Consider the following 57,671-nt stretch of genomic DNA (forward strand, 5'->3'; position numbering starts at 1 on the left):
AAAAAGCGAGAAGCCTACGGGCAACTGGCCGCTTTTTCTAGCTCCATTGAGATATGCACTTACAAGTTGAATCTAGGCCTCAATTATTCTGACGCCGGAGTACTAATCGTAGGTGAAAAATAGGATAAAAAGCGCTTTAGATTGGTTTTGCTCAGAAATGCTGCTCGAGAATTAGTATACAGGATGATCTGTTTAGGAGGTTAAAGGAATAGTTTTGGAGAAAAAATGCGATCAATATATTTAGTCGTTGTATCTGTTTTGGTTGGGTTGAATGCTTCTGCTTCAGAAAATCCCATTGGGTACATTGGATTCCACAATGGATTACCCTGGGCAATCCAGTTTAATGATTGTACAGAATACAATTTTGAAGGCGCGGAAAAATATCTGTGGTTTGACAGAACACTTGAATCAATAAGCTGTTATCAATATAAAGAAATGGATGAATCCGATCTTAGAGATGAGGCTATTCCAATCTATGAAGCCCCTAGGTTTGATACAGAAAAATTTACGATTAATAATTTTTCGGAATTTTCTGTTTCAAGCAGTGGTTGGGGGACATTTCCAAATGTATATTCAACATCCGGAAATTGCTGGTTCAAGGTTAAAGAGGGCTGGATATTCTTGAGTTCGGTCGATAAAGGATTCGTCCAATTTTATCAGGGTGATCAAGACAAAGGGGCTAAGGCTGCGCATGAAACCTATTTTCGTATACACTAAGCGCTTGCCTTACAAACTAATGATGCTATTTTTCAGGCCGGGTTCCTGCGCCGTATGGATTCATCAAAGCTTTATGCCACATAGGCTGATTGCGATAATAAACTAACGATGAATATTCTGATCGATTTGGAGAGGGCATTGCATCAATGTGACATTCGCCAAAATAGAGCGGAGGTTGAAAGCCTGATTCATGCGAGCTTCAAGGAGGTTGGCGCCTCCGGTAGAAGTTACAATTTCAACACCATTATAAAAATGATGGGCGCAGAGCAATCGTCAAACGGTTATATTCATTCCCAGGATTTTGAAAGCATTCTGTTGGAATCATCCGTATATTTGCTTCTGTATAAGTCAGCTTGGGTGGATAATAACGGCATTAAAAGTAATTTTGCAAAGCGTTCCTCTATTTGGGTATTTACTGGTGAAAATTGGCAGTTAAAGTATCATCAGGGTACTCCGTGCCAGGAGTTTGAGTTAAGGATACGATAGGCTCCTAGTCTGTGGTTTCACTCGGACAATCTTAATCAAGATGATCGTGGCGTGGTTGTCATTAAACAGACAGAAAGTCATTATATGAAATATACAGTTCGTACAGCCTTCGCTTCGGACATTTCTAGGATTAAAATATTAATAGAGAAGTCTGTACGAGGCTTATCAGCTTATGATTATACACAAGAACAAATTGAAGGGGCACTACTATCTGCTTGGGGTTTGGACACACAATTGATTAAGGATGAAACCTATTTTGTAGTGGAAACTGAAAATCTGCTGATTGGCTGTCGTGGTTGGAGTTACCGCGCAACGCTGTTTGGAAATGATAGAAAAAAAGATAGAAATCCTGATATATTGAATCCAGCGATCAATTCAGCAAAAATTCGCGCATTTTTTATAAAGCCCCGCTATGCGCGAAAAGGCATTGGATCTATGATAATGCAACAATTAGCCAGGTCATGCCGTAACCAGATACTGCGAACCCCGCTAGACGACACAAAGAGACCGCGCTTACGTAGCTCATTGGATACCCGTACCTGCCCATGAGCAGGCTCTTCAAGGGCATAAGCCAGCACTGCTTCTTCGATAGCTGAGTCAACGCGATTCTTGTGATTTGGCACCCGCCGGTTCTTCTCCAGCAGGGCGTCCACGCCGCCGCTGGATACGGCTTCTTTGTAACGATAGAAGGTGTCTCGCGATACGCCGAGCATCTTGCAGGCTTTGGAGATATTGCCGAGTTCTTCCGCCAGATTGAGCAGACCGGTCTTGTGTTTAATGATGCGATCGTTAGTATGAATCATGGGGTTTATCCTTGGTTTTGGTTTCAGGTTTCGTCACCTTCATCAAAACCGGTAAACCCCCTCTTTTCAAGGAGATGTGTCAGATTTGGTCTGAACTAATACAGCACAGGCCTGTCTATGCCCTCCACAACCACCTTATAATCATCGCCCAAACTCGTTGCCACTGCCTTTGCATCTGCTGAAAATAGCGCAATAATTTCACTTCTGTACTGATTTGGATTGACAACGCTAACATCAATCGAACCTAACGAATTGAATTCAGTTCTTCCAACAAGGTTAACCTTATCAACAAAACTTGCCATTTCTTCAACCAGCTTTGTCGCTTTATTCATATCGGAAGGGATCGCTGTTTTCACGCGAATTTTAGCCCTACTGGTGTCTGGCCTGGATCCTCTTTTCAATTCTATACGATGATTATCCAGTGTTAATGGTATTACAGACCCTGACTCAACGATACTGAGCTCAATATTACGGTGTTTTGAGGCTGTTGAAATAGCATTTTTTAGCGTCTGATAGATCTCTTCTTTTATGCGCTTTTCATCCCTGGTATCATCCCATACTTCGACCTCAAGAAGTAAAAAATCTCCTGTTTTCTTCAGCACCACGCCCGGCAATGGCTCATCTATCCTGGCAGCCGTGACGATGACTTCTTCTAGCGCTTGCCCCCAGCCGTTAAGTGATGAGGACAGTGCAAGTATCGCGATAAATTGCTTCATTTTTCAATTCCCGATTACAGTTCACGCTTGTTATAGTGACGGGCAACTTGTTGTGAACCCAACATTAGTAGGGGTTGATAGAGAAATAAACTGCCCCGGCATGCCTGTTCAAACTCTTCCCCAATTCCCGGTTCTCTGACATTTCCTAGTTTGCAGTATACGATGGGCTTGACAGAGGTCAATACAGCCATCATAGACTTCACCTAAAGCGTAGAAGTGGATACAGAACAGAGCCAACCGGCCAATGCTTGAGGGCTCCCTAGACGCGCAACGATTCTAAAATGCCCCAATTTATAGTGAAGAAGCTGCGCTCTCTGGCAAACACAATGGTCAGTGAGGCATAGGGGCCATGCCCCGGCCACAGGCCAGCGCATCTGTTTTACGTAATGCGCGCTATCATCCTCTACCTATCCCCTTTCCCAGACTCCCATAATGCGGACACTTCTACCCTTCCCCACGCTGTCATTCACAGAGGACCTGCCTGATAGGCGTAGCTTCTGTGCATTGTGGCTTGCGGGAAGAAACCCGCGGCGAGGCTAAAAAAACTAAATATAATCCCTGTCGCGCTTTGAGCGCAGATCCACAACTTTACTCCAGCAAAGCTATTGCGAATGCATTGAGCTACTGAGCCAATAAGTCGTGGCTTTCCAGAAGTGTTGAATTGCAATACGCCTGGCTTCTAGCAGATAACCGGCAATTTATGAAGTTTCGATAAATTTATCGTGCTTCGCAGACGCACCCAGGATTTTTACCATAAACTCAGAGAGCAAACCGGCAGTAAAGCCCCAGATTTCGTAGCCAGCATACTGGTAAGCAGGCAGGTGGATGGTGCAGTCATCCATGATGATATGGTCGGTGCGGATGCGCGGGTCGGCAAGAAAAAAAGACAGGGGCACGCGGAACACGGCATCCAGTTCGCCCGGATTTGGGGTCAATTCGATATCCGGAGCGATAACCGCCACCCAGGGCGTAACAGATACTTTCCAGCGGGTGGTGCGCGGCCACAGGGGGCCGAGCATACGCACGGCATGCATAGGCAGAGCGATTTCCTCCTCTGCTTCGCGCAGGGCGGTATATTGCAATGAAGGGTCGGTGGCATCCCAGCGACCACCCGGCAGAGAGACTTCCCCCGAGTGGGTGGACAGGTTGGCGGAGCGCTTGGTGAGAATAACACAGGGGTCCGGCTCATCAGTCAGTGCGATCAGCACCGCTGCATGCCCGTGCAGCGCACTGCCCTTGGGGACACCTGCCTCAAGTGTTGTTAGTTTCTGGGAAATGGATGCTTCAATCTTGTCCAACATAGCAATTCGTTCCACCCGCACACTGTGCATATTCCCTGGGATTTATCATACGGGTTTTTGCGGGAAAGACCGAGCCCTATACCAAACTATTCTTTTGTGACTATTAGCCAGATAGTCAACCCAACGCTCCTGGCCTGTTTAACAATCGGTCATCAATATCGACACAAAGACACCCATTCCCCGAACTTTTCAGCGCAGGAACCAGCCCCAAGGTATCACTCACCTACTGCGGATTTTTGCTGGTTCTGAGGCACGTAACCGCCCTTCAGTTTTTCGCGCACCCTCTGCACCATTGCGTAGTACACCGGTACCAGCAACGTGGCAAACAGACTGGCGGCCAACATGCCCCCAAAGACCACCAGGCCCAGGGAGACGCGACTGACCGCACCGGCCCCGGTGGCCACCAGTAGAGGGGCCACTCCGAGAATAAACGATATAGCTGTCATTAACACCGCGCGAAAACGCAGGCGGGTAGCGGAAAGCGCGGCCTCAGTAATGGACTTGCCTTTATCCCTTTCCACGCAGGCAAACTCGACAATCAAAATGGCACTCTTCGCCGCCATGCCGATCAACAGTACCAGACCAATCTGGGTGTAGAGGTTGTTGATGGAACCCGCGAGCCAGACCATTAGCATGGCACCGCTGATGGCGATAGGTACACATAACAGAACGGCGAAAGGGATGCTCCAGCTCTCGTATTGGGCCACCAGAAACAGGTACACAAATACGATGGCCAGGCTGAAGAGAATCGGTACCAGATTACCGGAGGTGACTTCCTGCAAACTGATCCCGGTCCACTCGTAGCCGTAGCCCTCCGGCAGGTTCTGCGCCAGCGCTTCCATGGCATCCATGGCCTGGCCACTGGAAAAGCCAGGGGCCGGGGCGCCGTTGATGGTGATACTGTTGTACAGGTTGTAGCGCGTGATGGTCTGGGGCGCCACAATGGGTGTGATGGTGGCCACGGAGGTCACCGGCACCAGGCCACCGCTGTTGGCGCGCACATAAAAGCCCGCCAGGTTTTCCTCCTCGTCGCGAAATTGCGCATCCGCCTGGGCAATCACCCGGAACACTTTGCCGTAGAGGTTGAAGTCATTGATGTAATAGCCCCCGAGCAGTGTCTGCAAGGTGAAATAGACTTCCGGCAGGGGCACGCCGAGCACATGGGCTTTTTCCTTATCCAGTTTTAATTCCAACTGCGGGGTGCTGGCCTGGTAACTGGTAAATGCCTGGGCAATTTCCGGTTTCTGGTTGGCATTGCCGAGCAGGTCGAACAGCACCTGGGACAACGCCAGAATACTGCGCCCCTGGAGATCCTCCAGCACAAACTCAAAACCGCCCACCGTACCAATGCCGGGCAGTGGTGGAATGGCGAAGGGCATAATCTGCGCATTGGGAATGGCCGTCAGCTTTTTTTGCAGGCGCTCCATAATGGCAAACTGATGCTCTTCCCTGCTGGTGCGCTCTTCCCAGGGTTTGAGTACAGCAAACATCATCGCGGTATTGGAAGAGGCGCTGCTGGTCAGCTGGTTGTATCCCGGCACAGCCACCACATGGGCCATGGCTGGTTCCTCCAGTAGGATGTCCGTGATCTGGTTGACCACTGGGCCCGTTCTCTCCAGGGAGGAACCGTCCGGCAACTGCACGTGCAGTGTAAAGGTGCCCTGGTCCTCATCGGGGATAAAGCCAGTGGGAATATGGCTGAACAACCAGTAAGTGAGGAGAAAAAGTCCAAAGATCGAACCAATCCCCACCAGCGGCAACCCGACACACACCTTCACCAGGCCCACGTAAAAATTGGTAGCCCGGTGCAGGAACTTATTAAAAAAACCAAATAGCCCGGTTTCCCTGATCCCCGCCACCTCGCCCTTTTCTCCCGCCCTCAGAATGCTGGCACAAAGTGCCGGGCTCAAAGTGAGCGCGTTAATGGAGGAGATCGCCACTGCCATGGAAATGGTGATGGCAAACTGCTGGTACATTTTCCCGGTAATTCCCGGCATCAACATCACCGGCACAAATACCGCAAACAGCACCAGGGTAGTGGCAATCACCGGGCCGGTCACCTCACGCATGGATTCCAGCGCAGCTTCTTTCGGGGACAACCCCTCTCCCATCAGGCGCTGGGTGTTTTCCACCACGATAATCGCATCATCCACCACGATGCCAATGGCGAGGATCAGGGCAAAAAGCGTGATGGTATTGATGGTCATACCAAAGGCGAGCATCAGGGCAAAAGTGCCCACCAGGGATACGGGTATTGCTATCGCCGGAATCAAAGTGGAGCGCCAGTCCTGTAAAAACAGAAACACCACCAGAATAACCAGGACCAGGGCAATAAAGAGCGTCTCCACAACCTCCTTGACCGAGGCCTCCACAAACAACGTGGTATCGTAGAGCACCTCCGCGGTCAGCCCCTTCGGGAAACGCTGGGAAAGCTGTGCCACCTTCTCCTTGATCCCTTCGGCCACATCCAGGGCATTGGCATCAGGCAACTGGTACACACCGATCACGGCAGAGGGCTGGTTGTCCAGCTGGCCGTATGAGGCATAGGATTCACTGCCCAGCTCCACCCTGGCCACATCTTTCACTTTCACCATGGCGCCATCGGGCTTGGCGCGAATAGTAATTTCCTCAAATTGCCTGGGGTCGACCAGGCGCCCCTGTACGAGAATATTGTACTGGAACTGCTGGTCTGTGCGGATCGGCGGCGAGCCGAGCTGCCCTGCGGCCACCTGAATGTTTTGCGCCTGTACCGCATCGACGACATCCTGCACGGTGACATCCAGGGAGGCCATACGATTCGGATTGAGCCACAGGCGCATGGCGTAGTTGCGCGAGCCAAAAATCACAACGCTGCTCACCCCCAGCACGCGGGCCAGCTCATCCTTTAAATAAATCTCGGCATAATTGGCCAAAAACAATTCATCAAATTTTTGCTCCGGGGAAAAGAGATTTACCACCAGCAGCAGCGTGGTACTCTGTTTGGAGACGACAACACCATCCCGCTTCACATCCTCAGGCAGTTGCGGCATGGCCTGCTCCACCCGGTTCTGCACATTCACCTGAGCGATATCATCGTCGTAGCCGGATTTGAACGTGACGGTTAGGCTGTAGGTGCCGTCATTACCACTTGTGGAAGACATATAATCCATGCCCTCTACCCCATTCACCTGGGATTCGATAGGCACAGCGACACTGTCGCGCATCACCTCGGCACTGGCGCCCGCATAGGTAGTGGCCACATTGATGGTGGCGGGGGTAATTTCTGGAAATTGCGCAACAGGTAATAAGGGCAAAGAAAGAATTCCCGCCAGGGAAATCAAAATCGAAATCACAAAGGCGAAGCGGGGCCGCCGGATGCAAAAAGCACTGATCATAAAACAGCTAAGCGGCCCGCGGCCGTATCGGGCTACTTGTAATCATCGACGGCTCCTTCAGGCTCGGGATACTCGCTATCAACGTGAATGCCCGGCAATAGTTCAATCACCCCCTGGCCGGTACCGGATTCCGCCGGCAATTCCCCATTGCGGGCGGGTGCTGCGGGCTGCGCTCGGGCATCATAGGGGTCGCGCGGGGTGTTTTGCGGTGTAACCGGCTTGTCCGCCACCACCCGCTGCAATCCGTTGACGATCACCGACTCGCCGGCAACCAGCCCCTGGTTTACAGCCCAGAGTTCCCCCTCCCGCTGCCCGAGGACCAGGTAGCGCTTGAGTGCCATATTCTTCTCGCCCAACACAAATACGTAGCGGCCCTGCATGTCCTCCAGCACCGCCGCTTGCGGCACCAGGGGTTTTAGGGCCTCACTGCCGGTAAAGACCCGGATGGAAACCCGCGCGAACTGCCCCTGCACCAGCAATTGGCTCGGATTGGGGAAGAGTGCGCGCACGGCGACAGAGCCGGTGGTCTGGTCGATCTGGTTGTCGATAAATACGATCTCGCCCCGGTAGGGGTAAAAGTTACCGTCCGGCAGCTCGATACGAACGTCCAGCCCTATCGGCGACAGCCCCGTCTGGCGGCGCCTTTGCGTGTCCACCTGCAGGGCGTAGAGTTGGTCTTCCGGCACCTCGAACAGCACATAAATGGGGTTCATCTTGACGATGGTGGTCAGCGGGTCCGAGTCGGGACCCACCAGGGAACCCTCGGTAAATTCGGTGCGTCCGATGCGCCCGGTCAGAGGGGCGTAGATCTTGGTGTAGGAAAGGTCCAGCCGGGCACTTTCCACTTTGGCCCGGTCTGCATCGACCTGGGATTTTGTCTCTTCATACGTGCCCATCAATTCATCCATCTGTACCTGGCTGATGGCACCGGTGGCGACCAGGGTGCGGCCGCGGCGGAAATTGCGTTCGGCTACCCGCAGTGAGGCCTTGGATCGCTCCAGATTGGCGCTCTGGTTGTCCAGTTCCGCGATAAAGGGGCGAGGATCTATCTCAAACAGCAGCTGGCCCTGTACAACGGTATCCCCCTCCTGAAAGTGCCGGCTCTGGATGTACCCCTGTACCCTTGGGCGCACTTTATATTCGTCGGTCGCTTCCACCCGGCCGACAAATTCAAAGCGCGGGATGACCGGCTGCTCACGCACTACCAGTACCTCCACGGGGGGCGGGGGTGGCTTTTGCTGCTTATCTTTGTCACCACAGGCGCACAAGATAAATAACACAAGCCCAAAAAATACAATACGCGCCATGGCAGACCGGGGACCGCCTTTGTACACTAGGGTTTCTAACAACTATAGGCGTCAAAAAGTCGGTGGGCTGGCGTTGGAATCCCGCATAGGTATACTGACGTCATGAAATTTTGTAGCCGCTGCGGCAGCGATGCCGTCACACTTTCTATCCCCAAAGGCGACGACCGCCCGCGCCACCTGTGCGGCAACTGCGGCGCCATACACTACATTAACCCCCGGGTGATTGTGGGCGTACTGCCTTATCTCGATGACCGGGTCATGCTGTGCAGACGCGCCATTGAACCCCGTCGGGGACGCTGGACCCTGCCTGCCGGTTTTATGGAGAACGGTGAAACCAGTGAAGAGGGGGCGCTACGGGAGTCCTGGGAAGAAGCACGCGCTAACATTCGTATGGACGACCTCTACTCAATCTACGATATTCCCCATATCAATCAGGTCTACCTGATGTATCGCGGCGAATTGACAGACACCAATTTCGGACCGGGGCCGGAATCCCTGGAGGTAGCGCTGTTTCGCAAGGGGGAAATTCCCTGGCCGGAGATCGCCTTTCCCATCATGCACAAAACGCTCGAGCATTATTTCGAGGACAGTGAGCAAGGGCATTACCAGTTGCACCGGGGCGTGATCTCACGCAAGCTGTAAATCGCCCAATCTGCAATAGGACTGCCATTTGAAACACCGAGGGAAGCTTGCATGAAATACTTCGCACTCCTTGCCGTGCTACTGCTAATAGGAAGCGGATCATTCATGCTTCTGCCCACTTCAATTGGCAAGCCTGTTTTGTCTCCGCCGCAATGGTTGCACCCGGATACATTCACCAGCGCAAAACAACAGGCTCAAGACACCATAAAGGCACTACAGGCCCAACTACACAAGGCCGCGATACGCACCCCAGCGCTGGCGGAATCCAGCAATTCCCTACAGCGTGAAGCACCCAATACAACCACCACCGAAGTGTTTACCTGGCGGGACCGGGAAGGCAACTGGCACTTCTCCGATACGGTGCCGGAGGGGCTTGGCAGATCTGTGCGCATACACAGAATAAAACCCATCAATACAGTGCCCGTCACAGAAACCTCCCCCAGCGCGGCGCAACGACCGCAAGAGCACTTCCCCCCTGGGGACAGTGTTTCCGATCTGCTAAAAGAGATCCAGGCACTGCAAAAAAAACGCCAGCAACACCAACAGGCGCTCGACAACCTCTGACCTTGCGAACTCGCCGAGATCTGAGGGCTTGCGTCCGGTTTTTATCGGCTGGGACCACAGCGCTCGTCCAAACGCCACAGGTCAAAGGCTGGCTCCTCGTAGGGATGCGCTTCATACAGGGCCGCCAGCGCCGCATCCACGCAGGTTTCGGCACACACCATTTCCACCCGGTACTCCGCCACCTCTTCCACCTGCCCGGATTCGCCCAGAAACGGCTGACTGCCTGGCTGCGGGCGGAACTGGCCGCTGCCCAGCACCTGCCAGCAGCAGTGATCATAATCGCCAATACGCCCCGCACCCGCTGTAAACAATGCTTGTTTTACCGCTGCCAAATGTGTTTCGGGAATATAGATACAGAGTTTATACATTGGAGAGAATCACATTGAAAACACCACACGGCACAGCAGTGTACCACTCAAAAAGCAGGGGGCGTTCAGCCCCCGCTACAGCCCAGTCAAACGCTGTTTATAAGCGCATTTAGAACATCATGGTCATCAGCTTGCGCTGGTATTGGGTGGCAACCGGATCGCCGGCGCCCAGGCTTTTCACGATATCCAGAAAGGTCTGCTTGGCAGCACCGTCGGCAAAGTGCATATCCCGGCGCAGAATATCCAGCAGCAGCTCCAGTGCTTCCTGGTGGCGGTCGGCCTGGCTGTACTGCACGGCCAGTTGATAAGCGGCGTCACCGTCTTGGGGGTTTTCCTTCAGCGCTTTCTGCAGGGCCTGGATTTCCGGCGTATCCGCCGCCTGTTGCTTTAATTCCAGCTGTGCCATCAGTTGCTGGTATTCGGCATCCTGATCAGCGAGCAGGATTTTCCCCAGTACCGTGCCCGCTTCCTGAGCGCGGTTCTGCTCAAGTAATAGCGCCGCCAATTGCTTGGCAATATCCACGCGCTCAGTGGACTCACTGTAGGCCTGGCGCAATAGCGGCAGGGCCGCACCTTTGTTCCCCTCAGCGATCAACGCCTGTGCCTGCTGCAGTTTGATGTCCCAGGGTTTGGGCAGGTACTTGTCAAGCATTTCGCGAATCTGTGACTCCGGCTGCACACCGGTGAAGCCATCTGCCGGCTGACCGTCTTTGAGCAGCATCACGGTGGGTAGGCTGCGCACGCCCAATTGCCCTGCGAGCATCTGCTCAGTATCCGCATTCACCTTGGCCAACAGGAACTGGCCGGCGTACTCATTTGCCAGCTTTTCCAGCACCGGCATCAATTGCTTGCAGGGCTCACACCAGTCGGCCCAGAAGTCCACCACCACCGGGCGCTGCATGGATTCTTCAATCAGTACCTGCTGGGCGTTGTCCGCCGTTACATCAATAATAAATTCGTTCACAACCACTCCTGAGTTGAGTTTGTCCGCGCATAATTTTACAGGGAATTTGGTGAATATTAGCCCAGCGATTCAGCCGGTTTTACAGAATCTCTTCGATCGTCGCCTTTATATTGCCAGTGCAAGCATGTGGGGCCGTCTGGCTTTCAAAAGCTCGTGCCAGCCCATTTGCGGGAGTGACACCCCGCGTTTATCCCATTGACCCCGCTACCTGTTTGCCAATAGCGTTACTAGCGGTACAAACTCTCTACTCCGTAAGCCAGCTGCAGGGATTGCCGCTCCGCCTTGCGCAGGCCTTTCACCACCAGCCCATAGGATCGATCCGCCATCCGCTCGATTTCAAAGTCCGGCACACTGCCATCCAACAATACGGTATTCCAGTGCTTCTTGTTCATATGGTACCCCGGCAGCACACCAGAAAAGATATCCCGCAGAGCCTGGGCCTCATCCGGGTCGCATTTTAAATTGGTGGCATCCACTCCGCGATAATCCCCGAGCGTAGCAAACATCCGCCCCCGGATTTTGAACACCGCCACCGCCGGGCCAAAGGGAAAGTCCTCCATGGCCTCAGGGCGGGAGAGCAGATAATCCCGCAATGCCGCTCTGTGCATTCTATTTCCTACCAGTTCAGGGAGGATGGCAGACGCGGCGAAGACAGCAACCTGGCAAAGCGTTGCCAGCGCTCATCGCCATCCTTTGCGCCATTTTCGACATAATCCGCCACCAGTTTCTTGCCCCAGTTGTAGTTGATCACATAAGCGCCATAGGCGTCGACAAAGTCTTTGCGCTGCTTCGCCTTGGCCGGGCTCATCAGGGTGTACTTCTCAAACAGTGGCGCTACTTGATCGCCTTCGATCTCGCCATCGATATATTGGCGCGCAATTTCATTGCCGGCAAAACCGAGTTTCTCCACCAGCGCCATCACCTGGTCGTATTTCCCGGCACTGGCCGGGTCCAGGCCCGCCAGGGGATAGAGCACCTCCATCTCAAAGCGGGCCTTCTCCCCACCGGGAAAAGCCAGGTCGATACCGTAATTAGCGCTCCCTTCCGCAACCAGCGACTGCGGACTGAACAATGGGTAGACACTGTACTCCACCCAGCCGCGCGTTTTCACCAGCGACTGCTCCAGCAGCGCATTGTAGGTGTGGTGACCGGGATAGCCCTCGTGGCAGCCCAGGTCAATGGCGCGATCAATGGTGATCGGCAGGCCCCGATTGACCTGGATCAGGCTCTGGGCACCGCCCTGGTACCAGTTGTAACCACTCCAGGGTTTGTCGCTGACATATTCCAGCACGAAGTTTTCGTTGTCCGGCAGGGAGATATGCTCCTTGGTGCGCCGCCGGCACTCCTCGATCGCCGCCCCAAACACCGCCTGCAGTTTGTCTGCGGGTATTTCAAATCCCTGCCGGAACGTCTGCACGCGTGCACTCAGGGGCCGGTCTCCAGGCAACAGCGTGTCCAGCTCCAGCAGTAAGGGCTCGAAGCTGGCGAGGTCCCGTTTGGGAGGCTCGGTATCGTAGAGCTGACGCGCTTCATTGGCAAAACTGCGCTCACCCGGCCCGGCGAGGCTGCGCGCGTGAGCCACCAGAGCACGCAATTGGGTTTTCAAATAGTGCCGGCGCAGGTCGTCACTGGACCCCTGTAACTCTGCCTGTACCGGCAACCGCAGCAGCAGCTCCCGGCCACGCTCGGCAATCTGTGCCGGGCTCGCCCCATCGAGGGCCGCCTGTTCCCGCCAGGCCGCCGGACCGTAATAGGCATCCACGTAATGCTTGTCGTGGTTGCCCAGTGCCAATACCAACTGTACATACTCCGTGGCAATGCTATCCATGTCTGTGCCTTCGTTTTTCTCTTCTGCCACCGGCTCCAATGCACCCCGCTGAGTTTTCACTCCGGTTTCCCCGCTGGCTTTGCCTTCGCAGGCACCCAGAAACAGTGCCGCTATCAGTAAAGGCCACAGGCGCAGCCCATTTACCACTCGCTGCATGATTGTCGCTCCCCAGGTTCGTTTCATACGTATTTTGACCTCAAAGTTGTTCTGAGGGGACCCCCGGTGGCAATGGGGGCTGTAGGGTGACAAGTTCACTCAGCCCGGCCTGCCGGTGCGCTCGTTCACGCTATCCGCTTTTGACGCTGCACCGTCACCCACCTGGTGCTGACTTTCTCCCACCCCCGGCTCAAATTCCTCGCACACCGGCGCATTGCGCAGCACCAGGAAACCGGCAATGCCGGCGATCACCGAGGCCAGTAGAATGCCCGCCTTGGCCTGGATCAGCAGATCGTACTGGTTGTTGAAGGCCAACTCGGCAATAAAGATGGACATGGTGAAACCGATACCACCGAGCAGCGCCACTCCGACAATATGCTGGAAGTTCGCCGACTTGGGCAACCTGCCCCAGCCCAGTTTCCAGCCGATCCAGGTGGCCCCCACAATGCCCACCAGTTTGCCCAAAACCAATCCGGCAATAACCCCCAATGTCACCGGGTTGACGACTGCACTGGAGCTGGTAAAGCTGTCGAAGGGAATGCCCGCATTGGCCAGGGCAAAAATGGGAATGACCAGAAAACCCACTGGGGTGTGCAAGCGGGTTTCCATGCGCTGCAGGGGCGATTGGGCCAGGTTTACCCCATTGCCAAGAGCCATCACCCGCGCGCGCAAGGCGTCGTTGGCAATGATTTTGTCACCGGGGCGAAAGCAGCGGTCGAAACTGCGGATAATATCTTTCACAAAGGTACTGAAGGCCACCGGATCATATTTCGGTTTGGCCGGTAACGCCATGGCGGTAATCACACCGGCAATGGTGGCATGCACCCCGGCCAGGTAAAACTCATACCACAGTAATATCCCCACAAACACATAGGCCGGGGAGCGGCGTACGCCCGCCGCTTTCAGCAGCCACATAATCACTATGAGGCTGCCCGCTGCAATCAGCGCCGCAACATTCACCTGCTCGGTATACCAGATCGCAATCACCAGAATTGCGCCCAGGTCGTCCACAATCGCAAGGGCCACCAGGAAGGTCACCACCGCACGGGGCACCCGATTGCCCAGCAACGCAATACAGCCCACAGCAAAGGCGATATCCGTGGCCATGGGAATGCCCCAACCACGCTCTCCCTCGCCGCCGGCGTTAAAGGCGACGTAAATCAGGGCTGGCACCAGCATACCGCCAATCGCCGCCATTACCGGCAGAACTGCCTGGCGCAGATCGGACAGCTCGCCCACCATAAATTCACGCTTCAATTCCAGGCCCACAAGGAAGAAAAAGATGGCCATCAGGCCATCGTTGATCCAGTGGTGCAGGGATAGGGAAAACGCCCAGTCCCCGGCACTGAGACTGATCGGCATATGCAGCAGGTGCTTGTAGGCATCCTGCAGAGGGGAGTTGGCGATAATCAGTGCCGCCAGCGCGGAAAGCATCAGTAAAATACCACTGCTGCTTTGGCGGTGGATAAATTCCTCAAAGGGGGTCACCAGGCGCCCAAAGGCCCCTTCCAGCGGTGCCTCAAAGACTTTCCCCTTGCGAATCTTGAACTTATCCAAAATGCTTTTTGCCATTGGCTGACATCCTTATTTTCAAGGTTCGGCCCCACAAAAACCAGGGCTGCTCTTCTACCTATGGGAGCCAGAGGTTAGCATGCCCTCTGTATCCTTAACCATCCTGACAGGATTTCGCGATCAGCCATGACCCGCCTGGACCAGCTCCTTGTACAGCGCAACCTCGCCAATTCCCGTACCCACGCGAAAAAACTTGTAGATGCGGGCAGGGTCCTGTTTTCGGAGGGCGGCCCTTTAGCGCCCGCCCGCAAAGCGGGACAATCCGTCAGTGCGCACTGCGCGCTGGAAGTTAGCCCCCTGCCAGAGGACCGATATGTTTCCCGCGCCGGCTTGAAACTGGCCGCGATTCTCGACCACACCGGGCTGGACCCCAAGGGCTGGCAGGCACTGGATGTGGGCTGCTCCACCGGTGGTTTCAGTGACTGCCTGTTGCAACGGGGTGCCACCTCGGTGGTGGGGGTGGATGTGGGACGGGACCAGCTGGCGCAGCAACTACTCGACGATCCGCGCATGCACTTATTCGAGGGCGTTAACGCCCGTCAACTGACCGCCTCCCAGATGGCGCCTTACGCGGACAACGGCTTCGACGCCATCGTGGTGGATGTTTCCTTTATCTCCCAATCGCTGATCCTGCCGCAGCTGCCCCCACTGCTGAAACCCACCGGACAATTGTTGAGCCTGATCAAACCACAGTTCGAAGTGGGCCCTGCGGGCATCGGCAAAGGCGGCCTGGTGCGCGATGCGAAACTCTACCGCCCGGTGCGCGAACGGATAACCCGTTTGATCCTGGCGCTGGGGCTCGAAGTCAGGGAATATATTGAAAGCCCAATTAAAGGAGGCGATGGCAATCGGGAGTTTTTACTTTGGGCGGTGCCTGTTTGACAGACAAAAAAAACTGTACACAGCCAAAGCACATAATCCAAATTTAGGTGGTCAGGTAATTTAAGGTATTAGTGAAACTCGACGAGTGAGGTGTCCAGCTCACTGCCGCTGATACTGAACTCCGCCCCAAGTTGAAACTCAAAAAGTGTATATATCCCGCTTTGCTGCAGCCTCAACCATCGCGAAGAGTAATATATCCATTGTGCGGGTCTTTGTAAGCCGTGCCGGGTTTGAACAGCAATGAACATGCGTGAAGCCTCAAGCGGGCCTTAGGGTTCTTCGGCCCTGTCACGAAAGGGTTCTATCCCCCGGCGAAATGAAAACCTCTCTACGCCCCCCCTGGGGGGAGGCACCGATGGGTTCCCACGTTAGAGTGAAGCAGATATAAGAGGCAATTTAAGAGAGAACACAATAATGAAAAAACTGGTCAGCGTGGCCGCCGCACTCTGTCTGATGGGGTTGGGTATGGCAAGTGCAACCGCCGCAGACAAGCGGGTGGTTGGGGCGCAGGTGGACCCTTTCTGGCGCAATGCGAGCGTCTATTTCCTGTTGCCGGACCGTTTTGCCAACGGCGATCCGGGCAACGACCGCGCTTATGGGCGCAAAGACGATGCCGAGCGGCTGCGGGGTTTTGCCGGTGGCGATCTCCACGGCGTGCTCGACAAGCTGGAAGCTGGTTATTTTCGCGACCTGGGGGTAACCGCCCTGTGGATGTCCCCGGTGGTGGAGCAGGTGCAGGGTTACGATGAGGGCGATGGCCGCACCTACGCTTATCACGGCTACTGGCCCCGCGACTGGACAGCGGTGGACGCCAACTTCGGCAGCGAGGCAGACCTGCGCCGGGTGATTGAAACCGCCCACAGCCAGGGCATCCGTGTATTGCTGGATGTTATTTTGAACCACGCAGGCCCGGTCACCAAGCGGGACCCTCTGTGGCCCGCGGCCTGGGTGCGCACCGCACCGGTGTGCGACTGGAAAAACTTTGCCGGCAATGTTCACTGCGCGCTCACCAGCAACCTGCCGGATATCCGCACGGAAAGCGAGCAGCCGGTGGACCTGCCCCCACACCTGGTGGCCAAATGGCGCAGAGAGGGGCGCCTGCAGCAGGAACAACGCGAATTGGATGCCTTCTTTGCGCGCACCGGCTACCCGCGCGCGCCCAAGTATTACATCGTCAAGTGGCTCACAGACTGGGTGCGGGAATACGGTGTGGATGGCTTCCGCGTGGACACAGCCAAGCATGTGGAACCGGAAATCTGGGCGGTGCTGAAGAAAGAGGCCAGCCTGGCACTGGCACAATGGAAGGCAAACCATCCGGATAAAAAACCCGATGACCGCGGCTTCTTTATGCTGGGGGAGGTCTACCATTTCGGCGTCGATGACTTCGGGCCCACCAAAGGCAGAGTATACAATTTCGGCGACCGGCAAGTGGATTTCTTTGCCTATGGATTCGACAGCCTGATCAATATGGGCTTTGCCCAGCACGCTGCACAATCGCCGCAGGATATTTTTTCCCGCTACTCCTCCGCTCTGCATGGAGGCGCCCTGGATGGGCTGGGCGTGCTCAACTACCTGGGTTCGCACGACGATCATCACTCCTTCGACCGCGAGCGCAAACAGGTCAGGACGGCGGCCCTCAAACTGATGCTGGCGCCGGGCGCCGCGCAGATCTATTACGGCGATGAAATTGCCCGGCCAATGATCGTGAAAGACGCCCGCGGCGACGCCTCCATGCGCAGCTTGATGAACTGGGAAGACCTGGAACGCAGCTCCACCCAAGCACTTCTCGACCACTGGCGCAAACTGGGACAGTTCCGCCGCGCCAATCTGGCACTGGGTGCCGGCGAACACAGGAAACTGGCGGACAAACCCTACACTTTCTCGCGCACCCTGGAGGGGGAACCCCCGGTACTGGTCGCCCTCGGTGTCAAAACCGGTAACAAATCCCTGCCGGTGTACGGTCTGTTTGCCGATGGCACCCTGCTCAAGGACTATTACTCCGGCACTGAGAGCCCGGTGGCCCAGGGGCGGGTTCATTTCAACACGGACAGCGACCTGCTCCTACTGGGGATCGCCCCTGGACGTGAATAATCCGACCGCTTGAGTCCGGCAACCACCCAGGTTTAAGATAAACGTATCAAGCTGCCGGATAAGGTTTTGGGCTTGGTTTATTCTTTTGCCGACTACCGCTCGGCAGGTGGTGAGAAGCAAATTGAATCGCTCCTGCAGGAATTTACCGAACCGATTGTGGGGATGTATCTGTACTATCCGCAAGAATACAGCTCTGTGAAGCTACTGCGACTGTTTATCGATCACATTCAGTGGAGCGGATGCTGCAAGGTGCCGGCCTTCCACCGGCTCGGGGCAATCGCCCTTGGCACTGTTTCCCCGCGAATCAGGCAGAGTGTGTCGCGGTCGTGTCGTGCCATTGGATACCCCCCGCAAGGTTACTCTGCCCCGCACTACGGGAGGTTGCACTTACTACTCAATGTCGGTCTCTCCCGACTGTCACACCATTGGGCAGGTGTCACCCCATCCCGTCTACTCAACCCGACCCGAACAACACCACTACGGAAAAAACCCTTTTGCTGTGTGCCGCCCTGTGCAGCAGGCGTGTGCATCGGCACGCCTCGTGTCTGCCTGGGTCCTCCCCGGGGAGGCCCCCAGCGCACAACCACCTCTCTCTCAACCAACCCGCGCCTGCGGCGCAGTTACTCACTGTGGCGTGGCCGGTTCTTGGGACAATTGTTCTGATAAGCGCGCAAGCGTTCTCCAGCGGGGATTCTCGGTGGTGCCATTGGCGATTTTGATCAGAGTGAAGTAAGGCACGCCAGAGCGCTCGGAAATTTCTTTCCATTGGCCCCGGCGCTCCCGCAGTTGCGCCCTGACTTTTTCAAGCAAATCACCGCCTGTATCCATCGAAGACCCCCATTTGAGGCTAAATTAGCCATATTGGGCTCGAATGTCAAGCCATACATGGTTAGCCATATATGGCAATATGCGGGAATGAAACATCAGCTGAGAAAACGGATCGCCGCCAGGCTCGACCAGGCCATGAGAAACAGCCCCAGCCTCTCCACCCAGGCGGCGCTAGGAAAGCGCAGCGGCGTTGGCCAGACCACCATCGGTCGCATACTGCGAGCCGAGGTCGATGCCCGCGCGGAAACTTTGGGGGCACTCGCCAAGGCTCTGGGAAAGTCCGTGGCATATTTCACCGACAGCGGCAAACCACCGCCGGGCAACCTCATCCAGGAAACCCCACTCACCTATACCAGCGATGCCACCGCCCGTGAAATCTGTCGTCGGGTACCACTGATTTCGCCAGTGAAAGCCGTTACCTGGGCAGAGGCTTTTGAGAGTGGCACTGCCTGGGCAGACGGAGAGCAGATTCCCACCACCACCCGCGTCGGCCCGCGCGCGTTTGCCCTCAAGGTTGAAGGGGACGCCATGACCGCACCCAATGGCCTCTCCATCCCGGAGGGGTACATCGTGGTCGTGGACCCGGACTGCGACTGCGAGAACGGCTCCATTGTGGCCGCCAGGCTGCCCGGCGACAAAAAAGTCACCCTGAAAAAGCTGGTTATCGATGGGCCCAATCAGTATTTGAAATCCCTCAATCCCGCCTATGTACCCATTCAAATGAACCGCAACGGCAAAATCATTGGCGTGGCCAAAAGTGTCCTGTTCGATCTGTAAGGACAGCCCCAGCCCCTGAACAAAGCCCTCGCCGCGGTCCCACGGACCCCGCAATATGGCGTCCGGGCGCTTGCTGCAGCAGATTCCACGCCGGTCCCCCGCACACAGGCTGGCATTTTTTCGCGACGCAGCCCCCCTACTCCACACGCCCGCCAGCCGTTGACAGGCCCAGCTTCATAAAATCCAACTCCCTGTGTGGGCATCGATGGCACCGTCAGTACCGTTTTTGACTAGTCCATACCCTGCCATCGCCATACACTGGGAGGCTGAAACGGGAGGGGTCGATGAAAATCGATACAGCAATTTGCACCAGAGCGCGCCTGGCGCGCGACCGGCGCTTCGACGGGCGCTTTTTCACCGCGGTAAAAACCACCGGGATTTTCTGCCGCCCCATCTGTCCGGCGCGGTCCCCACTGGAACGTAATGTCACCTATTTTGCCACCGCAGCGGAAGCGGCAAACGCCGGTTTCAGGCCCTGCCTGCGCTGCCGACCGGATTGCGCACCGGGCAGCCCGGCCTGGGGGCTGGTCTCCACCACGGTGCAGCGGGCGCTGAAGTTAATGCGCAGTGAGCGCGAACCCCAGTCCGTGGAAAGGCTCGCGGAACGCCTCGGTATCAGCAGCCGCTACCTGCGCCGTTTATTCGCCGAGCACCTGGGGGTGAGCCCCCTGGCGGTATGGCAGACTGAGCGCGCGCTGTTTGCCTTCCGGCTATTGCGCGACACCCCTCTGGCGATTGCCGAGATCGCCTTTGCCTCGGGCTTTAACAGCCTGCGCCGTTTTAATGGGGTATTTAAGCAGCTCTACCAACGCACCCCGTCTGAAGTACGCAGAGCGGGCAGTGCCGACGGAATGGCAAAGGGCGCACCTACACGGTTGCAGCTGTCTCTTGATTATCGCCCACCACTGCACTGGCCACAGATACTGGCCTTTCTCGGCGTCCGCGCCCTCGCTGGAGTGGAGCGGGTGGAAGATGGGATTTACCAGCGCAGTTTTGAACTCGACCGCTACCGCGGTGTACTGCGCGTGGCCCACGAGCCGGAGCATCACCGCCTGCTGGTGGAAATCAGCAGCCAGGGGGGCGCTACCGGTCTGTACCTGCTCAACCAGCGCCTGCGCCGCCTGTTTGACCTGGATGCGGACAGCGCTGCAATTGCAGCGGTGTTAAGCCGCGACCCCCTGCTGGCCCACCAGTTGGAAATGGCACCGGGCCTGCGCCTGCCCGGCGCCTGGGACCCCTTTGAGACTGCCCTGCGGGCGATTTTGGGGCAACAGATCAGCGTCGCCGCAGCCACCACCATCGCCGGGCGCCTTGTCGCCCGCTACGGGACCACTTTTGTGGATGACGCCGGCACAAAACACACCCTGTTTCCCACTGCAGAGCAACTGGCGCAGGCGGACTTTGCCGGCCTGGGCCTGACCCGCAGCCGCACAAAAACACTGCGTGGGTTTGTGGCGGCGACCCGCGATGGGCGCATCGATTTTACCCAGCCCTCCCTGGATTCCTGGTGTACGCAGGTAACTGCACTACCGGGCATCGGTGACTGGACAGCGCAGTATATTGCCATGCGCGGCCTGTCCATGCCCGACGCCTTTCCCGCTTCGGACCTGGGTATTTTGCAGGCGTTGGGCAGCGCCAATGAAAAAGCAACGCCCAAAGCGGCCCTGGCAAGGGCCGAGCACTGGCGACCCTGGCGCGCCTACGGCGCCCTGTTGCTGTGGCAGTCATTGAAATCGGGAGAGCCAAGATGATCCATTACCAGCGTTACACCACCGCACTGGGAGAAGTAGACATCGCCGCCGGCGAAGACGGTATTGTTGCACTGCAGTTTCACAACAAAGCACGCCCACTGTGCCTGGCTGCGGATTGGCAACCCGGTGCCACGGCATTGACCGACCGGGCCGCGCAACAGCTGCGGGAGTATCTGGCGGCAAAGCGACAGGACTTCCACCTGCCCCTGGCACCCCGCGGTACCGCATTCCAGCGCCGGGTATGGGAGGTACTGCTGGCAATTCCCTATGGTGAAACCCGCAGCTATACCCAGCAAGCACAGCATCTGGGGCAACCGCGCGCCATCCGCGCTGTAGCGCGCGCCAATGGCGCCAACCCTGTGGCGGTGGTGATTCCCTGTCACCGGGTGATCGGGGCCGATGGCAGTCTCACAGGCTATGCCGGCGGCCTGCCTCTGAAGGCACACCTGCTCACTCTGGAGGGAGCCCGGTTTGTAGCTCCGCTCCCCTAATCCGGGCTTTGCAACGCCCCGAGGTCACAGTATCCGTGATGACCGGCCTTCATGCTTTGGAGAATAGATTCAGAGGTCTTTGCCCAATTCACAGTTTTTGGTACTGTTCTGCCTGATGAGTTTGCTGGCCTCTATAGAACGCGCCTCCGGGAGAGGGAAACCAACCCTGTCAGTAGCACTGCCGGCCCAGTGGAGGGGATGGTTCTGAGGGGTTCCCCTGCTTCTGCTCATACCAGCCTTTCGATTTATTTTTCCCAAAGCCCGAGCCTTACAGCCATAACTGCATTGGCAATTTTCCCGACCGCCGTCGTTTGTCTTATCTGCTCTCGCATGATTGTACCAATTGGTATCTCTGGTTGTTGATTTGCACCTACAGGTGAATCTCAAGATAAGCATATTTAAAGCCAGATAATAGGGCAATTAGGACGATGAAATAGCTTTTGCTCTGGAGCTGGGGCTGACCTTATGCACATCCTTTGAGAATAGCTGTGATTCCACAAGCTGTATTGGCGCTATTGAAACAGTAACTACAAATTGAAATCCCTTGATTTCTATCGGTAATTCTGACGTCTTGGAAGACAGTTTTGTCAAAAGACACGGAGCGCTTTATACCACAGGGCATTCTTGCACACTTCAGAGTCAACTGCGTAGCCCAATATGCAAATCTTCTTGATTGCTTCGAGTTAAATTTGTTACAGGCCACTTCCATTCTCAGGATGCATGTCAGGGATAAAATATGTACCAAAGTCCAAGCTTTGAATGAGTGAGATATAGTGTTTCTGAAGGTTGGCCTCAAGTTTGCCTTGAAATAAAATTTGGACAATATTACAGTTTCGAACTACCGTCACCAATAATCTGGACAATTGATAAACACGGAATGCAGCATGAACAACAATAACAAAGCCAACATCATCTTTGCGGCATTTCTTTTGGCCACCGGGATCACTGCCGCAGGATATTTTGTCAGCCAGACCCTGTACAAATCAAAAATCGCCTTAAATACTGCTGAAGTCAAAGGACTTGCAGAGAGGCGCGTTGAAGCAGATACCGCCTATTGGTCAATACAATATACCGTGACCGGGGAAAGCAAAGCAGAAATTCCCGCATTGTATGACGATTCCAAAGCCGACCAGAGCAAAATTATCTCTTTACTGAAAAGCAATGGATTTACTGACCAGGAAATTCAGCCAGGCATAATAAACTACCTGAAAAAAGAATTCCGGAATGAAGACCAGAAACTGGTTGAAGAGGAACATCTACTGGTAGGTGAAATTACAGTCGAAACCCAAAAAGTCCGATTGGTGTCTGAGGTCAGGTCCAATTTAAATACACTCATCGCTCAAGGACTTGACATCAAAAATAATCCGCCAGCCTACCATTTTACCCAATTGAATAAAATCAAACCCGAGATGCTGAAAGAGGCAACCACAAATGCCAGGATCGCCGCAAATGAATTTGCCACAAACGCTGGCGTTGAGGTCGGTGGGATTAGGAGTGCACGACAGGGCGGGTTTGTTATACGGGACGTGGGTGAAAACTATGGTGATACCAGGAAAATAGAAAAGGATGTAAGGGTGGTAACCAATGTTACTTTTTTTCTTACTGACTAACTGAATGAGCTTAGGCAACTGTACTCACCCATGCGCGAGTACCATCCCGTCAGCTATTGATTCCAATCAGACCAATTTTAATGGGTATTGGTGTCATGCAATCGAGCCTGCTCTAAGGACCCTTATGATCATTGCGGTGTTTTAAGTCCCCGATGATTTCTTCAACTGAATGCCAACGTCTCTGACAATGGCTTTGAAAGACTTCTGTGTGCCTCCGAGAGGAAAGAGCAAGGTGGGGTTTCGATGGGTTGCCCAGTACGTGCGTAGTGCCTGCAGTGCCATCTTGGGCAGGAAGACGAAGCGGCCTTTCTTGCCTTTCGCATGGCGCACATGCAGAAGGCCTCGTTCGCTGTCGATATCGGCCACGCGAATGCTATGGGTTTCCCTAAGCGCAAACCCATGCTGAAGCAGGTGAGAATGAAGTTATGGTAACGCCGCTCGTGGGCACTGTTGATCAACCACTCCAGATCTTTGGCAATTAGCACATTGGGGAGGTTTTTCTCTTGAGGCGGTTTGATAATATCCACCCACTGCCAGCCGCGCTTAAGCACATGCTTGTAAAGAAGCTGCAGGCCATTACGATCCACCTTTACCGTTGACCAGAAGTGGGAGCTGATGAGGGACTCGGAATAACCCTTAAGCTGCTCTTGGGAGAGGGTGTAGGTTGGGTTGTCAAAATATTCGCTGGCGCGGCTGTAAAGGTCAATGGTCAATTCAGCTTTGCCCTGACGTTTGCGTACGCTAAGATATTTTCGGTACAGTGAATCGAGTCGTTTCTGCTGTGCTTTATTCATAAAGATATTCCTCTAGTTGTCGTGCGCTGGGGTGAGTACGTAGGGGAATTCTCTTTATGTTGGAGGAGTTAAATTTTGCCGCGTAGCGGCTTCATTCAACAATCAGATTGGAGTGTGTACAATTAACACTTCTCCAATAAAAGTGGGAGCGCACCTTTGAATACCCGCAACTGTTTTTTCGGTCTGGTTCTGTTTTTGCTAGGCGCCTGCCAGCGGGATACCGCAGGGGTTATTGATCAGGCCAGTGAGGCCAGCATCGCAACCCAGGAATACAACCAACAGTTTGCCCCTGAATTGGATTTGTCCTCCTCGGCAGAGTTTGAACAAGCCACACGGGGCCTGATTGCCGAAGCGCCCCTGGATAGTATTGAACACGATCAGGGGCGCATCCTTTGGGAACCATCCGCCTATGGTTTTATTCAGGGAAAAGCACCGGCAACCGTCAATCCGAGCCTTTGGCGACAGGCCGCCTTGAACAATATTCGCGGTTTGTTCAGAGTGACTGACGGCGTGTACCAACTGCGCGGGTTTGATCTGGCCAATATGACAATTATTGAGGGGGATACAGGCTGGATACTGGTTGACCCTTTAACCACAATCGAAACCGCCGGCAGCGCCTTGCGGTTTGCGCAAGCCCAGTTGGGAGACAAACCCATCACCGGCATTATTTTTACCCACAGCCATATCGACCATTTCGGCGGTGCAATGGGCGTGGTACCGCCTGCCGATCTTGAAATGGGCAATATCGTGGTTGTTGCGCCCGAAGGTTTTATGGAGGCGGCGACCAGTGAAAATATTGTCACCGGTCCAGCGATGACCCGGCGCGCCATGTTTATGTATGGAAAGCGACTGCCGCGCTCGGTGACCGGCCATATTGATTCAGGGCTTGGTAAAGAACCCATATTTGGCAGCACCAGTATTTTAACACCCACGATAACGATTGATCAGTTGAGACAGCATGAAACGATCGATGGCGTGGAATTTATTTTCCAGAATGCACCCGGCAGTGAAGCGCCTGCCGAACTTATGTTTTATCTGCCAGCCAAAAACGCCTTTTGCGGTGCTGAGGTGGTTTCAAGAACCCAGCACAATTTATATACTCTACGTGGCGCGAAGGTGCGCAATGCCTTAAGTTGGAGCAAGGCCATAGAAAATGCCCGAACCCAGTTTTCTCAGGCCGACATTTATTTTGGCAGTCACCACTGGCCAATCTGGGGCAGGGACCATATTCAGGCATTCTTAACCAAGCAGGCCGATCTTTACCGCTTTATTCACGATCAAACCCTGCGTTATGCCAACCAGGGCAGCACCCCAAAAGAAATTGCGGAAAAGATTCGTATCCCAAGCTCACTGTCTTCCGTCTTTTATAATCGCGGTTACTACGGTACCCTCAGCCACAACAGCAAGGCCGTGTACCAGTATTATTTTGGCTGGTATGACGGCAATCCTGCCAACCTGAATCCACTGCCCCCTTCACTGGCTGGCAGGAAATACCTGGAATATATGGGCGGCGCTGATGCTGTAGTAAAGAAAGCCAGGGATTCCTTTGCCAAAGGGGAGTATCGCTGGGTCGCGGAAGTGCTGAACCACGTCATCTTTGCCGAACCCTCACATGTAGAGGCAAAACAACTTCTGGCCGATGCTTATCAACAATTGGCCTATCAGGCAGAGTCCGCTCCCTGGCGGGATGCTTATCTGACAGCATCCCATGAATTACTGAACGGCCCCCCCAGGCAGGGGGTGAATATGAATGATGCGATCGAGCTATTGCGGGAGACCCCGGTTGAACACTTTATGCAGGCTTTGAGCGTCAGGCTGAAAGCCGAGGACGCCGAAGATCTGGAGTTGGTGATTGGTATCCATTTTACCGATATCGGCCAGACGTTTACCCTGCAGCTACGCAATTCAGTCTTACACTATCGCAGCGGTGAAATCCCTGCCGGGACCAATGCCCGGTTATCCATTACACATCCACTGTTTATTGATCTGCTGGTGGGCCGCGCTGGGCTCAGTGAGATACTGGGATCTGAAGATATTCGCCTTCAAGGCAGCAAACTGGATTTCTTGAAATTTATTTCCCTGTTTGATACACCCAAGGGAAACTTCCCTATTGTCGAGCCATAAAAGGGATTGTGATGACGACGAAAAGCCAGGATGCATCGATTAAACTTCCCAATACAGAGTGGCTGGCCAATAATCCAAACTGCTTATGGGCCAACGCCCCGAATGCCACAATAGTTCTATTTCAAGGACATGTATGGCTCGCAGAGGCCGGCACCGGAAATCGCTAACAAAAAATATCCCGGGCCCTTTGCGGGGATACTACCTTGCGCCCACACTCTTCTGCCACCGCTACCAGGGCTTCAATCAACTGGCCATTGCCGCTGGAACGATCCCCGCCCGGCAGATAAAACGTATCCTCAACCCCCGTGCGCAAATGTCCACCCAGTTCGGCCGTCTTGCGATGCACCGGCCAGATTTCGTCCCGTCCAATCACTGTACTTTGCCAAAGACTGCCGGGCTTCATATATTTGGGCATCAATGCCAATAGCTCAGGATCAGCGGGCATTCCTGAGGCCACCCCCATCACCAGGTTGTAATTGGGCTTGTCCACCATGCCCACATCCGCATACATGCCAACTGAGCGCACTATGCCCAGGTCGAAACACTCAAACTCCGGCCGTGTGCCCACTCCAGCACAAACCTCAAGCAGCTCCGCCACTTTGTCTACGGGGTTGTCGAACACCATCGGAGACCAGGCCCAAGTCCCGTTGGCGCGCACCTTCAGATAGTTGAGACTGCCGGCATTGCAAGCGGCGATCTCCGGTTTGCCGGCGCGCACACATGCCAGTGGACCGTGTTGGTCGCGCCCAATGGTACCGGTGGAAAAATTCAGAATAACGCCCGGACATTTTTCCCGAATCGCAGCGGCAATTTCCAGCGCTACTTGCGGGTCCCAACTGGGCAGGTGCCCTTTGCCGGGCTCCTGGTTGCGAAAGTGCACGTGCATAACCGAGGCCCCGGCATCATAGGCTTCACGGGCAGAGTTCGCCATTTCCTCCGGTGTTACCGGTACCGGATGTTGCTGAGGATTGGTGAGCACCCCGGTCAGGGCACAGGTAATAACCACTTCATCGGACATCGCGGCTCTCCTGAATGTTCTATTAAGGCCCTCTGGAAGGCCAATATCTCTAAACCGGTTCCAGCGAATGCGTACAGACAGGCCGGCAACAGAGACCAAGCGCTTGCTTGGGTACAGCAGCCTAGCACAGGGCAAGCGCCAGAAAAAGACACCTTGTAACCACGCTACCCGCCCTGCAGAATGCCCGAAAACCGCTAAGGAAGTGAAAGCCCAATGATTGAGGCCCCTGTGACGAAAACCGCCCCCTACGGCAGCTGGAAATCCGCAATCAGTGCCAAGCTCATTGCCAAAGCCAGCGTGCGTCTGTCGGAAACCAGTTTGTACAAGGGGCGCTATTACTGGCTGGAATCCCGCCCGGCCGAGCAGGGTCGCAATGTGCTGGTTGAATACTGCTCGCAACAGGGGCGGCGGGACCTGATTTCGGCCCCCTTGGGCATCCGCTCCAAAGCCCACGAGTATGGCGGCGGCAGCTATCTGGTGCAGAGAGATACCCTGTTTTTTGTGCTTGCCGAGGACCAGTGTCTCTACCGCATGCCGTTGAGCGGTGCCCAGCCCGAGGCCATTACCCCCAGGCGGGATTGCCGCTATGCGGACCTGGTGCTCGACGAAAAACGCAACCGCCTTATTTTTGTGGAGGAGGACCATTGCGACCGCAGTGAAGGTGTGGAAGCCCGTGCACGCATTGTCGCAATCGACCTGGACAAACCTCTGCCCCGCACACCAAGGGTTTTGCTGGAAGGGGCGGACTTTTACTCCAGCCCGGCCCTGAATGCCGAGGGCAACAAATTGAGTTTTCTGCGCTGGCACCACCCCGACCTCCCCTGGGATGCCACCGAGTTGTGTATTGCCGCAATGGACGATAAAGGGGAAATCAGCGAAGTCATGCAAGTTGCTGGTGGGGAAAACGAGTCGATTTTCCAGCCTCAGTGGTCACCAAAAGGGGAACTCTTCTATGTTTCAGATCGCAACAACTGGTGGAACCTCTACCGTCTGGGTTCCGACACGCCTCTGTGGGAAAAAAAAGCAGAGTTCGCCACACCCCAGTGGACGTTCGGCATGTCCACTTACGGCTTTATCGGTATCGAGGACATTCTTTGCACCTATACAGAGGCCGGCCGTTGGCACCTGGCGCAGATCAATACTCTGACCGGTGTGCATCAAACCATTCAACAACCCTATTGCGATATCGAAAGCCTGCGCTGCGAAAACGGCAAAGCTGTGATGATTGCCGCCGGCTCAGACCGGTTTCCCGCCGTAGTCGCGTTTAACCGCGCCAACCAAGCCCTCCGAGTGGTTGCCAAGAGTAACAGCCATGATTTACCAGCCAACCTCTTTTCCTGTGCCCGTGAAGTTGCCTTTACCGTGGATGGCCGGGCGGTATACGGCTTTTATTACCCACCACACAACCCGCAGTTTTGCGCTCCGGAGACTGAAAAGCCCCCGCTCATTGTCTTCAGCCACGGTGGCCCAACCGGCGCCACCTCTGCCGGTCTCAACTTAAAAGTACAGTACTGGACCAGCCGCGGCTTTGCCATTTTGGATGTCAATTACTCCGGCAGCACTGGCTACGGACGCAGGTATCGTGACCGCCTCGCACACAAGTGGGGGCTCTACGATGTGGAAGAGGTTTGCGCCGGAGCGCGCTATTTGGTTTCCCAGGGCCTGGCAGACCCGGAGCGGCTCTTGATCAAAGGCGGCAGTGCCGGCGGCTATACCGTGCTCGCCGCCCTGACTTTCCAAGATACCTTCAAAGCCGGCGCCAGCCACTATGGCATCGGCGAATTGAGCAGCCTGGCCAAGGACACCCACAAGTTTGAATCCCGCTATCTGGACAAACTGGTCGGCCCCTGGCCCGCAGCAGAAGCCGTTTACCGTGAACGCTCGCCGATCTACCACGTGGAAAAGTTGCGCTGTCCGGTGATCTTCTTTCAGGGTATAGAGGACAAGGTGGTACCGCCCAACCAGGCCGAAACCATGGCGCAGGCATTGAAGCTCCGCAGGATTCCGGTATCCCTGGTCACCTTTGCCAACGAGGGCCACGGTTTTCGCAGTGGAGACAGCATTGAGATGGCTCTGGAGGGGGAACTGGAATTTTACAGCCGTATTTTTGGCTTTCCACTGGCAGAACCCGGTCCAGGTATTGATATTGAGAATCTTGCTTAGATGCCCCCTGGCAATAAGGGAAATTGCATGACCGGGATGGGGACCTGTAGTTGCCTGGAAACCCAGTGGGTTTCCAGGCTGAAAGTCGTGCGTTGAAAGCTATTGTTTATACTCGATCAAATTGATAGACCAAATCTTGACCCCGGCATCTGTCACCACCTCGGCCTCATCACCCACCGCCTTGTTCAAAAGCGCCCTGGCCATGGGGGAGTCGACGGATATGTAGTCTTTACGGCTAAAGATCTCGTCATACCCCACGATGCGAAACTTCAGCACCGCACCCTCATCATCCTCTACCTCCACCCAGGCACCAAAGAAGACTTTGCCTTCCTGTTCGCGGCTGTACTCGACAACCTTGAGCGTCTCTATGCGCTTTCGCAGATAGCGGACACGACGATCAATCTCCCGCAGACGTTTTTTATTGTACTGATAGTCCGCATTCTCACTGCGATCTCCCAGGCTGGCGGCCCAGGTAACCCGCTTTGTGACATCGGGGCGTTCTACGCGCCAGAGCGCATCGAGTTCTTCTTTGAGCGCTTCATAGCCCTGCTTCGTTATTAGTAGCGTTTTCACTGAAAACCTGCATATTTAAATTTCTGAAGATTTCCCCGGCCACCCCTTCCAGATCAGAGACATACCCAGATACATTAATCACCCAATAACCAGGGGCCGCTGAATCAATAATAACCAGCGAGGAAAAGGGTAGCCTACCCGCTTCAATGAGGAAAGTGGTCAATTTTAGGGATCATTGCCCCAGGCTCTCACAGGAGCCTAAAACGGAATGCGCCCTACCCCGGATGGGGCAAGCCCTGCCTGAAAACCGCGCTGTCGCAACTGCCAGCCACTGCGACCCTCGAAAGAACCCGGGAAAGCGGCGACGGTACACTTTTTGACCCGGCACCCAAACAAACTGCCGGGCAGATGGAGCACAGGCTATTGCCGGCTCGAACCCAAAAGCCTGGCAAGCCTGCGCAGTTGTGCTGGGAATGCCAAGAATAATGATCAACCCAAGTATGCAATGCCTAATTTGTTGCCCAACCAGTTCCCCCTGTGAACAATAGGGGGGTTGAAGTAAAGGGAATGGATCTGTATGCGAAATTTCAACGATATTACAGCACCGGTGATCGACCGGTTTGGTGGTGAAGGCAATCTCGAAGCCAGGCTTGTCAAGCCCAAACTGCCACAATACCTAATGCTTATCCCAAACAGCCAGTGGCTATCTGCAGCCGCCAAAGCCGTATTTCAGGCGGGGTTCAGCTGGAACGTTATAGAGAAGAAATGGCCGGGCATTGAGCCGGTTTTTCACGGTTTTGATTTGTCTTTTTGTCGCTATCTGTCTGAGGAGGCCCTCGATAACCTGATGCACCAGAAGGGGATGGTACGGCATTGGAAAAAGACCCGATCCATTCAAAAAAATGCGGATTTCTTTTGGCACCTGTCCCACACCCATGGCAGCCTGGGAAACTACTTTGCCAGTTGGAATGCCGGTAACTATGTGCAAAACCTGAAACTACTGAGGAGGGGAGGCGACAGACTGGGGGGGAAAACTGCCCAGGTGTTTCTGCGCCGAATGGGGGTGGATACTCTGATTTTTGCCAGTGACACGGTACGGGCTTTGGTTCGGGAAGGCGTCGTGGAAAAGTCTCCCTCATCGAAAAAAGACTGGGCCGCCCTGCAGCAGGCGGTTGATATCTGGCAGGCGCAGTCCAACCGCAGCTTGAATGAAATCAGCCAGATCTTATCGTTTTCGGTGGGGTAGGCGCAGTGGTTTTCTTTTAAACCAGCCGTTTGACCAGCGCGCATAAAGACCCATTGAAACAACCTTAAGCAACCCAATAGGTTCCTGATCTTCTAGCAATAGCAGGGCAAAGGTGGGGTGAGAAAGTTTCAACTGTACGAAATACCCCGGATCAATCCTTTTTGATATTGATCCTTGCGCTGAGCACATGGTCCTCCCAGCAGCCATTAATCAACAAATAGCGTTTTGCAGTGCCTTCGATCGTAAAATCCAGGTTGCGCAAAAGTGCTGCGGAGCGATGGTTATCGGGCATGTAGTTAGCCATCACCCGGTTTAGTTTCAATACATCGAAGGCATAGGCCACTACATGGCCACACAGTGTTTTCATCACGCCCCGTCCCTCATAGTGTTGGTCTACCCCATAACCCATGTTGCACGCCTGAAACGGCCCCCGAATAATATTGGTCAGAGAGCAGACGGCAATAACCCTGGAAGCGCCCGGTAGAATACCCAGAAAGTGGATAGATCGCCCTTGCAGAAACTCACTCTGCCAAGCCTGCAGTCGCCGCTACCAGACCGGGATTGTGTGATATGCACCGCTTCTGGTGGGTTCCCACCGCCGCAGGTGATCCGCATTTCTGAGATAAAAATCAGACAGTGCTTCCCCATCACCCACCCCAGCCAATCGAATATCCACCAGTCCTACAAACACTACCTATCTCCAAGCGGCAAGGAGCCGTCAAACCAAGCGGATAACGCCGCTGCAGATCCGAATAGCAGAGTCCCTTGCCGGTTTATGCCATTTTTATTGGATTTACTCAGCTGCGGATACCGGGGGGTCTATTCCTATCGCGTCACGCAAGAATTTCCACCCCAGTGCCCTGCCACACGCATATCCTTTCTCCAGCAGATCGGCCTCCTGGGTAAAGCGTTTTACCGGAAAATGTTCCGGAGGCGCTATCACCGAGATGCGGCAATCTTCTGGGGGAGATTCAATGAAGTCCAGGGCCCGGTTGTATCTTCCCCCCCGATCCAGCACCGTTTCAAACAGGCGCGCGTGGTCATGGAAAAACTGCTTGATAAATTTTGGCGCGGGCCCGACTCGCTTCCGATATCCCCGTGGACGCGACAGCACAACGGTTATATCACGGGCACCTTGCCGGTAAGCCCAAATAACCGGGATAGAATCCGCCAGGCCCCCGTCAGTCATCGGTTCACCATTTACCGGGGGGAAATTCCGGTACACGACCGGAATAGCGCAGGATGCGGGAAACACCTCATGCATATTGTGCGGCGTTACGCGCACATAGCAGGCCCGGCCGCTGGCGATACTGGTAGTCACTGCATAAAGTGGCACCGCATTTTCTGTATAGCGCTGGATATTGAGGGGCTCATCCTTGTAAGAAGCGTGCCACAACCAGCTGATATCACAGAAGTGACCGCCCCGTAAATAACGGCGCCAGTCGATAAAATCCACCCGTCGCGCGTGATCCAACAAAATCCTGCGGCTGCGACCGTGGTCCCCCGCCAGGTAGCCAATCAGGTTGGTGGAGCCCGCGGAGACACCGATGGCAAAATCAAAGGGCCGGTAATCCGCCTCAATAAAGGCATCCAGCGCCCCGGCCGCAAAGATGCCCCGCATAGCACCCCCTTCCACCACCAGTGCGGAAAGAGGCGCCTTATCCATACCTGCAGTACTCATAGATTCACCACCACTATCACTGTGCATACTGTATTACGCCTCTGTAACCCCCTGTCCAGCCGGGAGGCAAGCAACACCGGCAACCCCCCCCACTCCCCGTGCCGTGACAGAATGCTTTTGCCAAGGGGGGTTGAACAACACTATGATTGCGATACCTAAGCCAGCCATCTTCCAAAAAAACCTCTATGCAATCCGCTGTTTTTCAAGCGCCCTGGAGCCGTCAGCTCAAATTGATCACTGCGCTGAGCACGGCTTTGCTACTGGCGATCCCCCTTATCCTGACGCTAAAAACTCCGGAATCTCCCTCCCCCCTCTATAGCATCGCCATTGCCCTGCCGCTCGCCATACTGCTGTTCTGCGCCCTGTTTGCCATCCGCGGCTACACTCTCCGGGACAACACCCTGCTGATTCTCCGTCCCGGTTGGAAAACCGCCATTCCCCTGGACGGTTTGACCGAAGCCCAGGCAAGTCCCTCCGCGATGCAAGGATCGGTGCGCATATTTGGCAATGGGGGACTGTTTGGCTATATCGGCCTCTTTCAGAACAAGACACTGGGGCGCTACAGGGCTTTTGCCACCAATCATGATACCGCCGTGGTACTGCGTTTTCGCACAAAAACCCTGGTAATCACCCCCGATAGGCCCGAGCAGATGGCGGAAGTACTTCGGCAATGCCGCTAGTCCTCTACCAGCCGGGTTGGGCTGCTCATTGGCGCGCTTGGCATTTTCCCGGGGGGACAGCATACTGCCCCTGAAACTCGCACAACTGAAAGGAAGCCGATGAAGAAAATGATTGTCGCCCTGGCGATTTCCTTGGGCACACTATCGGTGAGCGCCCATTCTGCCTGCGTGATTCTTTTGCATGGCCTGGCCAAGTCCGATGCCTCCATGACCAGATTGGAGCAGGCGATCAGTGCCGCAGGCTACAAAACCGTCAATGTGAACTATCCCTCCACAAAATTTCCCATTGAGGAGTTGGCCGGAAAAGCCATCACCCCGGCACTGGCTACCTGTGCCGATCAAGGCGAAGTCAATTTTGTCACCCACTCCTTGGGCGGGATTCTTGTCCGTCAGTACCTGAGTCAGGCGGGGATTGAAAACCTGAGCCGTGTGGTTATGCTGGGACCACCCAATAGCGGCAGTGAAGTGGTAGACAAACTCGGCCATTTCCCGGGCTTTCAGTTTGTCTTTGGCGATGCCGGCTTGCAGCTCGGCACCGGTGCCCTGAGTGTTCCCAACAAACTGGGGCGGGCAGAGTTCGATGTGGGCATCATCGCCGGCACCCGCAGTATCAACCTGATACTATCTCAGCTGATTCCAGACACAGATGACGGTAAAGTCTCGGTCTCCAGTACCAGGCTCGAGGGGATGAATGACCACCTGGAAATGCCGGTTACCCACGTATTTATGATGAAAGACAGAAGAGTCATTGCACAGGTTCTCCACTATCTGAAACACGGCAGTTTCGCCCGCAAGAACAATACCACAATTGCTGATTAATGCGATGTCCACCCTCTTCGACTGGCGCAAGCACCGCTTCGATTCAGGCAACGCAACCAGTCAATATTCATCCTTCCTTCGGCCAGAGCCGGAATCCCTGCTTGGGCCATGCAGGGAATTTTAAAATCCACCCTTGTACGTTTTGTGAAAGCCAGCATTCAGTTTGTCGACCAAAGCGTCCGGGGCTACGCGACCTGGTCCCGCCATGAGCGACAGAACGCTCAGCGCGGCCCACAGTTCCAGCGCGGCCTTTACACAAAACAACCCCAAAACTCAGGGTGAAACAAGATGCAGTGGCAATGGTGCAGCTTTAGTGAACTCTCAATCGACCAGCTCTATGAAATACTGCGGGCCCGCCAGCAGGTCTTTACCGTAGAACAGAACTGCCCCTACCAGGATGCCGATGGCAAAGACCAGTACGCCTGGCATCTGACCTGCTGGGACAGCAACCACAAGACCCCACAACTTATGGCCTACCTGCGCGTCTTGTTTCCGGGCAAGAAGTATCGCGAACCCGCCATCGGGCGGGTACTCACCACGGAATCCAGCCGCGCTGCCGGACTCGGCAAAGCACTGATGTGCCGGGCTGTCCAACATACTCTGGACGAGTATCCCAAAACGGCTATTCGTATTTCCGCTCAGGAGCACCTCAGCCGGTTTTATGCAGAGTTTGGTTTCGAGCAGGTATCTGCTCCCTACGAGGAGGACGGCATACCCCATATAGAAATGCTGCGCCCGGCACCCTGATCGATACCGGCCAGGCTAAATAACTAGCCGCTACTGACAGCACCACTGACTGAGGGGGCAGGGTTGCACTCGCGACGACGCACCCAGGTATACAGGCAGGAGGCAGCGATACCGGCTGCCGTTAGCAACCATACAGCGTTGGCCACCAGTGAGGCGCGCACAAAGGAATCCGCTCCAAAAATAGAGACATGCGTTATCACCGCCAGCAGGCAAGTGACAATAGTGGCCCCCCTGAGCAGCATGGACCACCCCGCCACTGTGCCAAAAAATGCAGCAACCACACTCAAAACAACTGTGGTTAACCAAAACACCTGCACCGCAGACACAGCAAAGACCAGGTAAGTCACTGCGCTTAAGGCGATGGCAAATGGTATTCCCCACACCTGGGCCATCCACACGCGCTCCAAGCGCACCGCAGGTGCGCCCCTCTGACGCTTGCGTATCAGCCAAATATTAATACCGGAAACCACCAGCACACACATGCCGACCCCCAGCAGGAAGTAGGCGATTTTCACCGGGAAGCCGGAAAAATGGCCGAAGTGCAAGCGGAAATTGGAAGCGTACACCTGCTTACCGGCCTCCCCGTCAGACCAGCCCTCCTTGTGCATTAACCGGCCCTGGGCGTTGAACCGATAACGCTCTCCCCACACCAGGCGCCCGGGAACCCGGGTGACAATCTCAACCATCTGCCCTTCGCGGCCAGGGTGAAATATGCGCAGACGATTCTGCTCATGGCCCGGTGCCAGCCGTGACATCTCCGCAAGAATCTTTTCAAAGTCTGGCAGCGGCACCTGCCCGGCATCTTGCGCTATCGCAGACTCCTCCCTATACAGCATCGCCTCCACCTTCTCCACATCGCCGCCGAAGAAAAGCCCCGCAATCGCAAAGGCCACCACCTGTGACAGACCGATAAAGGCTCCCGTGACAGCAATCGCCAGGTGGAAAGGTGCGGCCCAGACACCCAGGCGGTTGTGCAGGTCCACCTGCTGTAAGCGCCTGGAACCCGCCATACGAAAAGAGAAGGCATCCTTGAGGATTTTGGGATGTGCCAGCAAGCCGGACAGGATCAGCGCCGCCATCAACACACCGATCAACCCTACGAGTGGCACCCCCAGTACCACCGGCAGATTCAGGGCAAAGTGCAGATAGGTGAGAAAGTGGGTCCAATCGTGAAAGACTGTACCCTGCAGCGAGCCATCCTCTCCCAGATGCCGTTCAATTTTGCCAACACGCACAACCAATCTCGGCATATCCGAGTTGGGAATGGTAAAAGTGACTGAATTGAATTTTTCCCCCTGTGCGCTCGCCAGTGCGCTGACCTGCTCTGTGGCAGTTGCGTAAACAGCGGGTTTGACCTCCAGGGTTTCCAGCTCGGAAGCCTGCTCCCAGCGCTCAAATTCGTTGTAGAAAACCGCCAGGGTACCGCTGACACACACAATATACAGCAGTGTGGACAGGGTCAGGCCCAGAACCGAATGCCCGTCGGTCATATCGCGTACAAAGGCCGGTGAGGGTTTGAGGGAGAATTTCACGATACCTTCCTATTCCACAGCACGGGCACTGCACACCCGCTTATACAGCAGGCAACAGATACAGGCCGCTCGCCGCTAAAAACAGCACCAAGGCTGCACCCGGGCGCAGCAGTTTCCGATCAGCACAACACCAGACAACCGCCAGGGTCCAGAATGTGATGGCAACAAATCCCGCACCAATCAGGCGACTGCTGTCGACCAGATTGGCTACACCAAAGAACAACAGCCCTGCAGCCACGCCGCTCAGCGCCGGCAGAATAACCACCGCCAGGCATCTCGCAATACCACGCAACCCTATTAAATTCGCAGCCCTCGCGGGAGCAGGTTTGGTTGTCACCCTGTGTTTATCCTGTCGAGGTGGGCCACTGGGCCAGTCCCCGTTGAGCGCAATCAAACCAAAGACCCCCAACATGACGATCAGGGTGGCAATACTGATTCCATACTCAACACCGACCACCGCACTCCACCCCCAGGCGGAAACCACTACCAATGCCCAACCGAGCCAGCGGCGTACTGGCTGTACGCCAGTGTGCAACCAGGCCCTGTACAAAGTCACTATGCCGGCGAGGGCGCTGAGGCTGGCCAGCCCAGCGATGATGTAGATTGCATTTGGCATAAATACCACAAAGAAAGTCTTTGGCTCGCTCGATGAGTTCCCCTGAACAGACAATTTGTCCAGTCAATGCGTCACAGGGACAAGCCGCTACTGTCCCTGGCCGACGCACCCCGAAAACTCCTGCAATTTCGCCCAAAGGCGCCTGTATTGCAAGGACGGTGATCACATAGGGTTTGCAGGCCCTGTCAGATCGCCGGGATTATTGTTAAAAGGGCGAGACGTGTACCCGCACACACGCCATGCCGGTAAAAGCCCCGGAAGCAAACTCAGAAGGTGTAACGCGCTTCTGCCGTCACATAACGGCGCTCGCCGTAAAAACAGTCCCCGCGGCTCAGGCAAGAGGTGGTGTGGATTTCATCCGTCAGGTTTTTTACATTTAGCTGGAAATTCCAGCTTTCCAGGGTGTAGCCGATAGTTGCGTCGTACAGGGTGTAAGAGGGATTATTGGATGGAAGCTCCTCAAAAAAGCTATTCAAGACAGAGTAAGATACCTCATTCAAAAATGGGTTCGATAAAATAACTTCACGAGTTTTTTCCATTCCTGCATAGCTTTTCCCAACATGGCGCGCACCTAGACCAACTTTTAGGCCCTGAACCCATTCGCTTAAGTCGTAATTGGCCCAAAGTGAAAACTGCTCCTCAGGAATTGTTTCAAGTGGCGTGCCGATTTCATACGAAGCAAAGCTCTCTGTAATTTCAGTATCCAAATGACTATAGTTGGCCACCAGGCTCAGGTCACCCCACCGACCGGAAGCCTCCAGCTCCACACCATCAATTTCAACTTCACCCAATTGAACAAATGAATTTGGAGTTGAGGCATTTAAATCACGTGTCAGACGATTCTTCTGCGTAATTTCATAGGCGGAAGCGGTGATTAACAGACTTGTACCTTCAGGCTGATATTTAATCCCGACTTCAACCTGTTCACCTTCGATTGGCTTAAATGCATTATTTGTACCTGCTACAGGCTCAAATGACTCAGAGTAGCTTGCATAAGGTGAAATGCCATTTTCATAGGAATACATCACACCAAAACGCAGGGTAGTCGCATCTTCATCATAGGAAGAGCCACCCACTGTTTCAGACTTGGAGAAGTCCCGACGTAAACCGGTACTGAAAATCCAATTGTCATGGGTGATCTGGTCTTGAAGGTAAAAGCCCAATTGCTCAGTTTCAGTTTCAATATGTCGCCATTCGCTACGCTGCTCTAGCCCTGTGGGAACATAGCCATAGACAGGATTGAAAAGATCAATTTTACCACCTTCCAAAGGCAAACTGAGACGGTCATTGGCCGTTTTTGCGTCCTGGCGATCAAGACCAAACGAAATCTGATGCTCGAAAGGTCCAGTTGTCATTTCACCGGAAATACGTAAATCGAATATCAGAAGATCGCTTTTGGCATCACTTACAAAAACTGTACGATACACTTCCTGAACATTCGGATTGAGCATATTTACAGGATCATATAACACACCAGAAGGGAACATCGAATTGTAATCAACTTCACCCTCTGAATAGCGCAAACCAGCATTGAAACCCCAGTTATCGCTAAAGCGATGATCTATCCAGACACTGTAGGCGATTTGCTGAGTATCGTATTTATCCCAGTCGGGCTCGCTCAGGAAAGTGTCTGTGGGAATAGCCCCATGACTATTGTCAACACGAGTGCCGCCATAGGGTAAAAATGCGGCAGTGGTACCGGACTTATCATACTGATAATTGGCAAGGAAGGTAATTTCTGTATCCGCACTGGGGCGCCAGGAGATAGAAGGCATAAACAAAGTGCTGTTATCCTCTACATGATCCACCTGGGCATCGGCATCACGGGCATAACCCACTACGCGGTAGAGCCATTTGCCTTCATTGTCCAACGCACCAGTCACATCGCCGGCAATCACTTTGCGGTCGTAGTCACCACCCTGCACCATTAGCTCACCGCCAAATTCGCTCTGGGGACGCTTGGAAACCAGATTGACAATCCCGCCTGTAGAGCCCTGGCCGTAGAGCACAGAGGAAGGGCCTTTGAGGATTTCCACCCGTTCAAAAGCGTAAAGATTGGCACGGGCACTGGTATAGCTGCCAAAAATGGACTGCAAACCATCAATAAACATCACGGGGGCTACCCCGCGCACAGAGGACCAGTCACCACGAGCATCCACACCAAACAAACCGCCATTCACACCGGCGGAATATTGCAGCACATCCTGTACAGATTTGGAGCCGGTAGCATCAAAGAAGTTTTTATCGCGCAGTGAAATAGAAAAAGGCGTCTCATCGACCGGGATATCCAGCTTGCCGATAGAAGTCTGGCGGGACAGATTCAGCGTGCCGGTAACCTGAACTTCCTCCAGGCGCTCGCGCCGGTCTTCGGCTGCAATCACCGCAGTAGAACTGCCGGCAGCAACAGCGAGTGCCAACAGGGAGCGGCTGAGGCCAGCCACAACAAGAGACATATTTTGGCACAAACCTTGGTTTCGAGCGCTACCCATGGAGATCCCTCAGTACTCAATAAGACATGTATTGACCGCAGCGGAGTGTGTGGTCTCGAATTATGCAGATACTAATGGTAATGGTTATCACTTGCAATATTGTTGAGATGTTTTTTGCTATCAGTTGCGCCCCATTGTGCAAAGGTCCTGGCAAGAGCCCAGTGGAGTGCGGTATATGGTGGGGTTTGAGGGTATTGTTGTTCTCAGGCAGCCGATCCCTACGCCCCAGCAGGTGCTGCCTTTATTATTCCTCAAGCCAGGACTGCCAGAGAAAGGCCGGGATCTTTTCCTGTTTGTCAAATGCAACGGGAAGGAAAACGAGGGCAACGCCACGAGGGTACCCGGGCGGGATTGCAGCGGTACAGAGTCTGCACCGCTGCCGCAGGAGGGTCTATTTCAGAGTCGTCCGCCAGGATTATTTTCTGGCGCCGGCACTCGCATCACGGATTGCGCGAAACTCGTTGCCTGGATACCAGTTGGGCCAATCCTGATTATTGGCCAAGACCAGCCCCAGTTGCAGCCCCAACTGCAGGTCCATGGCTGCCCCCTTTAAATTCCACGCCGGATCATAGGCATCGCCCGGCTTGTGATAGTGATCGCTGAGATATTCCTCACCTTTGCGCCGAGCCCATTCGCGACCGTGCTCCAGGTTGTCGGTGCCGGAGTCAAAATACAGCATGGGAACCCCTTTTTTCGCCAAGCTGAAATGATCCGAGCGATAAAAGTAACCACGCTCAGGGTGCTCCTCGGGAACCAGGTAACGGCCCTGCGCCTTTGCGGCGGTCTCCAGCAACGGTTCCAGTTCGCTGCTGCCATAGCCGATAACAATAATATCCCGGGCTGGCCCGAGCACATTCATGGCATCAAAGTTTATGCCCGCAACCGTTTTCTCCAGGGGCGCAGCGGGGTGCTCAGCGTAATATTTGGAGCCGAGCAGGCCGGATTCCTCAGCGGTGACCGCAACGAAGACCAGTGAGCGGTCGGGGCGTTCAAGTCTTACCGCCTGGGCAGCCATGGCCAGCAGACCGGCAGTACCTGTGGCATTGTCCACGGCGCCATTGAAAATCTGGTCTTCGCCTTTGGCATTGCTGTTTACGCCCAGGTGATCCCAGTGCGCGGTGTACACGATCACCTCATCCGGGCGCTTCCGGCCCGGCAATTTGGCCACCACGTTGCGGGAATTGGAGGTTTGCAGGCTGTTTTGCAGCCGGATATTGGCCTTGAGGCCGAGTGCCTTTGGCTTGAAGTCGCGGGTTTTTGCCGCGGCCATCTCTGTTTGCAGATCCAATCCAGCGGAGCGAAACAATGCCCTGGCAGCATGGTTGGTCACCCAGGCCTCCACCGCGACGCGGTCGACATTGCGGTCGTCGGTTTCTAAGCTGATTTGTGCGCCGGACCAGGAACCGCTAACCACCTCCCACGGATAACCGGCGGCCCCGGTCTCGTGAATGATGATGGCACCCTCAGCACCCTGGCGGGCGGCTTCCTCAAATTTATAACTCCAGCGTCCATAGTAAGTCATGGCGTTGCCATTGAAGAGAGACTCGTCCTTGCTGGCATAGCCGGGGTCATTGACCAAAATAACGGCGGTCTTGCCGGACATGTTCAGGCCAGAGTAGTCGTTCCAGTCATTCTCGGGGGCAACAATGCCATAGCCAACAAATACCAGTTCGCTGTTCTCCAGGGCGGATGCAGAGGTTTGCCGCTGAGTGAAAGCCACCATGTCAGTGATTGGCTGCAGTACCTGCTCGACACCCGCGCCCGCAATGCGGAGGGGAGTGGATTCGATCTGCATCTCAACGATGGGCACCTGCTGGAACCAGCTCGGCTGGCCATCTGCACCCGTGGCGCCGGGTGTCAGCCCCAGCGTTTTAAATTGCTCTGCCAGATAGCTGACGGTCAGCGCCTCGCCGGTTGTGGCGGGGGCACGTCCCTCGAACTGATCGGAAGCGAGAACCGCAATATGTTTGTGCAGATCTGCAGCGATAGCATCGGCCTGGGCCTGCTCAACTTCACCAGGGGTGGGGCTGGAACCGGTGGTGGTCCCAACTGGATCCTGGTAACGGGTGTGGGCAGCTGCCGGTCCCACTGCCTGCTGCCCGGTCGCTTTGGGATCGCCTTGGCTGCAGGCGGTGAGTGCGCTGCCGACAGCGATAGTCAGGCCGAGGCGGCGCCAGAGGGATGAGATTTGCATAATGTTGTCCTGTGAGCCTTGCTGCACAGAATTATGCCTGATCTCGATCCATCTAACGACAGCTTGCAGAAGCCTGCTGTAATGGATAAGGGCCAGGTATCGAACAAAAGCCGTCAAAACGCACCTGCCCGATACCGTATACAAGGGACATTCAGAGGGGCATTTGGCCTGGCCCTACGGCAAGGTTTTCAGCACTGCCCGGATCGGGTAGAGGATATCGCGGGCCAACTGCTGGCTGCGGGCGGGGGACCACCCCTCGATCGGATCGGGCAGCTTGTCATTATCCTTAAAGGGCATCTCCAAGGTCAGGGCCAGGGTGCGAAACTGGTGCCCGGCCCAGGCGGTGCCTATGGACAGGTTGGCTTCACCGGGCTTGTCGCGCTCGTAGCCGTATTCGGTCTGGAAATCCGGACTGATCGCCTCGTAGGCACGTTTGAAGGTCTCCTCCTGTTTCGCATGGCGGTCGTCATAGCCGGGAATGCCCTCACAGGCAGCGACAAAGTTGTAGGGCAGTGCCTCGTCCCCATGAATATCCAGAAAAAGTTCCCCGCCGAGCTCCAGCATTTTCTGTCGCACCAGAAAAACCTCCGGACTGCGCTCCAGGCTGGGCTCAAGCCATTCACGATTCAGGTTTGCCCCCGCCGCATTGGTGCGCAGGTGGCCGCGCACACTACCGTCGGGATTCATATTCGGCACCACATAAAAAACGGTATCCGCCAGAAGACTTCGGGCTGTAGGGTTGGCCTCGTCCAGCAGCGCATCCAGAAAGCCTTCCACAAACCATTCCGCCATGGTTTCCCCGGGGTGCTGGCGAGCGATCATCCAGACCCGGTGCCTGGCACTACTGACAGCCCCAACCGTCAGCATGGTCATATCGCGACCGTCGAGGGTCTTGCCGAGACTCTGCATGTGTACCTGATCGCTGCTTTGCGCCCAGGCGAGTAAATCCAGGTGCCGCTCCCAGGAATAAGGGGCGAAATAGGCGAGATAGATACTTGGCTCATCCAGCGTTACGGCGAAATCCAGGCTATTTCCGTCATAGCTGGCGCCGAGACGAAACCAGTGCTGGCGGTCGTAGGAAGCGCACACCCGGTAGTTTTCCCATCCCTCCGGATAGGCGGACTTACCGGCATTCACAATGCGCAGGGGATAACTCGACCCTCTCTCCCCCTCCAGGCGAAAGTGAAACCACTGATAAAAATCGGAATTGTGGTCCTGGCGGATGGCCAACTCAACCGGATTGGTAGTGGAATTGACAACTTCGATATTTCCGCTGTCGAAAGCACTGGTTATATTCATACACGCCCCCCTTTTTTGTTGCTGGGCGCAGGATACAGGGCTCGAGCATTTTTTTCAGGCGCCTGGTGGGGGAAACTGCCACTTTATAAGTAAATTGTCATGTCACCCATCTGATAATTTGGACCGCTTGCAGAAGAGGGGTTGAGGGAATTTGCGCCGGCAGTTACCAGCCCATAAAAGAAAAATAGAACTTGCACTGCACACTTGTGTCAGCTGCCGGGGCGTCAATCCCCCGGTCAAGGAGGCACAATGAGGCCAGTTGTGCAAATAATAAAAAAGCACGGTACCGGATTCGATACCGTGCTTTAGCCAATCCCTGGCGGCACCTGCTGCGACTACTACTCCCTGAAATTTCCGGTGTCGGTCCCAGACAAATGCTTGCTGCCCGGACTGTTCACAAGTGCGTCACTCCACACTGTCAGAAATCAATGACATCTCCATAACATTCCGTAGCAGGCGCTGATTAAAGTTTAGGCAGCTTTTATTGCACTTTGTTGCACCCTGGTGCAGATAGGCGTAAATTTAGTGGCTTTTCCCTTTACCCATGGAAGGATATTTGGCTGGGCAGGCGAGAATGGCGATCCCTTCTCTGGAATTGGCCTGCTGGACCCGAGGCCGGACAGCAGACTGGGATTCCGGATTTGATCATAAGCTGAAAGAGGTTAGAAGTTCATGGGTAGTAGCATTAAGCGCAGTATTGCCCTTAGCAGTGTATTGGTGATGGTAATGAATGTCAGCGCCTGCGGTTATTTTCTGTATCCTGAGCGCAAAGGCCAGACGGGCGGTCGCGTGGACCCGGCAGTGGTTATTTTGGATGGCGCCGCACTGCTTTTTGGGTTTCTTCCCGGTGTTGTAGCCTTCGCAGTAGACTTCACCAATGGCACAATCTACCTGCCGCCGGGCAGCCCCTCGGTAATCGACCGGCACACCAGCAGTGTCGATACAGACAAGGTACAAAAAGTGACTGACGAAGATGGCCACGCCTGGCTTCAACTATCTATTGAGGGCAAATCTGACGATAGTGGGGATCTGGCAGATCTGGAGGTCATCCTGACAGACGTTACCGGGCAAAAAGTGGATGCTGATGACATTGTCTGGTTGCAGGATGCCGCAGCTTTGCAGGCAGCCATCACCGCTCAAGTCGCGGCACGTTAAGCGCTCCATTAGACGGGAGCTGAACTTTTACCCGGCGCAGAGAAGTACCCCCGTCCGCCGCAGTCTGTTCTGGGCCTTTCGTATACCGGCAGGCCCAGAGACGCCGGTTATTCCAAGAGGGCAATCCCCGGTGATTGTGAGCAGGTAATGGCTAAGGGTTTTTACTACCCTGTCAGAGGCATAAGAACCGGGCTCATCACCCCATCCTTAACAAAATACCATGCCAAAAGCCCTGTCGTCGCAGCAATCCTGAAATACGGCGCATTCGGCACTTTTTTCTTCCAGCCCAGCAGGAGCAAAAATTATGAGTCTCTCGTATTTTTATAATATTCCCGAGCGTCACGTTTACACAATCGCAAACTGGATCATGGTGGTGTACCTCGTCTGGACCGGCGTTCTCTCATTCGGAGAAACCGGCTCCCAAATAATCAGTAACTGGTTCAGTCAGCATCTTCTCTTTTCAAAAATCGACATACCGTGGATGCTTTTGGCATGGCTGATCGGTGCAGTAAAAATTGTGATCGCGATCGGGCTCAGCCAACGTAATCGGCATAGCAGGCGTTATCAATGGTCTGCACTGGCCGCTTTTATACTGCTGATTGCCCCCACCACGCTTCTGCTGACAAACCCGGTGTGGGTGGCGTCCTACGGCGGCTTCCCGTTTATCGGCTCGGGCCAGGGAATCATAAAGTACTTCTCCATGGCTGGCGTGGCCCTGTACTTGTATGCCTCCAGTAGGTCTTCACAAGGGTGTCGGCGCATTGCCATTGGTCTGTGCATTTTTGGCGTCGCCATTGTGATGGGGTGGATTGGTGCGATGAAATTCACCGCCTTTGAGGCGCAGGGTATTTTCCCCCTGATGAGCACCAATCTCTTTTTTTCCTGGACTTACACTGTTTGGACTACCCAGGGGGCCTCAAATTTCATTGGTATCGTCGAATTACTGTTCCTGGTAACGCTGCTACTCGCACCGGTATCCAAACGTATTGGGTTGTTCGGTCTGGCCGGCATCCTGGCCACAGCGATCGGAACCACAACCTTTCTTTTCAATACCCCCGGGTATGACCTCTTTATTCTCGATCTGAATACAACAGGTCAGTTCATCATCAAAGACTGGCTTCTGTTTGCAGCCGCATTAATCTTCTACAGCGCTATGACACGCCGGGAAGGATCCACCACCTAACGAAAGCATGCAACGGGCAGAGCCCCCCAGGGGCTCAGTTCAGTGTTATCGCTCTTTTTGCCCCCAGAGCGATCAGGGGCCGCCAATTGAGGCGGCTACCCCTTACTACCGGGTCGGAGGGAAAGAACACCCCTCTCCCAAGACGCGCTGTGAAATCATCACTGTACGCTCGTAATCGGCATCCATGTCTCATACGATCCTGGCAGCGGGGTATTCTTCCCTCCAGCCTTGCTAGCAACTGTGTCATAGAGAAGTTCTCTACCGCTTGAGCAGAAAAGTGGTCGGACTCAGGGAGTCGATCATTTTGTGGAACCGCACAGCCGTGGACGCCTGGACCCGAAATACCCTGTGCTGCTGCCCCCGCACTTCCCCGGGTCTTATACACCGGGAAGGTCCGCCTGTGCAGCGGATAGGTTTTTGCTGCACACAACTGTTTTTCGGTGCGATACCCTGCAATTCTTGGCTGTTACCCTATCCGGCAACCTCCCCCGCTGGAAAGCCTAGCCCAATAGTAGCCAGGCTGTACCGGCAATAATCAGCGATGCAGTCACACTCAGCACCGCACCCTCACGCACCATATCCTGCATACGCACTTTTCCGGTGCCGTAAGCGATCGCATTGGGTGCTGTGGCCACCGGTAACATGAAAGCGCAGCTGGCACTCATGGCGGCCGGTATCATCAACACCATCGGATCGAAACCTGCAGAAGTGGCCGCTGCCGCAAGTATCGGCATCAGCAGTGTAGCTGTAGCAGTATTGCTGGTAATTTCTGTGAGGAAGGTGACACCGAGACAGAGCAATAGCAACATCACCCAGAGGGGCATGGCGGTCAGGAAGGAAAGTCCGCTGCCCAGCATACTGCTCAGGCCCGAAACGGAAAAGCCTTTGGCCAGGGCGAGACCACCGGCAAAGAGCAGCAACATGCCCCAGGGGATTGTCTCAGCGGTCTGCCAGTCGAGCAAGCGACCGCCTTTCCCGTCGGGAATCATAAACATGGCCACCACAGCGGCAATAGCGACTGTGCTGTCTCCGGCAGAGGCAATATCCAGCCACCCACTCCAGCCGCCAAAGGGGGCATTGCGGGTGATCCAAAAAGCAATGGCGAGGCCAAACACCAGCAGTGTGCGCTTTTCCTCTGCACGCCAAGCCCCAACCGCCGGCGGTTCGATTACATTTTTAAGATGGACACCGCGGGTAAGCCAGAGCGTCATAATCGGCAGAGTGGTCACTACTACAGGAAGACCGATCTTCATCCAGCTCACGAAACTGAACGTCCGACCGGTTACCTCCTCATAAATGCCCATAAAAATAACATTTGGAGGCGTACCCAGCGGCGTACCCACGCCCCCGAGACTTGCGCCATAGGCAATACCCAAAATCAGTGCAATGCTCAGTCGTTGATTTTGGATACGGGAGAGAATTGCCAGGGCAATGGGCAGCATCATTAGAGTTGTGGCGGTATTCGAGATCCACATACTGAGAAAACCTGAGGCCAGCATAAACCCCAGAACCAACCGCCGACCGGAGGATACGCCAACGATGCGCAGCATATACAGGGCCAGGCGCTCATGGGCCCCACTCTTTTCCAGAGCCTTGGACAAGATAAAGGCCCCCATGAGCAGCATAATCACATGACTTCCCAGCGATGCCGCCACCATTTTATAATCGGCCACCCCGAATAAGGGTAGAAGTATAAAAGGCACCAGAGAAGTTGCCGGGATAGGCAGTGCCTCGGTAATCCACCAGATCACTGTAAGCAATGTAATAGCCGCAGTGACCGCAGGCAGATACGCCAAATCTAGCTCACGCAAAAACACGTAAAAAAAAACGGCCAACAACGGCCCCAAAACGACAAAGCGCTGGCGCGCAATCGACATACCCACCCCCCAACAATCCAATCTCCCCCAGGCACTATGTGCACCAGAGGAAAATGCCCTTTTTTTCTGTAACCAAAGCGCCGGTCGCTGCCACCCTACTTTTCCGTTACTTCTTAACCAAACACATCCCAGAGTTCCTCCAGGATTACCCCTGAAACATCGCCTTAAATGGGCGAAGAAGCTCGCGCATCAAGGATAATACGGCCCGCAGTGTCATAACACCTCCCTGTCTAAGTATACACCGCTATGATTTGGGAAATTACTACCGGTTCGGAAGGAAAGAATACCCCTTTCCCAGGACGCGCTGTGAATACATCCCTGTATGCTCGCAATCGGCATCCATGCCTTAAACGGTCCTGGGAGAGGGGTATTCTTCCCTTCTGCCATGCTAACCGCGCACACAAGTATCGCGTGTATAGAAATCGCAGAAAATCCTAAAGCAGTATATCCAATAGGATGGAAATCTGGAAACAACGATGCCGGGCCAATGACTCTAACGGACATGGCCACCCCGATATCACGAGCATTAATTAGGATTTACCGGACCGGATCAAGCAAAGTAATGTCACACTGAACCTAGGATAAGGTATACGAATATCCTGCCATCTCAAGTGCAAATCTGAAGATGCGTAACCCGGAAGATAAGCTGTAGCTGGCCATCTACTGGAAACGTGGATAGCCCATTGCGCTTTGGCCTGGTCCTAAGGTAACACTGGAACCGCTGGCGATAAAATAACTGAATCCTTTCGTCAAATCTATCAAAAATCCCGCAGCTTCAAATTAAGATATCCAACCCCCCGACCTCGCAGCAGGCAAGGGATGCACTGCTCCGTTACTGCGCAAGGCCATTAAACCTCAACAGAGCCCCACAGACGACTATGCAAATGTGAGACGAGCTCCTCAAGATTCAATAATCCGTTAATCTGGCACCTTTACAGTCAAATTATTCTTATGTGCATAATCCGGATCACCTCCAAGCCGCTTGTTGCAATTCAGGCCATTGATTGCTCCAATATCATTATTACTCAAAGTAAACCCTGACAATAACAAATTGCTGCGAATGTTATCCAGTTTTTCTGCCTTGGGGATCACAATACGATGCTGTTGCACATTCCATTTCAATATGACTTGTGCCGGAGACACAGAATGATTTTCTGCGATTTCTACAATTAATGGGTCCACTATCGGTTTTTCACTCTGTGGCACACCACTCCAGGAAGATCCGGAACCCAGGGGAGACCAACAGCTAATAGCAATTTTGTGAAACTGGCAGTAATCTACCAGCGGCTGCTGGGTGAAATAAGGATGTAATTCAATTTGATTGCAGACCGGACGAATCTCGGCAAATGTAGCAATTTGTTCGATATCCGTCTTGCGGAAATTCGATAAACCCAGGGCGCGTACCTTCTTCTGCTGATACAGCGCCTCCATAACCTCCCAGGTTTCCCGGGTATAGGCTGGCACTGGCCAGTGAATCAGGTAGAGATCCAGATATTCCAGTTGCAAACGTTCCAGGCTGCGCGCGAAGGCATCGTGGGTTTTGCTACGCCCCTGCTCGGTATCCCAGATTTTACTGGTTATAAAAAATATCTCCCGCGGCAGGCCGGATTCCCTGATCGCGCGCCCCAGGGCGCGCTCATTGCCATACACAGAAGCTGTATCAAACTGCCTATAACCGATCGATATCGCCTTTAGAATGGTATCAGTGACATATTCATTATCCTGTTGCCAGCCGCCCACAGCGGCCAGCCCCATGCCGACCTGGGGAATCTGCACGCCATTATTAAACTCGATAAAGTACATAATCGATATCCCTTCCAGCTACTGCGCTGTGCACTGAACACCACTTCCTATGGCTAAAATTATCCGCTCTCGGCGGTATCGAGTGTAAGAGGTCACCCCCTGTTTCTTGGAAAATCCTACAGTATATAGGTAATGTAATGCCATTCTTTCACTTGCGAGACACTAAAATCACCTTGCAGATTGGTTTAGGTTGAGTATGGTCTCAGACTTTATTTGGGAGGCAGCGAACCGGCGAAGTTAACGCCGCGGCTCACCCAATTGTCAAGGTCTTCGGCAACGGCATCCTCCTCAACATACACCATCCCTTTCAAAGGACGCCCGGTATAGTCCATTGGGCGTGTGTAGCGCTCCGCCAGCGCCTCCTGATAGTGATCAGGCCCTACCCTAACCATCAGTTCTTCGCCGACCACACCACAGGCCATGTTGCCATTTAACATAAACGCCAAGCCCCCAAACATCTGTTTTTCACTGAGGCCCTGGTTTTCCTGTATCAGATTGCGCACTTTTTCTGCCAGGGTTTTGTTATACGCCATAACAATCTCCTTAATTTCTTTTACCGAGCGGGAAGCCATATTTCCACAGTCGCTACAAACCGCATAAATGCAAATTTGACAAAAGTAAACTCCACTGAAGACAATTCGCCGGAATAGTCCGCCTTCCTAGACGGTTGCGGCGGGTTATTGACAAGTGTCTAATGATGGGTACAGATATCATCCCAAGAGAGAAAAACAACTGCGCCCATTCCAGACAGTCTGCAAATATACCCCTACAGGATCGCGACCGGTCACCACACATCATATGGCTCTGGTAGACGGAGCCCCATCCCCTACCCTGCATAAGCAGCTGCATCCTGGCGATAAAATTTATATTGAATAATCATTTAAGTGTAGCAGGAAATAGCAAGACTTCTTCTTGATAAGATGCCGACGCAATAGGAGCACTACATCAGTAAAAAGTGGATTTTAACGACATGCACCTTCTGAATAAATCGCCAGGCCGGTGGGATATTCACACTGCTTTTTCAAATATTGATACAAGGGAATATGGTAAATGGCAATTCCAGTGGAATTTACTTGTTGTATCTACCATGCCCGATCTTAATAAGCTATTCACACGAATTTTTTCTGTACGTCAGGGTCACGCTTTCCGGCATTTTTGGCAACGTCTAGAATCGGATTTCTCGAACACAACTTATTTGTAGAATACGGATACGTCTTACATAGGAACAATTGCTGTTATTTGGATGAAACTGCGCTTCTGTCAGGTAAAAACTCCGAAAGTGGACATTCAGGGCCTGAACCAGAGCTGACAGAACACCTACTGAATACCCAACGACCTTTGGCACTTGTAGCGTATTGCAACTCATACGTCTCGATCAGTATTTGGCAACACTTTGAAACAGCGCTCTCCCCTTCAATAAAAGCGGTCGCGGGCGTGCGCAAGCATTTTTCAACTGTGCTTCGGCTTTTGGCAAATACTGAATGCCCATGTGTGGTCGCAACGTCTTTTTGTCAATGCGTTTCACGCAACAGGCGTTGGGATCTGGTCTGTCGCCGGAATCAATTGCCACAGACAGGGGGCTGGAGATCTGACTGGTCCCGCTGATACCAGTGCAATTTCTCATGCAGGCTGACAACGCCACCGACGATAGTCAAAGTCGGCGCCTTTACTGCCTTGTTTTGCGCGAGGTCTGGTAGTGTCTTGAGGTCACCCACAATGACCCGCTGCGCCGGAGTTGTTCCCTTTTCGATCAGTGCCGCGGGCGTTTCCGCTGAGAGACCGTGGCGGGTGAGTTCGGTGCAAATGGTTCGCAGGCCCGTCAAGCCCATATAGAAAACCAGGGTTTGGCCAACAGAGGCCAATTCGCTCCAGGGCAAATCGAGGCTGCCTTCCTGCAGGTGTCCGGTAATAAAACGCACTGACTGGGCGTAATCGCGGTGCGTCAAAGGAATACCCGCATAGCTGGCACACCCGGACGCAGCGGTAATGCCCGGCACCACTTGAAACGGTATGCCGTGCTCGGCCAGTTTGTCGATCTCTTCGCCACCTCGGCCAAAAATAAAGGGATCTCCTCCCTTCAGACGCAGTACCTTTTTGCCTTTGTTGGCTAAATCCACCAACAGCTGGTTGATATCGCTTTGGGGAACCGAATGAAACGCTTTTTTCTTGCCAACATAAATGCGCTCGGCATCCCTGCGCACCAGGTCCAGAACCGCCGGGGATACCAGGCGATCATAGAGCACGGCATCGGCCTGCTGCATCAGACGCAGGGCGCGAAAGGTCAGCAAATCGGGATCTCCAGGGCCCCCGCCCACCAGGTAAACCTCGCCAGTCGGTGCAGGACTGCCCTGCCAGACCTGCAGGGCATTGAGCAATGCTTTTTCCCCTTCCGCCAGCTTCCCTGCCTCCATACAGCTGGCGACTGGGCCTGAGAAAACCCACTCCCAAAAATCCTTGCGCCGCGCTTCGGGCAATGCGGCTTTTACCCTGGTGCGCACACGGGCGGCAAGCTCCACCAGGGCGGCAAGCCCCGGGGATAGCAGCGCTTCGATCTGGGCGCGGATACGCCGGGTAAGCACCGGCGCAGCACCGCCACTGTTAATACCAATCGAGAGATCGCCGCGCTCCACCATTGCGGGAAAGGTAAACGTACACAACTGCGGCGCATCCACCACATTGACCGGCAGGTGCCGGGCGCGCGCATCGGCAGAGACCTGCGCATTGACCTCCGCACTATCGGATGCCGCGATCACCAGTTCAGCCCGCTGCAAATAATCGGCGCAGTAGGTTGTCTCAAACAGGGCTCCGTTTGAATCGGACACCAGTTGCCTGAGTTCGGAGGCAATCTCCGGGGCAACCACCCACAGGCGGGCTCCCGCCTTGCATAGCAAGCGGGCTTTGCGGGTGGCAATGGCGCCTCCACCCACAATCAAGCAAGGGCGGTTTTGGACATCAAACGCGAGAGGGAGATAGCGCAACGTCTTATCCCATTAAGTGGCAGACGGGAACAGTATTCCTCCAGAATACCCGGGGTAGTTAACAACCCGGTAGCCGGCCAGAGTGCCGCATCAACATTGCGCGGGAGAAGCAGCTATCACTTCCCGGCCGCCCATATAGGGACGCAACACGGCCGGAATTTCCACACTGCCATCTTCGCGCTGGTAGTTCTCCAGTACCGCAACCAAAGCTCGGCCCACCGCGAGGCCGGAGCCATTCAGGGTATGCACCAGCTCCGGTTTGCCGGATTCCGGGTTGCGCCAGCGGGCCTTCATCCGGCGCGCCTGGAAATCACCCACCAGGGAGCAGGAGGAAATTTCCCGGTACCGGTCCTGAGACGGAATCCAAACCTCAATATCGTAGGTCTTGCGCGCGGCAAAACCGATATCTCCACCACAGAGTGCCACAGTGCGATACGGCAGCTGTAACTTTTGCAGAATGGTCTCCGCATGCTGCGTCAGGGTTTCCAGCGCCTCGCCAGACTGGTCCGGGCGGGTCACCCACACCAGCTCCACTTTTTCAAACTGGTGCTGGCGAATCATGCCGCGGGTGTCGCGACCATGGGAGCCGGCCTCGGAGCGGAAACAGGGTGTGTGGGCCACCAGTTTGTGCGGCAGGGAATGGCTGTCTTCAACAATATGGTCGCGGTACAAATTCGTCAGCGGCACTTCCGCAGTCGGAATCAAATAGAAGCTGCGCTCGTCTCTCAGTTTGAACAGGTCTTCCTCAAACTTCGGCAGCTGCGAGGTGCCATACAGGGAATCCCCATTCGCAATGAACGGCACATTGGCCTCTTTGTAGCCGTGCTCTTCAGTGTGAATATCCAGCATAAACTGGGCCAAGGCACGGTGTAGTCTCGCCACCGCTGCGGTCATTACAGCAAAGCGTGAACCTGTGAGCTTGACGGCCACTTCAAAGTCGAGACCGCCGAGCCCGGTACCCAGGTCGACGTGATCTTTGACTTCAAAATCAAAACAGCGCGGTTGTCCCCAGCGCCGGATTTCAACATTATCGTCCTCGCTCTCGCCCTCTGGTACCGACGCATCCAGCAGGTTCGGAATCGCGGACAGAATAGCAGCCAGCTCCTGCTGCAGTTCAGCCAGCGTCTGTTTGGCACTTTGCAACTCGCCGCCCAAGGACTCCACCGCTTTCAGCAGGGGGGCGATATCTTCTCCGGCGGCCTTCATGCGCCCAATATTTTTCGACTTGCTGGTGCGCTCATTTTGCAGATGCTCGGTGTGGACCTGCAGCTCTTTGCGGCGCGCCTCAAGCGCTGTCAGTTTGACCGTATCCAGTGTCACACCACGCTTTTTCAGCGCCGCGGCCACCTGGTCCATATCCGTGCGAATCAGTTTGGGATCGAGCATTGTTTCCAGTTCGCCTGTGCTCAGGCGCCTACCACAAAATATTAAATGGATGTTGTTTAAAAATACCGTGTCGCCAGGGCGACAGCGACTCCCGTGGCTGCCAGGCAGCAAACCAGGCTGCCGAGAATATAGCCAATGGCCACGAATGGTTGGCCATTGTGCCACAGTATCAGGGTATCCAGGGAGAAAGTGGAGAAGGTTGTGAGCGCACCAAACAGGCCCGTCATAAGCAGGAGCCGCCACTCCTCCCCCAGCATCGCGCGGTGAATGATCAGTACGTAGACGATTCCGATTAGAAACGAACCGAGCACATTGACGATCAGCGTACCCAGGGGAAACTTGCCGCCGAAAACCGGGTAACTCCAGATGGTGATCAAGTGGCGAAGCACTGCCCCCAAAGCGCCACCCAGGGCAATTGCCAGCCACTGCATTTCGTTTCCCCCGCAGTTCAGGTGTTATCTGTGTAACGCTGAACGGCACTGGTGCGGTTCAGGCGGCGCAGTGTGTCCAGTTTCTCTGCGATTTTCAGTTCCAATCCGCGCGATACCGGATGATAGTATTGCCGACCGGCAATGGCCTCGGGAAAGTAGTTTTCCCCCGCGGCAAAGGCATCGGGTTCATCGTGCGCATAGCGATACTCGGCCCCGTGGGACAGGCTTTTGGCCAGCTTGGTGGGCGCATTGCGCAAATGGATCGGCACCTCGTAACTGGGGTCGCGGCGGATATCCGCCACCGCGCGCTTATAGGCGCTGTACACCGCATTGCTTTTGGCCGCCACCGCCAGGTAGAGAATCGCCTGGGCGATGGCCAGCTCCCCTTCCGGGCTGCCGAGCCGCTCCTGCACATCCCAGGCATTGAGCGCCGACTGCAATGCGCGGGGGTCTGCGTTGCCGATGTCTTCGCTGGCCATGCGCACCACCCTGCGCGCGATATACAGGGGGTCGCAACCGCCGTCGAGCATACGCACAAGCCAGTAGAGCGCCGCATCGGGATCGGAGCCCCGCACCGATTTGTGCAGTGCCGAGATTTGATCGTAAAAATAGTCACCGCCCTTATCGAAGCGCCGCACATCGGCGCTGAGCACCTCGGCGAGCACGGCTTCATCGACCTGCAGCGCCCCACCTTCCTCTGTGGCCAGGTCACAGGCAACTTCAAGCAGGTTCAGGGCACTGCGCGCATCCCCATCAGCGGCGCGCGCAATCTTCAGCAGCACCGCTTCTGGCACTGTGACATTGCGATCGACCAGTGCATCGTCGGTTTGCAGGGCGCGCTGCAGCAAGGCCAGTAAATCCGCTTCCGAAATACTGCGCAACAGGTAGACCCGGCAGCGCGACAGCAGCGCGTTATTCAGCTCAAAGGCCGGATTTTCCGTGGTGGCACCGACGAAGGTTACCGTGCCCTCCTCTACATAGGGCAAAAAAGCGTCCTGCTGGGCTTTGTTGAAGCGGTGTACTTCGTCCACAAAAAGGATGGTGCCGCGACCGGATTGCACCCGGCTCTGCTCGGCCTCCGCAACGGCCTGGCGGATATCCTTGACCCCGGCCAAAACCGCGGACAATGTCGAGAAACGGGCATCGCATTCCTGAGCCAGGAGCCGGGCAAAGGTGGTTTTGCCAACGCCCGGCGGCCCCCACAAAATCATCGAGTGCAACTGCCCACGCTCCACCGCCTCACGCAGCGGTTTCCCCGTTCCCAATAAATGCGACTGGCCCACATAACCGACCAGGGAGATGGGCCGCATCCGCGCGGCCAGGGGCTGATAGTTCCGGGGGGACTGAAACAGATCACTCATCTCTAATAACGTCGGTACCTGCGGGTGGTTTGAAGTCGAATACCGAGGCGGAAAGCTCGGGGTTGGCCTGAATGTCACTGAAAGTGATCTCGGTAGTCTGGCCCATGCTGTCGCGCACCGTAATCGCCGCGGGCAGCCCGTTTTTGGCAAAACCTATTTCCATGGCTTTAAAGGGCGCCGAGGGATTTTTCGGAACCAAGTGGTAGACGCCGTCTTTCAGGGAGACATTGAACGAATTGCGAATCTCTGCCACCTTGCCGCCGAGTAAGAGCGCAGGTGTTTCTTTGATACGCTTGTCCACCGGCCGTATCGTCACCTGTTCCAGATCCGGATCGTAAAGCCACAGGGTTTTATTGTTGGTCACCAATAGCTGCGCGTAGGGATCCCCGGTTTCCCAGCGCAGTTTACCGGGCCGCTGTACAGAAAAGCTGCCACTGCTCTTCTGGGTCACTTTGCCGCGCTCATCAAGCAGGGTCTGCTGAAAATTGCCCGACAGCGCAGCGAGGGGCATAAGTCGCTTGCTGAGGTCATCGGTGGCATCGGCCCAGGCCCCTGCGGCAGCAACACTCACCGTCAACAGTAGACTGTGCAGAATGCTTTTCATAGTTGGATTCCAGTAGGTTGAGTTCACAAAGCATAATGGCGGGCCGGTGAACAGGCGCTTAACCCTCTTCCTGCCCGTCCGATGGCGCGCTCATTCAAGGGGGTGGGGGGGCCAATACCTCCCGGTTGCCGTTGTGCCCGGCCGGGGACACAACCCCTGCGGCTTCCATGGCGTCAATAATACGTGCGGCACGATTGTAACCAATCCGCAACTGGCGCTGCACAGAAGAAATGGAAGCCTTGCGTGATTTCGTCACAAAGGCGACTGCCTCATCGTAGAGGGCATCCGCTTCGGGATCCTCGCCCTCCCCCTCTTCAGATTGCAGCCCGGGCACCGGTATACTGTTGTTACTGTCATCGATAATGCCATCGATATATTCGGGTGTACCGCGTCGGCGCCAGTCGGCCACCACCTTGTGTACCTCGTGATCATCCACAAAGGCACCGTGCACCCGCACCGGCACACCGCTTCCCGGAGGCAGGTAGAGCATATCGCCATGACCGAGCAACTGCTCCGCCCCACCCTGGTCGAGAATGGTGCGGGAATCCACCTTTGAAGAAACCTGGAAACCGATACGGGTGGGCACATTGGCTTTGATCAGGCCGGTGATGACATCCACTGAGGGACGCTGGGTGGCCAGCAGCAGGTGAATACCCGCCGCACGGGCTTTTTGCGCGATACGCGCGATCAGTTGCTCCACCTTCTTACCGACAATCATCATCATGTCGGCAAACTCATCGATTACCACCACGATGGCCGGCAGCTTGTGCAAAGCCGGGGCCGTTTGTTCCCCTTCCGGAACGCTGGACATGGGGTCCGGCTGCCAAAGCGGGTCGGCAATGGGTTCTCCCGCCTCTTCGGCTTCCTCCACCTTGCGGTTAAAGCCCGCCAGGTTGCGCACCCCCAGCGCGGCCATCAGCTTATAGCGGCGCTCCATCTCCCCGACGCACCAGCGCAGACCGTTGGCGGCGTCGTTCATATCCGTGATGACTGGCGTCAGCAGATGGGGAATACCCTCGTAAACCGACAGCTCCAACATCTTCGGGTCCACCAGGATCAGGCGCACCGCTTCCGGCGTCGACTTGTACAACAAGCTGAGCAGCATCACGTTGACGCCCACGGACTTGCCGGAGCCCGTGGTGCCCGCCACCAGCAGGTGTGGCATCTTGGCCAGATCCGCCACCACCGGCTGGCCGGAGATATCGTGTCCCAAAGCCAGGGTCAGGGGGGATTTGGCAGCTTCGTAAACATCGGCAGACAGTACCTCACTCAAGCGCACAATCTGGCGATTCTCATTTGGGATCTCAATCCCCACCACTGATTTACCCGGGATGACCTCGACAACACGGACACTGATCACCGCCAGCGAGCGCGCCAGATCCTTGGCCAGATTGGAAATCTTGCTGACTTTAACCCCGGCTGCCGGCTGAATTTCAAAACGGGTGACCACCGGGCCAGGCAGCACAGAGACCACTTCAGCCACCACACCGAAGTCCTTGAGCTTCAGCTCCAGCAGACGGGATAACCCCTCCAGGGATTCCCGCGAGAAACCCGCCTTTTTATTCTGGTCCGCCGGGTCCAGTAAGCCCAGCGGTGGCAGAGCGCCGGTGACCGGACCGATTTTGAACAGCTCGCCCTGCTTGTCCTTGGTCGCGCGGGGACTCCGCTTTGGTTTTGGCGCCAGCGCTTCGATCTTCGGCGGCATTCTCTCCACACTGCGCCGCCTCTCCTCCTCCAAAGCGGCTTTGCG

At 54.8% G+C, this 57,671-nt stretch carries 48 protein-coding genes and 1 pseudogene (1 of these 49 running past the window's edge); 19 read left to right on the forward strand and 30 right to left on the reverse strand.

Features of this window, described 5'->3' with window-relative positions:
• The first annotated feature begins 225 nt into the window (after nucleotides 1–225).
• The 3 genes from Q1A48_RS06915 to Q1A48_RS21780 all read left to right on the forward strand — a co-directional run bounded on the left by Q1A48_RS06915 (nucleotide 226) and on the right by Q1A48_RS21780 (nucleotide 1,752).
• Nucleotides 226–717: a hypothetical protein gene (locus tag Q1A48_RS06915; protein ID WP_299942768.1), complete on the forward strand. Its 492-nt coding sequence runs from the start codon at nucleotides 226–228 to the stop codon at nucleotides 715–717.
• A gap of 108 nt (nucleotides 718–825) precedes the next feature.
• The gene (locus Q1A48_RS06920; protein ID WP_299942770.1) at nucleotides 826–1,203 is read left to right on the forward strand and encodes a DUF4440 domain-containing protein; all 378 of its coding nucleotides are present in this window, start codon (nucleotides 826–828) and stop codon (nucleotides 1,201–1,203) included.
• An 84-nt stretch (nucleotides 1,204–1,287) separates the two neighbouring features.
• Nucleotides 1,288–1,752: a GNAT family N-acetyltransferase gene (locus Q1A48_RS21780; RefSeq protein WP_366523390.1), complete on the forward strand. Its 465-nt coding sequence runs from the start codon at nucleotides 1,288–1,290 to the stop codon at nucleotides 1,750–1,752.
• On the opposite strand, the pseudogene Q1A48_RS06925 reads toward Q1A48_RS21780, so the two are convergent.
• The 5 genes and pseudogenes from Q1A48_RS06925 to Q1A48_RS06945 form a co-directional block, all read right to left on the reverse strand.
• A pseudogene (locus Q1A48_RS06925) lies at nucleotides 1,653–2,006 on the reverse strand (helix-turn-helix domain-containing protein); the annotation flags it as partial. The gene Q1A48_RS21780 and the pseudogene Q1A48_RS06925 overlap by 100 nt on opposite strands.
• 95 nt (nucleotides 2,007–2,101) lie before the next feature.
• Nucleotides 2,102–2,722, reverse strand: a complete 621-nt coding sequence (locus tag Q1A48_RS06930; protein WP_299942772.1) for a hypothetical protein — start codon at nucleotides 2,720–2,722, stop codon at nucleotides 2,102–2,104.
• A 698-nt stretch (nucleotides 2,723–3,420) separates the two neighbouring features.
• The gene (locus tag Q1A48_RS06935; RefSeq protein WP_299942774.1) at nucleotides 3,421–4,023 is read right to left on the reverse strand and encodes a CoA pyrophosphatase; all 603 of its coding nucleotides are present in this window, start codon (nucleotides 4,021–4,023) and stop codon (nucleotides 3,421–3,423) included.
• 215 nt (nucleotides 4,024–4,238) lie between these two features.
• Nucleotides 4,239–7,397, reverse strand: coding sequence for a multidrug efflux RND transporter permease subunit (locus Q1A48_RS06940; RefSeq protein ID WP_299942776.1), 3,159 nt, complete (start codon nucleotides 7,395–7,397; stop codon nucleotides 4,239–4,241).
• Between the two features lie 32 nt (nucleotides 7,398–7,429).
• The gene (locus Q1A48_RS06945) at nucleotides 7,430–8,731 is read right to left on the reverse strand and encodes an efflux RND transporter periplasmic adaptor subunit (RefSeq protein ID WP_299942778.1); all 1,302 of its coding nucleotides are present in this window, start codon (nucleotides 8,729–8,731) and stop codon (nucleotides 7,430–7,432) included.
• Between the two features lie 75 nt (nucleotides 8,732–8,806).
• Here Q1A48_RS06945 and Q1A48_RS06950 point away from each other — a divergent pair, with 75 nt between their 5' ends.
• Both Q1A48_RS06950 and Q1A48_RS06955 read left to right on the forward strand, forming a co-directional pair.
• Nucleotides 8,807–9,346: an NUDIX hydrolase gene (locus tag Q1A48_RS06950; RefSeq protein ID WP_299942780.1), complete on the forward strand. Its 540-nt coding sequence runs from the start codon at nucleotides 8,807–8,809 to the stop codon at nucleotides 9,344–9,346.
• Nucleotides 9,347–9,397: 51 nt separating this feature from the next.
• Nucleotides 9,398–9,910, forward strand: a complete 513-nt coding sequence (locus Q1A48_RS06955; protein ID WP_299942782.1) for a hypothetical protein — start codon at nucleotides 9,398–9,400, stop codon at nucleotides 9,908–9,910.
• 41 nt (nucleotides 9,911–9,951) lie between these two features.
• Here Q1A48_RS06955 and Q1A48_RS06960 read toward each other — a convergent pair whose 3' ends face one another.
• The 5 genes from Q1A48_RS06960 to nhaA all read right to left on the reverse strand — a co-directional run bounded on the left by Q1A48_RS06960 (nucleotide 9,952) and on the right by nhaA (nucleotide 14,798).
• Nucleotides 9,952–10,278 (reverse strand): YqfO family protein, encoded by a 327-nt coding sequence (locus Q1A48_RS06960; RefSeq protein ID WP_299942784.1) that lies wholly within the window; start codon nucleotides 10,276–10,278, stop codon nucleotides 9,952–9,954.
• Between the two features lie 109 nt (nucleotides 10,279–10,387).
• Nucleotides 10,388–11,242 carry a thioredoxin gene (gene trxA, locus Q1A48_RS06965; RefSeq protein ID WP_299942786.1) on the reverse strand — a complete coding sequence of 285 codons (855 nt, stop codon included), beginning with the start codon at nucleotides 11,240–11,242 and terminating at the stop codon, nucleotides 10,388–10,390.
• 227 nt (nucleotides 11,243–11,469) lie between these two features.
• Nucleotides 11,470–11,850, reverse strand: a complete 381-nt coding sequence (locus Q1A48_RS06970; protein WP_299942788.1) for an MmcQ/YjbR family DNA-binding protein — start codon at nucleotides 11,848–11,850, stop codon at nucleotides 11,470–11,472.
• Nucleotides 11,851–11,858: 8 nt separating this feature from the next.
• On the reverse strand, nucleotides 11,859–13,226 hold the full coding sequence (locus tag Q1A48_RS06975; protein ID WP_299942790.1) for a hypothetical protein: 1,368 nt from the start codon (nucleotides 13,224–13,226) through the stop codon (nucleotides 11,859–11,861).
• 99 nt (nucleotides 13,227–13,325) lie between these two features.
• Nucleotides 13,326–14,798 carry a Na+/H+ antiporter NhaA gene (gene nhaA / locus Q1A48_RS06980; RefSeq protein ID WP_299942792.1) on the reverse strand — a complete coding sequence of 491 codons (1,473 nt, stop codon included), beginning with the start codon at nucleotides 14,796–14,798 and terminating at the stop codon, nucleotides 13,326–13,328.
• Nucleotides 14,799–14,924: 126 nt separating this feature from the next.
• On the opposite strand from nhaA, the gene Q1A48_RS06985 reads away from it, so the two are divergent.
• Complete coding sequence (locus Q1A48_RS06985; RefSeq protein ID WP_299942793.1) at nucleotides 14,925–15,680, forward strand: TlyA family RNA methyltransferase; 756 nt, start codon at nucleotides 14,925–14,927, stop codon at nucleotides 15,678–15,680.
• A gap of 414 nt (nucleotides 15,681–16,094) precedes the next feature.
• Nucleotides 16,095–17,771, forward strand: coding sequence for an alpha-amylase family glycosyl hydrolase (locus Q1A48_RS06990; RefSeq protein ID WP_299942795.1), 1,677 nt, complete (start codon nucleotides 16,095–16,097; stop codon nucleotides 17,769–17,771).
• Between the two features lie 624 nt (nucleotides 17,772–18,395).
• Here Q1A48_RS06990 and Q1A48_RS06995 read toward each other — a convergent pair.
• A complete protein-coding gene (locus tag Q1A48_RS06995) occupies nucleotides 18,396–18,599 on the reverse strand; it encodes a hypothetical protein (protein WP_299942797.1) in 204 nt (67 codons plus the stop codon).
• 87 nt (nucleotides 18,600–18,686) lie between these two features.
• On the opposite strand from Q1A48_RS06995, the gene Q1A48_RS07000 reads away from it, so the two are divergent.
• The 4 genes from Q1A48_RS07000 (at nucleotide 18,687) to Q1A48_RS07015 (ending at nucleotide 23,228) form a co-directional block, all read left to right on the forward strand.
• Complete coding sequence (locus tag Q1A48_RS07000; protein ID WP_299942799.1) at nucleotides 18,687–19,376, forward strand: S24 family peptidase; 690 nt, start codon at nucleotides 18,687–18,689, stop codon at nucleotides 19,374–19,376.
• Nucleotides 19,377–19,660: 284 nt separating this feature from the next.
• Nucleotides 19,661–21,127 carry a DNA-3-methyladenine glycosylase 2 gene (locus Q1A48_RS07005; protein ID WP_299942801.1) on the forward strand — a complete coding sequence of 489 codons (1,467 nt, stop codon included), beginning with the start codon at nucleotides 19,661–19,663 and terminating at the stop codon, nucleotides 21,125–21,127.
• The gene (locus Q1A48_RS07010) at nucleotides 21,124–21,618 is read left to right on the forward strand and encodes a methylated-DNA--[protein]-cysteine S-methyltransferase (protein WP_299942803.1); all 495 of its coding nucleotides are present in this window, start codon (nucleotides 21,124–21,126) and stop codon (nucleotides 21,616–21,618) included. Before Q1A48_RS07005 ends, Q1A48_RS07010 begins: the two co-directional genes overlap by 4 nt.
• 884 nt (nucleotides 21,619–22,502) lie before the next feature.
• Nucleotides 22,503–23,228 carry an SIMPL domain-containing protein gene (locus Q1A48_RS07015; protein ID WP_299942805.1) on the forward strand — a complete coding sequence of 242 codons (726 nt, stop codon included), beginning with the start codon at nucleotides 22,503–22,505 and terminating at the stop codon, nucleotides 23,226–23,228.
• A gap of 161 nt (nucleotides 23,229–23,389) precedes the next feature.
• Here the strand turns inward: Q1A48_RS07015 and Q1A48_RS07020 are convergent, their stop codons facing one another.
• On the reverse strand, nucleotides 23,390–24,022 hold the full coding sequence (locus tag Q1A48_RS07020; RefSeq protein WP_299942807.1) for a hypothetical protein: 633 nt from the start codon (nucleotides 24,020–24,022) through the stop codon (nucleotides 23,390–23,392).
• Between the two features lie 156 nt (nucleotides 24,023–24,178).
• On the opposite strand from Q1A48_RS07020, the gene Q1A48_RS07025 reads away from it, so the two are divergent.
• A complete protein-coding gene (locus tag Q1A48_RS07025) occupies nucleotides 24,179–26,146 on the forward strand; it encodes an alkyl sulfatase dimerization domain-containing protein (RefSeq protein WP_299942808.1) in 1,968 nt (655 codons plus the stop codon).
• Nucleotides 26,147–26,309: 163 nt separating this feature from the next.
• On the opposite strand, the gene Q1A48_RS07030 is transcribed toward Q1A48_RS07025, so the two are convergent.
• Nucleotides 26,310–27,164, reverse strand: a complete 855-nt coding sequence (locus tag Q1A48_RS07030; RefSeq protein ID WP_299942810.1) for a 3-keto-5-aminohexanoate cleavage protein — start codon at nucleotides 27,162–27,164, stop codon at nucleotides 26,310–26,312.
• Between the two features lie 213 nt (nucleotides 27,165–27,377).
• On the opposite strand from Q1A48_RS07030, the gene Q1A48_RS07035 reads away from it, so the two are divergent.
• Complete coding sequence (locus tag Q1A48_RS07035; protein WP_299942812.1) at nucleotides 27,378–29,327, forward strand: S9 family peptidase; 1,950 nt, start codon at nucleotides 27,378–27,380, stop codon at nucleotides 29,325–29,327.
• 99 nt (nucleotides 29,328–29,426) lie between these two features.
• Here the strand turns inward: Q1A48_RS07035 and greB are convergent, their stop codons facing one another.
• Nucleotides 29,427–29,900 (reverse strand): transcription elongation factor GreB, encoded by a 474-nt coding sequence (greB, locus tag Q1A48_RS07040; protein ID WP_299942814.1) that lies wholly within the window; start codon nucleotides 29,898–29,900, stop codon nucleotides 29,427–29,429.
• 517 nt (nucleotides 29,901–30,417) lie between these two features.
• On the opposite strand from greB, the gene Q1A48_RS07045 reads away from it, so the two are divergent.
• Nucleotides 30,418–31,086 (forward strand): DNA-3-methyladenine glycosylase I, encoded by a 669-nt coding sequence (locus tag Q1A48_RS07045; protein WP_299942816.1) that lies wholly within the window; start codon nucleotides 30,418–30,420, stop codon nucleotides 31,084–31,086.
• Nucleotides 31,087–31,237: 151 nt separating this feature from the next.
• Here the strand turns inward: Q1A48_RS07045 and Q1A48_RS07050 are convergent, their stop codons facing one another.
• Nucleotides 31,238–31,627, reverse strand: coding sequence for a GNAT family N-acetyltransferase (locus Q1A48_RS07050; RefSeq protein ID WP_299942923.1), 390 nt, complete (start codon nucleotides 31,625–31,627; stop codon nucleotides 31,238–31,240).
• Between the two features lie 252 nt (nucleotides 31,628–31,879).
• A complete protein-coding gene (locus tag Q1A48_RS07055; RefSeq protein WP_299942818.1) occupies nucleotides 31,880–32,767 on the reverse strand; it encodes a patatin family protein in 888 nt (295 codons plus the stop codon).
• A 185-nt stretch (nucleotides 32,768–32,952) separates the two neighbouring features.
• Here Q1A48_RS07055 and Q1A48_RS07060 point away from each other — a divergent pair, with 185 nt between their 5' ends.
• The 3 genes from Q1A48_RS07060 to Q1A48_RS07070 all read left to right on the forward strand — a co-directional run bounded on the left by Q1A48_RS07060 (nucleotide 32,953) and on the right by Q1A48_RS07070 (nucleotide 35,013).
• A complete protein-coding gene (locus tag Q1A48_RS07060) occupies nucleotides 32,953–33,447 on the forward strand; it encodes a PH domain-containing protein (RefSeq protein ID WP_299942820.1) in 495 nt (164 codons plus the stop codon).
• Nucleotides 33,448–33,546: 99 nt separating this feature from the next.
• Complete coding sequence (locus Q1A48_RS07065) at nucleotides 33,547–34,266, forward strand: alpha/beta hydrolase (protein ID WP_299942822.1); 720 nt, start codon at nucleotides 33,547–33,549, stop codon at nucleotides 34,264–34,266.
• A 288-nt stretch (nucleotides 34,267–34,554) separates the two neighbouring features.
• Nucleotides 34,555–35,013, forward strand: coding sequence for a GNAT family N-acetyltransferase (locus Q1A48_RS07070; RefSeq protein ID WP_299942823.1), 459 nt, complete (start codon nucleotides 34,555–34,557; stop codon nucleotides 35,011–35,013).
• 23 nt (nucleotides 35,014–35,036) lie between these two features.
• Here the strand turns inward: Q1A48_RS07070 and Q1A48_RS07075 are convergent, their stop codons facing one another.
• The 5 genes from Q1A48_RS07075 to Q1A48_RS07095 all read right to left on the reverse strand — a co-directional run bounded on the left by Q1A48_RS07075 (nucleotide 35,037) and on the right by Q1A48_RS07095 (nucleotide 43,143).
• On the reverse strand, nucleotides 35,037–36,545 hold the full coding sequence (locus tag Q1A48_RS07075; protein WP_299942825.1) for a PepSY-associated TM helix domain-containing protein: 1,509 nt from the start codon (nucleotides 36,543–36,545) through the stop codon (nucleotides 35,037–35,039).
• 40 nt (nucleotides 36,546–36,585) lie between these two features.
• Entirely contained in the window at nucleotides 36,586–37,161 is a 576-nt protein-coding gene (locus Q1A48_RS07080) for a hypothetical protein (protein ID WP_299942827.1), read from the reverse strand.
• Nucleotides 37,162–37,427: 266 nt separating this feature from the next.
• Complete coding sequence (locus tag Q1A48_RS07085) at nucleotides 37,428–39,650, reverse strand: TonB-dependent siderophore receptor (protein WP_299942829.1); 2,223 nt, start codon at nucleotides 39,648–39,650, stop codon at nucleotides 37,428–37,430.
• A 415-nt stretch (nucleotides 39,651–40,065) separates the two neighbouring features.
• Nucleotides 40,066–41,844 (reverse strand): M28 family metallopeptidase, encoded by a 1,779-nt coding sequence (locus Q1A48_RS07090; protein ID WP_299942831.1) that lies wholly within the window; start codon nucleotides 41,842–41,844, stop codon nucleotides 40,066–40,068.
• 174 nt (nucleotides 41,845–42,018) lie between these two features.
• Nucleotides 42,019–43,143 carry a M14-type cytosolic carboxypeptidase gene (locus Q1A48_RS07095; RefSeq protein ID WP_299942833.1) on the reverse strand — a complete coding sequence of 375 codons (1,125 nt, stop codon included), beginning with the start codon at nucleotides 43,141–43,143 and terminating at the stop codon, nucleotides 42,019–42,021.
• A gap of 672 nt (nucleotides 43,144–43,815) precedes the next feature.
• Here Q1A48_RS07095 and Q1A48_RS07100 point away from each other — a divergent pair.
• Together Q1A48_RS07100 and Q1A48_RS07105 are read left to right on the forward strand one after the other, a co-directional pair.
• The gene (locus tag Q1A48_RS07100) at nucleotides 43,816–44,298 is read left to right on the forward strand and encodes a hypothetical protein (protein WP_299942835.1); all 483 of its coding nucleotides are present in this window, start codon (nucleotides 43,816–43,818) and stop codon (nucleotides 44,296–44,298) included.
• Nucleotides 44,299–44,602: 304 nt separating this feature from the next.
• Nucleotides 44,603–45,481 carry a DUF417 family protein gene (locus tag Q1A48_RS07105; RefSeq protein WP_299942837.1) on the forward strand — a complete coding sequence of 293 codons (879 nt, stop codon included), beginning with the start codon at nucleotides 44,603–44,605 and terminating at the stop codon, nucleotides 45,479–45,481.
• Between the two features lie 500 nt (nucleotides 45,482–45,981).
• Here Q1A48_RS07105 and Q1A48_RS07110 read toward each other — a convergent pair whose 3' ends face one another.
• The 9 genes from Q1A48_RS07110 to Q1A48_RS07150 all read right to left on the reverse strand — a co-directional run.
• Nucleotides 45,982–47,358 carry an SLC13 family permease gene (locus Q1A48_RS07110; protein WP_299942839.1) on the reverse strand — a complete coding sequence of 459 codons (1,377 nt, stop codon included), beginning with the start codon at nucleotides 47,356–47,358 and terminating at the stop codon, nucleotides 45,982–45,984.
• A gap of 918 nt (nucleotides 47,359–48,276) precedes the next feature.
• Nucleotides 48,277–49,161, reverse strand: coding sequence for an aldo/keto reductase (locus Q1A48_RS07115; protein ID WP_299942841.1), 885 nt, complete (start codon nucleotides 49,159–49,161; stop codon nucleotides 48,277–48,279).
• Nucleotides 49,162–49,370: 209 nt separating this feature from the next.
• Nucleotides 49,371–49,694, reverse strand: coding sequence for a TfoX/Sxy family protein (locus Q1A48_RS07120; RefSeq protein ID WP_299942843.1), 324 nt, complete (start codon nucleotides 49,692–49,694; stop codon nucleotides 49,371–49,373).
• Between the two features lie 1,026 nt (nucleotides 49,695–50,720).
• On the reverse strand, nucleotides 50,721–52,139 hold the full coding sequence (gene cysG / locus Q1A48_RS07125) for a siroheme synthase CysG (RefSeq protein WP_299942845.1): 1,419 nt from the start codon (nucleotides 52,137–52,139) through the stop codon (nucleotides 50,721–50,723).
• A gap of 90 nt (nucleotides 52,140–52,229) precedes the next feature.
• The gene (gene serS, locus Q1A48_RS07130) at nucleotides 52,230–53,525 is read right to left on the reverse strand and encodes a serine--tRNA ligase (protein WP_299942846.1); all 1,296 of its coding nucleotides are present in this window, start codon (nucleotides 53,523–53,525) and stop codon (nucleotides 52,230–52,232) included.
• Between the two features lie 56 nt (nucleotides 53,526–53,581).
• A complete protein-coding gene (gene crcB, locus Q1A48_RS07135; RefSeq protein WP_299942848.1) occupies nucleotides 53,582–53,956 on the reverse strand; it encodes a fluoride efflux transporter CrcB in 375 nt (124 codons plus the stop codon).
• Between the two features lie 17 nt (nucleotides 53,957–53,973).
• On the reverse strand, nucleotides 53,974–55,317 hold the full coding sequence (locus tag Q1A48_RS07140) for a replication-associated recombination protein A (RefSeq protein WP_299942850.1): 1,344 nt from the start codon (nucleotides 55,315–55,317) through the stop codon (nucleotides 53,974–53,976).
• Nucleotides 55,310–55,921 (reverse strand): outer membrane lipoprotein chaperone LolA, encoded by a 612-nt coding sequence (gene lolA / locus Q1A48_RS07145; protein WP_299942852.1) that lies wholly within the window; start codon nucleotides 55,919–55,921, stop codon nucleotides 55,310–55,312. Before lolA ends, Q1A48_RS07140 begins: the two co-directional genes overlap by 8 nt.
• A 94-nt stretch (nucleotides 55,922–56,015) precedes the next feature.
• Nucleotides 56,016–57,671: the 3' portion of a DNA translocase FtsK gene (locus Q1A48_RS07150; RefSeq protein WP_299942854.1), read on the reverse strand. Its footprint extends 687 nt past the window's final position; only the last 1,656 of its 2,343 coding nucleotides appear in the window; its start codon lies beyond the right edge, outside the window; the stop codon is at nucleotides 56,016–56,018.

This window comes from uncultured Microbulbifer sp., assembly GCF_947489355.1.
Classification (GTDB): domain Bacteria; phylum Pseudomonadota; class Gammaproteobacteria; order Pseudomonadales; family Cellvibrionaceae; genus Microbulbifer.

What these genes read in the sequence shown, in the direction of transcription:
- Q1A48_RS06995 (WP_299942797.1), bottom strand. Translation starts at nt 18,599, where the DNA reads ATGGATACAGGCGGTGATTTGCTTGAAAAAGTCAGGGCGCAACTGCGG.
- Q1A48_RS06985 (WP_299942793.1), top strand. Translation starts at nt 14,925, where the DNA reads ATGACCCGCCTGGACCAGCTCCTTGTACAGCGCAACCTCGCCAATTCC.
- Q1A48_RS07060 (WP_299942820.1), top strand. Translation starts at nt 32,953, where the DNA reads ATGCAATCCGCTGTTTTTCAAGCGCCCTGGAGCCGTCAGCTCAAATTG.
- serS (WP_299942846.1), bottom strand. Translation starts at nt 53,525, where the DNA reads ATGCTCGATCCCAAACTGATTCGCACGGATATGGACCAGGTGGCCGCG.
- Q1A48_RS07000 (WP_299942799.1), top strand. Translation starts at nt 18,687, where the DNA reads ATGAAACATCAGCTGAGAAAACGGATCGCCGCCAGGCTCGACCAGGCC.
- Q1A48_RS06935 (WP_299942774.1), bottom strand. Translation starts at nt 4,023, where the DNA reads ATGTTGGACAAGATTGAAGCATCCATTTCCCAGAAACTAACAACACTT.
- Q1A48_RS06940 (WP_299942776.1), bottom strand. Translation starts at nt 7,397, where the DNA reads ATGATCAGTGCTTTTTGCATCCGGCGGCCCCGCTTCGCCTTTGTGATT.
- Q1A48_RS07020 (WP_299942807.1), bottom strand. Translation starts at nt 24,022, where the DNA reads ATGAATAAAGCACAGCAGAAACGACTCGATTCACTGTACCGAAAATAT.
- Q1A48_RS06950 (WP_299942780.1), top strand. Translation starts at nt 8,807, where the DNA reads ATGAAATTTTGTAGCCGCTGCGGCAGCGATGCCGTCACACTTTCTATC.
- Q1A48_RS07045 (WP_299942816.1), top strand. Translation starts at nt 30,418, where the DNA reads ATGCGAAATTTCAACGATATTACAGCACCGGTGATCGACCGGTTTGGT.
- Q1A48_RS07035 (WP_299942812.1), top strand. Translation starts at nt 27,378, where the DNA reads ATGATTGAGGCCCCTGTGACGAAAACCGCCCCCTACGGCAGCTGGAAA.
- Q1A48_RS07120 (WP_299942843.1), bottom strand. Translation starts at nt 49,694, where the DNA reads ATGGCGTATAACAAAACCCTGGCAGAAAAAGTGCGCAATCTGATACAG.
- crcB (WP_299942848.1), bottom strand. Translation starts at nt 53,956, where the DNA reads ATGCAGTGGCTGGCAATTGCCCTGGGTGGCGCTTTGGGGGCAGTGCTT.
- Q1A48_RS06930 (WP_299942772.1), bottom strand. Translation starts at nt 2,722, where the DNA reads ATGAAGCAATTTATCGCGATACTTGCACTGTCCTCATCACTTAACGGC.
- Q1A48_RS06975 (WP_299942790.1), bottom strand. Translation starts at nt 13,226, where the DNA reads ATGCAGCGAGTGGTAAATGGGCTGCGCCTGTGGCCTTTACTGATAGCG.
- Q1A48_RS06990 (WP_299942795.1), top strand. Translation starts at nt 16,095, where the DNA reads ATGAAAAAACTGGTCAGCGTGGCCGCCGCACTCTGTCTGATGGGGTTG.
- Q1A48_RS07110 (WP_299942839.1), bottom strand. Translation starts at nt 47,358, where the DNA reads ATGTCGATTGCGCGCCAGCGCTTTGTCGTTTTGGGGCCGTTGTTGGCC.
- Q1A48_RS07030 (WP_299942810.1), bottom strand. Translation starts at nt 27,164, where the DNA reads ATGTCCGATGAAGTGGTTATTACCTGTGCCCTGACCGGGGTGCTCACC.
- Q1A48_RS06915 (WP_299942768.1), top strand. Translation starts at nt 226, where the DNA reads ATGCGATCAATATATTTAGTCGTTGTATCTGTTTTGGTTGGGTTGAAT.
- Q1A48_RS07015 (WP_299942805.1), top strand. Translation starts at nt 22,503, where the DNA reads ATGAACAACAATAACAAAGCCAACATCATCTTTGCGGCATTTCTTTTG.
- Q1A48_RS06970 (WP_299942788.1), bottom strand. Translation starts at nt 11,850, where the DNA reads ATGCACAGAGCGGCATTGCGGGATTATCTGCTCTCCCGCCCTGAGGCC.
- Q1A48_RS07140 (WP_299942850.1), bottom strand. Translation starts at nt 55,317, where the DNA reads ATGAGTGATCTGTTTCAGTCCCCCCGGAACTATCAGCCCCTGGCCGCG.
- Q1A48_RS07005 (WP_299942801.1), top strand. Translation starts at nt 19,661, where the DNA reads ATGAAAATCGATACAGCAATTTGCACCAGAGCGCGCCTGGCGCGCGAC.
- Q1A48_RS07095 (WP_299942833.1), bottom strand. Translation starts at nt 43,143, where the DNA reads ATGAATATAACCAGTGCTTTCGACAGCGGAAATATCGAAGTTGTCAAT.
- Q1A48_RS07085 (WP_299942829.1), bottom strand. Translation starts at nt 39,650, where the DNA reads ATGGGTAGCGCTCGAAACCAAGGTTTGTGCCAAAATATGTCTCTTGTT.
- lolA (WP_299942852.1), bottom strand. Translation starts at nt 55,921, where the DNA reads ATGAAAAGCATTCTGCACAGTCTACTGTTGACGGTGAGTGTTGCTGCC.
- Q1A48_RS07080 (WP_299942827.1), bottom strand. Translation starts at nt 37,161, where the DNA reads ATGCCAAATGCAATCTACATCATCGCTGGGCTGGCCAGCCTCAGCGCC.
- Q1A48_RS07010 (WP_299942803.1), top strand. Translation starts at nt 21,124, where the DNA reads ATGATCCATTACCAGCGTTACACCACCGCACTGGGAGAAGTAGACATC.
- nhaA (WP_299942792.1), bottom strand. Translation starts at nt 14,798, where the DNA reads ATGGCAAAAAGCATTTTGGATAAGTTCAAGATTCGCAAGGGGAAAGTC.
- Q1A48_RS21780 (WP_366523390.1), top strand. Translation starts at nt 1,288, where the DNA reads ATGAAATATACAGTTCGTACAGCCTTCGCTTCGGACATTTCTAGGATT.
- Q1A48_RS07055 (WP_299942818.1), bottom strand. Translation starts at nt 32,767, where the DNA reads ATGAGTACTGCAGGTATGGATAAGGCGCCTCTTTCCGCACTGGTGGTG.
- Q1A48_RS07115 (WP_299942841.1), bottom strand. Translation starts at nt 49,161, where the DNA reads ATGTACTTTATCGAGTTTAATAATGGCGTGCAGATTCCCCAGGTCGGC.
- Q1A48_RS06920 (WP_299942770.1), top strand. Translation starts at nt 826, where the DNA reads ATGAATATTCTGATCGATTTGGAGAGGGCATTGCATCAATGTGACATT.
- Q1A48_RS07105 (WP_299942837.1), top strand. Translation starts at nt 44,603, where the DNA reads ATGAGTCTCTCGTATTTTTATAATATTCCCGAGCGTCACGTTTACACA.
- Q1A48_RS06960 (WP_299942784.1), bottom strand. Translation starts at nt 10,278, where the DNA reads ATGTATAAACTCTGTATCTATATTCCCGAAACACATTTGGCAGCGGTA.
- Q1A48_RS07070 (WP_299942823.1), top strand. Translation starts at nt 34,555, where the DNA reads ATGCAGTGGCAATGGTGCAGCTTTAGTGAACTCTCAATCGACCAGCTC.
- Q1A48_RS07100 (WP_299942835.1), top strand. Translation starts at nt 43,816, where the DNA reads ATGGGTAGTAGCATTAAGCGCAGTATTGCCCTTAGCAGTGTATTGGTG.
- Q1A48_RS07065 (WP_299942822.1), top strand. Translation starts at nt 33,547, where the DNA reads ATGAAGAAAATGATTGTCGCCCTGGCGATTTCCTTGGGCACACTATCG.
- Q1A48_RS06955 (WP_299942782.1), top strand. Translation starts at nt 9,398, where the DNA reads ATGAAATACTTCGCACTCCTTGCCGTGCTACTGCTAATAGGAAGCGGA.
- Q1A48_RS07090 (WP_299942831.1), bottom strand. Translation starts at nt 41,844, where the DNA reads ATGCAAATCTCATCCCTCTGGCGCCGCCTCGGCCTGACTATCGCTGTC.